The sequence below is a fragment of the Bradyrhizobium sp. CCBAU 45384 genome (assembly GCF_028128665.1).
Lineage (GTDB): Bacteria > Pseudomonadota > Alphaproteobacteria > Rhizobiales > Xanthobacteraceae > Bradyrhizobium > Bradyrhizobium manausense.
Map to the genome: position 1 here is coordinate 221,749 of NZ_LBIZ01000112.1, position 56,872 is coordinate 278,620.

The window sequence follows — 56,872 nt, forward strand, 5'->3', positions numbered from 1 at the left end:
GCGGCTCGGCCATGCGCACCAGCGGCCCGTAAAGCACCGGCTCCATCAGGCCATGGCCCTGCTCCTGCTGGCCCGCGGTCAAGATCATCGGCGTGCCCGTGAACCGGGCGTTGTAGAGCGAGCCCATGGCGTTGCCGAGGCCCGGCGCGACATGGACGTTGCAGGCGACGAGCCTGCCGGAGGCGCGGCTGTAGCCGTCGGCGATCGCCACCACCAGGCTCTCCTGCATCGCCATCACATAGGTCAGGTCGGGATGGTCCTTGAGCGCATGCATGATCGGCAGCTCGGTGGTACCAGGGTTGCCGAACAGATGCGTGATGCCCTCGTCCTTGAGCAGCGCGAGAAAGGCGGAACGGCCGGTGATCTTGTTCTTCATGTTTCCTCCAGAAGCGGACGTTGCCGCAAGGACGGAAGACATGATGGCCGAACTTTCGGGGCGTGCGCAAGGAAGCGCGGTCATGGCTGCGTTGCGCGTGAGCAGCGAACTGCGCTCTAGTGTCCCGGACGCAATGCGGCACTTCGCGCCGCACTGCGTCCGGGGCACGAGAGCGGGGCGTTACATCTCCTCGCGCCCGAGTTCGAATGGATCCTCGCCGCTAGCGCGCTTCTTCTTTTTCGAGCGCTGCCAGACCACGCCCGGAAAGCCCTTCAGCGGCACCAGCGGCTCGCCGGTATAGGCCCATTCCTGCAGCTCCTCGATCGCGATGTGATAGAGCGGCTGGCGCCCGGTGCGCTCTTTGAAGAGGGCGCGGGGAATGTTGACCATGTGCGGGCCGCGCGGGCGCTCATAAGTGATCGGCGTACCGCAATGCGAGCAGAAGCTGCGCGCGGTCTTGGTCGCCTTGTCCTCGTAGCGGGTCAGCGTGGTCTCGCCCGACGTGATGCGAAAACGCTTCTTCCAGCTGCCAACATAGGTCGCGTAAGCAGCGCCATGGGCGCGACGGCTGGCGGCGGAATGATCGTGCCAGGCCCAGCGCGCGGGGACGTCGATCTCGAAGGTGACCTTGCCGCAGAGGCATTGGCCCGTGGCGGTTCCTGCGGCGGCTGCGGCTTTGGCCATGGTAGGTCTCTCCGTCGTCATTGCGAGCGCAGCGAAGCAATCCAGAATCTTTCCGCGGAGGCAGTCTGGATTGCTTCGCTGCGCTCGCAATGACGGAATTTGTGGATGCGGTCGCGCAACAAATCAAGTCTGTCATTCCGGGGCGATGCGAAGCATCGAGCCCGGAATCCATTCCACCTCAAGGTATGCGGCCTGATGGATTCCGGGCTCGCGACTTCGTCGCGCCCCGGAATGACGAGGAGAGTGTCTACGCCGGCGTCAGCTCGTCGTAAGCAGGGTAGTCCGTATATCCCTTCTCCTCGCCGCCATAGAAGGTCGCGCGGTTGTACGGCGTGATCGGGTAGTCGTGCTCGAGACGCCGCGGCAGATCCGGGTTGGAGATGAAGATGCGGCCGAAGGCGATGATGTCGGCGTGGCCTTCGGCGATTGCGGCATTTGCCGTCTCGCCGGTGAAGCCGCCGGCGGTCATCAGCACGCCGCTGTAGTGCGGGCGGAACAGCACCATGGCGGAGGGCACGTTCTCCCAATGAACGTCGGCGCGGCCGGCGCCGCTGGAGCGCGGTTCGATCAGATGCAGATAGGCGAGGCCGAGCTTGTCGAGCGCCTGCACCACATGGGTGTAGAGCGGCATCGGATCCGGCTCGGCGGAATCATTGGCGATGCCATGCGGCGACAGCCGCACGCCGACGCGGCTCGCGCCCCAGACGTCGATCGCGGCCTCGGTGACCTCGAGCAGCAGGCGCGTGCGGTTTTCGACCGACCCGCCATATTGGTCGGTACGCTGATTGCTGCGTGACTGCAGGAACTGCTCGAGCAGATAGCCATTGGCGCCGTGGATCTCGACACCATCGAAGCCGGCAGCGAGCGCGTTCTTCGCGGCCTGCCTGAAGGCCTCGACGATGCCTTTGACCTCGTCTGTTTCCAGCGCGCGCGGCGTCTCGTAATCGGCGATCTTGCCGTCGGCCGTCATCGCCCTCATGCCCTCGGCCCTGATCGGGATCGCCGAGGCCGAGACCGGAAGCTCACCGCCGTGAAAGGAAGAATGCGAGACGCGGCCGACATGCCAGAGCTGGAGGAAAATGATGCCGCCCTTCGCGTGCACGGCATCGACCACTTTGCGCCAGCCGGCTACTTGCGCCTCCGTATAGATGCCCGGCGTTGCCGGATTGCCGCGGCCCTGCGAGAGCACCGGCGAGGCTTCGGCGATGATCAGTCCGCCCTTCGTCGCGCGCTGGCCGTAATATTCGGCATTGAGCGGCCGCGGGACGAAACTGTCGCGCTCGGCACGCATGCGCGTCAGCGGCGCCATCGCGACGCGATGCGCAAGCTTGTACGGACCGACCTGCAACGGTCTAAACAACGCCGGAAACTTCATGGGGACCCCGAATAGCTATGGAAGGATGCAGATCATATAGCGAGGGCCGGCCACCGGAGAAGGCGCCGCCCCTCATAAAAGCAGACATTCCCTCGCGCGGAACGTGAGAGAACACGCTTACGCCGTCTTGATCCAGACGGCCTTCACGTTGAGATATTCCTCGACGTGCTGCTTGCCGGATTCGCGGCCGTAGCCGCTCATCTTGTAGCCGCCGAACGGCACGGCCGGATCCATCGCCTGGTAGCAATTCACCCACACCGAGCCGGCCCGCAGGCGCTTGGCGACCGCATGCGCCTTGGTGACGTCACGCGTCCACAGGCCGGAGCCGAGACCAAAGGTGGTGTTGTTGGCACGCTTGACCAGCTCGTCCATGTCCTTGAATGCGATCGCGGAGATGACCGGGCCAAAAATCTCCTCCTGTGCGATGCGCATGTTGTCCTGGACGCCCGCGAACACCGTCGGCGAAACGAAGAAGCCTTTTGACAACGCGCCTTCGGTGACGCGGCCACCGCCGGCGAGCGCTCGCGCGCCTTCCTTCTGGCCGATGTCGAGATAACCGGTGACGCGCTCGAGCTGCTGCTCGGAGACCAGCGGGCCGATCTGCACGTTGGGATCGAGGCCGTTGCCGACTTGCAGCCTCTTGCCGAACTCGGCGACCCGGCCGACGAACTCTTCGTAGATCGCCTGCTCGACGAACAGACGGGTGCCGGCGCTGCAGATCTGGCCGGAATTGGCGAACACCGCCATTGCCGCTCCCGGTACGGCGGCATCGAGATCGGCATCGGCGAACACGATATCGGGCGACTTGCCGCCGAGCTCGAGCGAGACGCGCTTGAGGTTGCCGGCCGACGCACGAATGATCGACTGTCCCGTGATATGCGAGCCGGTGAAGGCGACCTTGTCGACGTCATGGTGCGAGGCCAGCGCGGCGCCTGCGGTCTCGCCATAGCCGGGCACGACGTTGACGACGCCGGGCGGAATGCCGGCTTCCATCGCGAGCTCGGCGATGCGCAGCGAGGTCAACGGCGCTTCTTCCGCCGGCTTCAGCACCACGGTGCAGCCGGTCGCGATCGCCGGGCCGATCTTCCAGATCGTTGCGGTGAGCGGACCATTCCAGGGAATAATGGCGCCGACGACGCCGACAGGCTCCTTCAGCGTGTAGGAGAAGATCTCGCCGGGCAGCGAGTTCTCGATGGTCTCGCCGTGAATCGCCGTGGTCTGGCCGGCGTAATAGCGCAGCATGCCGACGGCGCGCAGGCGATAGGCGCGGGTGCGGCTGAGCGGTGCGCCCATGTCGAGCGTATCGAGCTGCGACAATTCGTCGAAATTCTTCTCGACGAGGTCGGCGAGCTTCAAGAGCAGGTTCTGGCGTTCGAACGGCTTGACTTTGCTCCAGGGGCCCTCGAAGGCGCGGCGGGCGGCCGCGACCGCACGGTCGATGTCCTCCTTGTCGCCTTCGGCAACGGTTGCGAGCAGTTCGCCGGTGGCGGGGTTATGGGTCTCGAAGCGCTTGCCGGAAGCGGCATCCACCCACTTCCCGTCGATCAGCATTTGCTTGTAGGACCCGTTGGCGAACGGATGGCGCGTGATCGGAATAGCCTGCGACACAGCCATGTCTGCACTCCCTGGGTTTATGATTTTGATGGGCTCGATCTGGCCGGGATCGTTAGGTCAGGCAGAATACAGCGAGGCCTGAAAGGCGTAAAGTCGGCGGGGAGCGAAGCCCTGCCATGCCGACTTGTGCAGGGTCGCGCGATGCCATGCTATAGCTCGATCAAGAGCAGATCCCGGAGAACAGCCATGCCGCATCCTGTCATCGCCAAGGGCAATGTTGCCGTGATCACCGGCGGCGCGTCAGGCATCGGTCTCGCCGCAGCTACGGCGTTCGCACGCGCCGGGATGAAGGTGTGCATCGCCGATGTCGATGAGGCGAGGCTGGCGGAAGCCGCAACAAGACTGTCGTCGATCGCAGGTGCGGCGAACGTGATGACATCAGTGACCGACGCCAGCCGGACCGAGAGCGTGACGGAACTGGAACGCGCCGTGGGCGCGCATTTTGGCGGCACGGACCTCTTGATGAACAATGCCGGCATCCAGCCGGGCAGCACAATGTTCGGCGAGCCGGACCATTGGCAGCACATCATCGGCGTCAACATGTGGGGCATCATCAACGGCGCGCGCATCTTCGCGCCGAACATGATCGCGCGCGGCAAGGCAGGCCTGATCATCAACACCGGCTCCAAGCAGGGCATCACGACCCCGCCCGGCGATCCCGCCTACAACGTCTCCAAGGCCGGCGTGAAGGCGTTTACCGAGGCGCTCCAGCACGAGCTGCGCAACACCAGGGATTGCCACATCACCGCGCATCTCTTGATCCCCGGCTTTGTGTTCACCGCCCTAACCGCCAAGGGCCGCACTGAAAAGCCTGATAGCGCCTGGACGCCGGAGCAGACGGTGGATTTCATGCTGGCACGGCTTGAGGCCGGCGATTTCTACATCCTCTGCCCTGACAACGACGTGCCGCGCGCGCTCGACGAGAAGCGCATGCTGTGGGCCGCCGGCGACATCGTCGAGAACCGCCCGCCGCTGTCGCGCTGGCATCCGGACTACGCCGATGCGTTCGCAAGGTTCGTGAAGGGGGAGTAGGCGAGAAACCTACAGCGTCTCTTGCTTGTGCCCGCAATTCTTGCAGGCGAACTTGACGCGGCTCTGGCCTTTTTCCGCCTGGACCCGGTTTGGCGCGCCGCATTTGCCGCAGACCGCCTCGATGCGGGTGGTGCCCTGCTTCACGACGATGGTCTTCTTTTCCATCGATTCGCGGATCAGGCGCTCGGCCTCTTCACGCAGGGATTGTTTCGACAAAGCTGGTCTCCGCCTCTGGAAGCGCGAGAGCCATATCGTAATTGCGTTGGAATCACAATCGGCAAGCTGAAACATTGCGACCGACGAAGTCATTCCGGGGCGATGCACGGCTAGGGTTCGTAATTGCGCACACGAGATCTCGAGATTCCGGGTTCATTCGCTTCGCGAATGCCCCGGAATGACGGAGGGGGGTCAGACCTCGACAATCACATAGCTATCTTCGACATGGACCGGAAATGTCTCAGCGACATACGGCCCCTTCTGCAATTCGTCGCCGCGTTCCACCGCGACCGGATAGGACCGGATCCTGAAACGCTTCGGGTCGAACCAGGACTGGCCGTTGCGCATGTCGAACTCCCAGCCGTGCCAGGGACAGCGCAGCATCTCGCCAACGCGCGAGCGCTCATAGACGCCGGGCTCGGGCGAGGTCAGCCGCGCCACACAGGCCGCTTTCTCCAGCGGCGCGCCTTCGTGCGGGCAGCGGTTGAGCAGCGCGAAGAACTCCCCGTTGACATGGAACACGACGATATCGCGGCCGGCGACGTCGACGACCTTGTTGCCGCCGGGCGGGATCTCTGAAGTCGACGCGACGATGTGACGGGCCATACCAATCTCAGAACTTGTAGACCGCACGTGCATTGGTGCTGAAGATCTTCTTCCGTTCGGCCTCGGTCAGCGGCGTCTTGAAGGCGAAGCGCGGATCATCGAAGTCCCAGTGCGGATAGTCCGACGAGAACAGCAGCCGGTCGATGCCGACCCATTCGATCAGCGCGCGCAGATGCCGCGCCTCGTCGGGCTCGTCGATCGGCTGGGTCGTGAACCAGAAGTTTTCACGCACATATTCCGACGGCTTGCGCTTGAGATGCGGCACCTCGCTGCGGAACCGCTCGAAATGCTGGTCCATCCGCCAGACCGCCGACGGAATCCAGCCGAAACCGCCCTCGATGAACACGATCTTCAGTTTCGGGAAGCGCTCCGGCACGCCTTCGATGACGAGGCTGGCCAGCTGCGCCGCGATGGTGTGCGCGTTGGACTGGTGTTCCTCGACATAATAAGATGGCCAACCACCGCCGGTCGGCGCGTGGCCGCCATAGCCGCCGACATGGATGCCGAGCGGCAGGTCGAGCGCCTGGGCGCGCTCGTAGATCGGCCAGTAGCGGCGGCGCCCAAGCGGTTCGTTGGCGCGCGGCGAGACGTTGATCTGGATGTATTCGCCCGTTTTGGCGCAGCGCTCGATCTCGGTGATCGCCAGATCCACCCCGTCCTGCCCGACCAGGATCGAGGCCTTCAGGCGCGGATCGCGATGCGACCAGAACGCCAGTTGCCAATCATTGATGGCGCGCTGAATTGCGGCGCCGAATTCGAGATTCTGCTGCGAGAAGATGAAGAGATCGAGCACCTGCAGGATGCCGAACTCGACATCAAGCGGATCGAGATGCTGCTTCTGCATGAAGGCGAGATCGGAGCCGGGCGGCCCGCCGGTCGGCGGCCAGGCATCACGCCGCGCGATCAGCGGCGAGGAGCGCGGATAGGGCGTGGTGAAGAGATAGGGGGTGCGCAGATGGCTGCCATATTCCTTCAGATGCTGCTGCCAGCGCTTTGGCAGGAACTCGTTGAGATCATCGTGCGAATGCAGGCTCGGATGCACGTCGCAATCGACGATGCGCAGCCTCGAAGCAGCGGGCTTCTCGTCGTCGCGCAGCGGGCGGTCGATGACTTCACTCATGCGAACCTCCTGAACTAGTTAACCAGCGACAGCCGCGGAAACGTCTCCAGCGGATTGTCGACGCACATTTTTGCAATGATGCTCTTTGGCAGATGCGGCGGGATCGGATCGTCGCCGTCGAACTGCCAATGCGGATAATCGGACGCGAACAGGAACATTTTTTCCGAGCCGATCTGGTCGATGATCGCCTCGACGCTTCTGGCATCACCCGGTGCATCGAACGGCTGCATGGTGACGCGGAAATTGTCGCGGATGATCGCGGCCGGCTCGCGCTCGACCCAGGGCACCTCGACGCGCACGCCGCGCCAGGTCTTGTTGGCACGCCACATGAAGGCCGGCAACCAGCTCACGCCTGATTCCATCAGCACGACCTTGAGACCAGGGTATTTGCCGAACACGCCCTCATAGATCAGGCTCAAGATTTGCGCCTGAAACGCCTGCGCCTCGACGAAGTAATATTCGTAGCGGTGCGAGGGCCAGCCGGCCGAGCTCGGTGCCTGGCGATATTGCGTGCCGGCGTGAATCGCGAGCGGCAACTTGTACTTCTCGGCGAGCTGGTAGACCGGCCAGAAATGCCGCCGGCCCAGCAAAGTCTCGCCCTGCGCCAGCACCAGGATGGACACGAACCTGTTGTCGCCGGCGCGGCGTTCGATTTCCTCGATCGCGAGATCCGGCGCCTGCATCGGCACCACAATCGACGCGCGCAGGCGCGGGTCGCGCGACAGCCATTCGGCGGCGATCCAATCGTTGATGGCCTTGCAGAAGTCGGCAGCCATATACGCATCGAACACCGCCTGGGCGCCGTAGAGCACGTTGAGGATGGCGTGGCTGGCGCCGAGCTGGTCGAAGGCGCCCTTCTGCACCATGGCGAGGTCGGAACCCGGCCTCATGCCATTGGCCGGCCGCCAGTCGGCACGGCCCGACAGCGGCATGCTGGGCGGATAAGAAGTCAGATCGAGGCCGTCGATGGCGCGGCTGACCACCTGCTCTTTCCAGTGATCGCTGAGATAGGGCAGCAGCGTCGTGCGCGTGCCACCAACCGCCGGATGGATGTCGCAGTCGATCCGCGTCACCGCCATGGATGCTTCCTCGGGCCTTCTTTGTTGGCGGCGTTCTCTGCACCGCCAGCGCAGAGTGCTCCGGCCGATGCCACGGCGCAAGGCCGCAGACCTGTGCGATCCGTCATGGCTCGGTTGCATTTCGCAGGCGCGATATGCGGATCAAACGCGCGGTGGATGCGCCGGCATCCACCGCGTCAGATTGCAAGCCGCTTCCAGGCGTTCGGCTCACGCGGCTTTGGAGACCTCCATCAGCAGCCGCTCGGCCTTGGCGTCCTCGATGCGGTTCACGAGGCGGCTGCTCTCGTGGTTGTCACGCACGGTCTTGGTCAAGGTGACGCAGGTCTGGATCAGCATCACGACGCCCATGGAGAGATAGCCCTTCATCCAGAGATCGATCGGCAGGAAGAAGACGCCGAGGGCGACGAGGAAGGCGGAGGCTGCGAAGGACACGTAAGTGAAGGTCACCCAGGCACCACTGTGGGGTTGGCCGTTCTGGTTCATGGTCGTCTCCTGTTGGTTCCGATGATGAGTGGGCTCGAGATCAGGCAGTCGGTGTGCGCTTGGACTTCAACCGCGCCAGCACGTCGTCCGCGGTTGTCTTGAGCCGGGGGCCAAAGCCCTGCTCGGCGAGTCTCTCGGCGGTGGCGAGCGGGCCGCTGGCCGCATCGAGCTCGACCAGCGCATCGTCGGCGGCCTGAGCCTCGATCTGCCGCTCGCGCAGACGTCGCAAGGTGCTCTCGGCCTCGGGCAGCGTAGACTCGTAAGGGCGCGCTGCCTCGATGCCGCTGCGACGGAGCGAGCGCACCGCCTCCGATGCGCGGGCGACACGGCGGCCGCGCTCGAGCTCGGTGATGCGGGCCTGCGCGCTCGCGACATGGCGCTTCAACCGGGCAATCTCGGTTGCGAACAGCGCCCTCGCCGTCAGCGCCGCGTCACGGTCAGCCTCGAGGCCCGCGATGGCTTCGGCGGCTTCCTTGGCCAGATCCTCGCGGCCACCATCGAGCGCCGCCACAGCGCGGGTCTCGAGGTCGGCGATTCGGGCGACAGTGGCTTCGAGCTTGCGGCCTTCCTGCTGATCCTGTGCGATCGCCAGCGCCAGCGTCCGCTTGCTGCGCTCGACGGCCGCAGCCGCATCGCGCATCTGCTGGTCCAGGATCAGCAGGGCGGTGCGGTCCTCCAGCTCCTCGCCGGCGGCGGCCACGCTGCCGCGGAAAAGTGTGACGACGGTCTTGAACATTGCTTGCTCCCTGTTATGAGCATTGCTCATAGCAGCCTTGTAGCACATCTTGAGCGTCGCTCAAGATAAATTTGAGCGGCGCTCACGGAATTAATGGCGAATGACTAAAGCCTTGGAGCGACGAGAGAAACTTCGAGCCGACCTGATCCTGGCGGCGGAGCGGATGATCGCGACCCGCGGATTGGCGGGCCTCAAAACCCGCGATCTTGCCAGCGAGATCGGCTGCGCCAACGGGGCGGTCTACAATCTCGTCGCCGACGTGGACGAGCTGATCCTGCGGGTCGGCTCGCGCACACTGCATCGACTGGACGACGCGCTCAGCGCCGCGGAAGGTGCCGGCGAGCCCGCGCCGCAGGAGAGGCTGGTCCGCATCGCGATTGCCTATTGCGATTTCGCTGCGGAAAATCTCCAGCTCTGGCGCGCGCTGTTCGAGCATCGCATGGCGGCCGACAAGATCGTCCCGGACTGGTCCGTTGACGACCAGATGCGGCTGTTCAGGCATATCTATGTGCCGCTCGCCGCGCTGTTTCCCCGTCGCAGCCCGGAGGAGCTCGGCATCACCGCGCGCAGCCTGTTCTCGGCGGTCCACGGCATGGTGGCGCTCGGACTGGAGCAGAAGCTGGTCGCCGTGCCGCTACCGGCGCTGCGCAAGGAAATCGACGGCCTCGTGCGCGCGATGATTGACGGATTGATCGCGCGGGCAGCGTAGCGATAGCGAGGCCAAGGGCAGAAATCCAAGGACGGCGGTTGACTAAAATTTCGCCTGTCACATCATGCCCGCTGTGCTTAGTTTTGCCGCGTTTCGTCCTCCCCTCTCCTTTCGGAGTTTCCCATGTCCCTCCTCATCCGCGGCGGCACCGTCGTCAATCATGATCATTCGCGCCGTGCGGACGTGCTGATCGAGGGCGAGAGCATCGTCGCGATCGGCGCATCGATCGCAGCGCCCACGGGCGCGGAGATCCTCGACGCCAGCGGCGCCTATATCATTCCGGGCGGCATCGATCCGCACACCCATTTGGAAATGCCGTTCATGGGCACCGTCACCGCCGACGATTTCGAATCCGGCACGAAAGCGGCGCTGACCGGCGGCACCACCATGGTGGTGGATTTCTGCCTGCCTGATCCCGGCCAGTCGATGCTCGCCGCCTATCAGGAATGGCGTCACAAATCCGAGAAGGCGGCGAGCGATTACGGCTTCCACATGGCGGTGACGTCGTGGTCGAAACAGATCTATGACGAGATGGAAACCGTGGTCAAAACCTACGGCATCAACACTTTCAAGCATTTCATGGCCTACAAAGGCGCGCTGATGGTGAACGACGACGAGCTCTACAACTCGTTCGCGCGCTGCGCCCATCTCGGCGCCATGCCGGTCGTGCACGCCGAAAACGGCGATGTGGTCGCGCTGATGCAGGAAGCCTTGATCGCGCGCGGCGTCACGGGTCCGGAAGGGCACGCCTATTCACGGCCGCCGGAGGTCGAGGGCGAAGCCACCAACCGCGCCATCATGATCGCCGACATGACGGGCACGCCGGTCTATATCGTGCACACCAGCTGTCGCGAGGCCCATGAGGCGATCGCCCGCGCGCGGGCTGCCGGCAAGCGCGTCTATGGCGAGCCGCTGATCCAGCATCTCTTGCTCGATGAGCGTGAATATCAGAACAAAAATTGGGATCATTCCGCGCAGCGCGTGATGTCGCCGCCGTTCCGCGACAAGTCGCACCAGGACAGTCTGTGGGCGGGCTTGCAGTCCGGCTCGCTGCAAGTGGTCGCGACCGACCATTGCGCCTTCACGACGGAGCAGAAGCGGTTCGGCCTCGGTGACTTCAGAAAGATCCCGAACGGCACCGGCGGCCTCGAAGATCGCCTGGCGCTGCTCTGGACCGCCGGCGTGGCCACGGGCCGTCTGACCAAGGAAGAGTTCGCCGCGGTCACCTCGGCGAACATCGCCCGCATCCTCAATATCTATCCGCGCAAGGGCGCGGTCGCCGTCGGCTCGGATGCGGACATCGTGGTGTGGGATCCGAAGGCGACGAAAACCATCAGCGCGAAGCGGCAGATGAGCCGGATCGACTACAACGTGTTCGAAGGCTTTGCCTGCACCGGCGGTGCGGCCGCGACACTTTCGCGCGGTCGCATCGTTTGGAAGGATGGCGATCTGCGTGCCGAGGCCGGCGATGGCCATTATGTCGAACGGCCGGCGTTCTCGCCGGTGCACGTCGCGAACTCGACCTGGAAGGAGCTGACCGCCCCGCGCGGCGTCGAGCGCGGAGCGGTCACGCCGTAGCAGCACCGCTCGCGCAACATGCGACGTCACGAAGCGCATCCGGTGGCATGCGCCTTGCCTCTTTGACGAGCAATCGCTCTGAAGGAGGCATCAATGAGCCCATCGTCTTTCGATCTGACTCGCCGCAACGTCGTGCTTGGTGGCCTCGGCCTCGCAGGACTGACGATCGCCCCGTCGCTCGTCTGGGCGCAGGGGCGCAGCGAGACGCTGCTGGTGGTGCAGGAGCTTGGGCCGAACTCGCTGGACATGCAGGGCGTCGGCTCGAACCAGACGGTGAACGGCCTGTCCTGGAATTGCTATGACCGCCTGCTGACCTATGCGTCGAAGATGCTGCCCGACGGCACATTATCTTACGACCGCGAAAAGCTCGCGCCGGAGCTCGCCGAGAGCTGGGAGGTTGCCGCCGACGGCATGTCCTGCACTTTCAAGCTGCGCAAGGACGCCAAATTCCACGACGGCACGCCGGTCACGGCCAAAGACGTCAAATGGTCATTCGACCGTGCGGTGAAGGTCGGCGGTTTCCCGACCTTCCAGATGTCGGCGGGCTCGCTCGAAAAGCCGGAGCAGTTCGTGGTGGTCGACGATCACACCTTCCGCATCGACTATGTCCGCAAGGACAAGATGCTGCTGTTCAACGTCGCCGTCGTCGTGCCTTTCATCATCAATTCCGAGCTGGCGAAGAAGAACGCGACGGCGGAAGACCCGTGGGCGCTGGCGTGGCTGAAGAACAACGAGGCCGGCGGCGGGGCCTACAAGATCGAGAGCTGGAAGCCGGGCAGCGAGACCGTGCTGGCGCGCTTCGACGACTGGAAGAGCGGGCCGCTGCCGAAGGTCAAGCGCGTCATCGCGCGCGACGTCCCCTCTGCCGGGACCCGCCGCGCCATGCTGGAACGGGGCGATGCCGATATTTCGAGCGGCTTTGCGCCGCGCGATTTCGAGCAGATCATCAGGGAGGGCAAGGTCAAGGTTTCGGGCGTGCCGATCCCGAACGCACTCTGGTACGTCGCACTGAATACGGCCAAGCCGCCGTTCGACAATGCCAAGCTGCGTCAGGCCATCGCTTGGGCGATGCCTTATGAGCAGATCCAGAGCAGTGCCTTCTTCGGCCGCGCCGTTCCCATGTATGGCGGCGCGGCAGACGTCTCAAAGCCGGTCTGGCCGCAACCGTCGCCCTACGTTACCGATCTCGACAAGGCCAAGGCGCTCATGAAGGAGGCCGGTTTCGAGTCCGGCCTGGAGACGTCGCTGTCGTTGGACACGGGCACGGCCACCGTCGGCGAGCCGACCGCGATCCTGATCCAGGAGAGCCTCGCCAAGATCGGCATCAAGACCTCAATCGAAAAGATCCCCGGCGCGAACTGGCGCACGACGCTGAACAAGAAAGAACTGCCGCTCGCGCTCAACCGCTTCAGCGGCTGGCTCGACTATCCCGAATATTACTTCTACTGGAATTTTCACGGCAACAATTCGATCTTCAACATCTCCTCCTACCAGAACAAGGAGATGGACGCGCTGATCGACAAGGCGCGCTTCACCACTGACGCCGCTGAGTACGACAGGTGCGTGAGGGATTTCATAGCGCTCTGCATGCGCGACGTTCCCGTCATTCCGCTTAACCAGCCGATCCACGACGTCGCCATGCAGAAAAACGTCAGCGGCTACGAATTCTGGTTTCACCGCGAGCCGGACTATCGTCAGTTCGCAAAGGGTTAGTTCTTTTCGACAACGCGGACGGCGCCTGAAGCCGCCCGCGCCTGCGCGATCGGAAGCCCCCGTTCCAGCCGCGCCGCGCTTGCGCGCAGCATGGCCGCATCGAGCTTGCCCTGCCGCGATCCGTCGAGCGCACAGCCGAAGATCCGGTAGAATTGCGCGCCGTCATAGGCGACCAGCAGCAGGTCGACGCCGGCGTTGATGGCCTCGACCACGGCTTTGCAGACGTCGTGCTGATAGATCGCACCCATCACGAGGTCATCGGTCATGACCAGGCCCTGGTATTTCCAAGTGCTGCGGATAATGCCGTCGACGACGCGTTTCGAATGCGAGGCGGGGCGATCAGGATCGACAGCAGTCAGTGTGATATGGCCGACCATCAGCGCACTGTGCGACTGCGACAGCACTTCGCGGAACGGCAGCCAGTCGGTCGCTTCCAGCTCCCTGACCGGCGTATCGAGCTTGGCGTTGAAATGGTGTGTGTCGGTGCGCACACGGCCGATGCCGGGGAAATGTTTGAGCGTGGCGCCCACGCCGGACTCTTCGAGCCCGCGAACGTAGGCAGTAGCGATCGTGCTGACGACGGCGGGATCTGTAGCAATCGCCCGCTGGCCAATCAGCGTATGAAAGTCGAGGCGGTTGCGCCGCTGCGGCGGCTTCAGATCCAGTACGGGCGCGAGGTTGAGATTGACGCCAAGGCTGACGAGCTCGCGGCCATGGATGCGGCCGAACTCTTCCGCCCTGGCCTGCTGGTCTTCTGGAGCAAGCCCGGAGAGCGTCGCCAGGGCCGGCACCTTGGTCAGCGGCGGCGCGAGATGGCCGACGATGCCGCCCTCCTGGTCCGTGGCGACGATCAGGGGCGACAGGCCGGCAGCACGCCTGACATCCTGGAGCGCCGCGATCTCGGCACGCAACGCATCGACCGATCGGCCACGGATGTTGTGCCGGGTGACGTAGACGCCGCCGATCAAGCCCTGTTCGGCAAGGCGCAAGACCTCTGGAAAAGAGGAATAGCCGACCATGAAGTGCGGCCCGAGCTGACGTGCCTCGGCCACGTCAGCGCTGAGCACGTCGTGCTTGCGCAGCTCGAAGCTGAAATGCGCCGCCGCCATCAGCATCGGCGGCAGGCACCAGAGCATGACGAGCAACCTGCCGGAGAGGCTGTGCCAGCGCCCGCGGCGAAGGAGCAGGACGGCGATCGCGATACTCGCGATGATGAGCGCGATGTTCCCACCACCACGCAGCGGGATCAGATAGGGATCGTTCTTGTTCGCGGCCGCGACCGCGACGACAGGCGCGGCACACCATAGCAAGATCAGGCCGGTACGACGGAGGAATTGCATGATGCGTTACGTCCGAGGAATGGCGGATGATCCGCACCTATCAAAGCGATTTGCGCTGCGCGAGAGGCAAAAGCGCGCCTGCACGAAATCTGCAAAAGACTCCTGAAACGGTGCAGACGTTGATCCCGCCTTCTGCACATCTGCCGTGCAGATTCGTGATGCCACCCATCACGAAAGGTGTTCTGGACATGACGAGCCTGGCTTCGACGATCGCGGCGGACATCCAGCCGATCAGGCAATCCGCAATTCCAGCCGAGCTTGGCTGCGCGCTGGCGCTGGCTGCTCTCGCCGACTGGCTGTTCTATGGCCATCGGATCGGGCTGTCGCTGACGCTGTTTGCGGTCGCGACGGTCTGCATGTCGATGCTGTTCAATTATGCCACGCTTGATCGGCGTCGCGCCATGGTCGGGGCCGTCATTCTCGTTGCGGGCCTGATACCGGCGATCGAGGAGCTCAACGCGCTGTCCTTCCTGATTCTCGTGGCGGCGCTCGCCATTGCCCTGCTGTTTGCGACCAGCCCGGAAACGAGCGGGCTCGCCGATCGTGCGCGTGCATTGCGCAACTTCTTTCTGTTCGGCCCCTTCAGGGTCTTCCTCGAAGCACTTCAGGTCTTCAACATGTCCGCATTCACCCGTGGCATCGCACTCTGGCTGCTGCCGGCGACGCTCGGCACCGTCTTTGTCGCCCTGTTCGCGGCGGCCAATCCGGTGATCGAGCAATGGCTGTCCCTGCTCAACCCGAAAATCATCCTCGATCATGTCAGCCCCCCACGCGTGCTGTTCTGGACCATGATGCTGGCGCTGGTCTGGCCGTTCATCCATGTGCGCTGGCGGCGCAGGAAGCTTGTCGTCACAGACGTCGCCGAGGCTCCCGTGCCACCGCCACTGCCGCCCGTCGTCTCGATCGAATTCCTCGGCCCCTCCACCATCCTGCGCTCGCTGATCCTGTTCAATCTGCTGTTCGCGGCGCAGTCCGTTCTCGATGGCCTCTATCTCTGGGGGCATGTGGCGTTGCCCGCCAACATGACTTATGCGGCCTACGCCCATCGCGGCGCCTATCCGCTGATCGCAACCGCGCTGCTCGCCGCCGCCTTCGTGCTGGTCGCAATGCGTCCGGGCGGGCCGGCAGAGAAATCCACCGTGATCCGCCCGCTGGTCTATCTCTGGGTGGCGCAGAACGTGCTGCTGGTCGCCTCGTCCATCCTCCGCCTCGATCTCTACGTGGACATCTACATGCTGACCTATTGGCGCATCGCGGCCTTCATCTGGATGGGACTGGTGGCGCTGGGGCTCATCCTGATCGTCGCACGCATCGCGCTCGACAGGTCGAACCGCTGGCTTGTCGGCGCCAACCTGATCGCGTTAACGATGGTGCTGTATAGTGCTTCTCTGGTGAACTTCGATGCATTCATTGCCGACTACAATCTGAAACACAGCAGTGAAATGGGAGGGAACGGCGTGAAGATCGATGCCAACTACCTCCTCACATTGGGCCCGCAGGCGCTGCCTGCAATCGACAAGGTCATCGCGCTGCGCGGCGGCGATTACTGTCTTGCGGGACGTCGGGATCGACTTGTAGAAGGTCAACGGCAGGACCTGACCTGGCGGGCCTGGGGCTTTCGGAGCTGGCGGCTGCAACGCAGGCTCGATGCGCAAGCCAAGAGCCCGCCGAGCAATCAGCCGGCAGGGTGAGCGGAGAGAGACTTGGCGCATCGCATTCTCATCGTCGACGACGAGGGCCACATCCGCGAGGTCATCCGCGTTGCGCTGAAGAAAGCCGGCATGGACGTGGTCGAGGCCCGCGACGGCAAGGAGGCGCTTCTCCGCTATGCCGCCGACAAGCCCGATCTGATCGTGCTCGACATCGGCATGCCCGAGTTCGACGGGCTCGACGTCTGCCGCGAGATCCGCAAAGTCTCCGACGTGCCCATCCTGTTCCTGTCGGCGCGCGACGAGGAGATCGACCGCATCCTCGGCCTCGAGATCGGCGGCGACGACTACGTCACAAAGCCCTTCAGCCCGCGCGAGCTGGTAGCGCGGGTCAATGTCATCCTGCGCCGGCTCGGCCCGCGCAATGGCGAGCCCAAGGCTGGTCCCGCCGCGCTGTCGCAGGGCGGCTTGCTGATCGATCCCGAGCAGCATGTGGCGACCTTCGCTGGTACGCCGCTGAAGCTGACTGCAATCGAGTTCGGCATCTTGCGAGCATTCCTGACCCGGCCGACGTCGGTGTTCAACCGCGAGCAGCTGATGCGGGCGGCCTACCAGCTCAACATCCAGGTCTCCGACCGCACCATCGACAGTCACATCCGCAACATCCGCGCCAAACTCGCGGCGCTGGCTTGCGACAACGTGATCGAGACCATTCACGGCGTCGGCTTCAAGCTCGGCCGCTGCGAGAAAGAGGCATGAGCGCTCCGCCTGACAAATGGCGGCCATCGCTCGGACTCGTGATCTTCGCGGTGCTCGCGACCGTCGCCGTGCTGCCGCTGGTCGGCCTGTTCTTCTTCCGCCTCTACGACAACCAGCTGATCCGCCAGACCCAGGCCGAGCTGATCGCGCAGAGCCGCGTGCTGGCGACGATCTATGCGCAGGAGGTCACGGCACGGCTCGACAGCGGATTGATGCTCGGCGCCGAGGTGGCGCCGAACGTGCTGCCCGATCCCGGCGATCAGTTCACGCCGATCCGGCCCGCGCTCGATCTCACCGCCAATGATCTGCTGCGACGGCGGCCGGACGCGATGCCCGCATCCCGGCCGGCGCAGCAGGCTTACGTCGAGATCGGCGCCAAGCTGACGCCGATCATCCGCGAGACCCAGAAGGTGACGCTGGCGGGGTTTCGCATCCTGGATCCGCAAGGCGTGGTGATCGCGGGGCGGCAGGAGGTCGGACAGTCGCTTGCGCATATCGAGGAGGTCGCGGACGCGCTGCACGGGCAGTACCGCGCGACGTTGCGCAACCGCGTGCCCGACAAGCCGCCGCCACCGATCTATTCCTTCAGCCGCGGGCTTGGCGTGCACGTATTCTCGGCCATGCCCGTCATCGTCAACAACCGCGTGGCCGGGGTGATCTACACCACGCGGACGCCGAGCAATATCTTCGACCATCTCTACCAGGAGCGCGCAAAGTTCGTGCTGGCGGGGCTGGCCGTGATCCTCGGCACGATCGCGATCGGCCTGGTATTCTCGCGCACCATCACGCTGCCGATGCGCGAGTTGATCGACCGCGCCGCCAGAATCGGCCGCGGCGACCGCGAGGCGTTCCAGCCGCTCCGGCACTACGGCACGCGCGAGTTCGCGCAGCTCTCGCACAGCTTTCTCGGCATGGCCGAGCAGCTCGCAAGGCGCTCCGACTATATCGCGACATTCTCGGCCCATCTCACCCATGAGCTGAAATCGCCGCTGACCTCGATCAAGGGCGCGGCCGAGCTGTTGCAGGATTCGTTTCAGGGCAAGCCCGATGGCCTGACGCCGTCAGAGCAGCGGACCTTCGTCGCCAACATCCTCTCCGACACAAAGCGGCTGGAGGCGATGGCGCAGCGGCTACGGGAGCTGGCGCGTGCCGAGAGCCTGCCGCAGAACGAGCGCACCGAGCTTGCGCCCGTCATCGCCGACCTCAGGAGCCGGTTTCCGGAAAGCGTCATCAAGGCCAGCGGCAGCCTCGACCGGACGATCGGCATGTCCGGCGAGAAGGCGCTGATCGTGCTGTCGCACCTCGCCGACAACGCGGTGCGGCACAAGGCAGGGACGATCAGGCTGGAGGCTGTGGACGAGCGGACGACGCTCAAGCTGACAGTCAGCAATGACGGTGAGCCGATCTCGGCGCCAAACCGCGACAGGATCTTTGACGCGTTCTTCACGACCCGCCGCGATCAGGGCGGGACCGGCATGGGCCTTGCGATTGCGCGCGCGGTGATGGCGAGCCATGGCGGCTCGATCAGGCTCAAGCCCGCCGACGACGGCGTCGCCTTCGAGCTTCAATTCCCTGCTGCCTAGATCGCAAACACCCAGGCGGCGACGATGGTGCCGATGGTGACGAGACCTGCGATGGTCCAGCCAGCGGCGTATTCCAGCTCAGGATGACCAGTCGCCCGCATGATCTCTGCCGGATCGGCGGTATGCTTATCTGCCATGACTGCCTCGCACGTGTTTTCCCGTGTCATGGATAAGTCGCACCAGCCGCGATTAGGTTCCATCACGGACGCGCGAATGGCAAAAAAGTCGAAAACAACCCCATGCACAGTAGAACGAACTCGCGCGCTCCATCCGCCGGCGTGCATCCCGCGCCCGCGCACGCGCGACGATTGCGATGAGCAACTACGTCAGATCGATTGGCTCATTGCCGAGGCGTGCCTTCCGACAGGCTGACGCGATTGTGAGACGCGCACGGCACGATCGGCTTTGCCGCATCAGCATCCCGCTGCTAGGATGCAATGCGTCGTTTTACTATTTTAGGTTTGATCCGTTTCCGTGCCGGCTTTTCCGGCCTGATCACCGCGATCCATTTTCGAACACCTGAACACTTTCGAACCGACAGGACCCGCGTCCGCAATCCCAGTTTTCCAGCGCGCCACCCCCGTACAAGGAGGAAATACTATGTCCCCTAGTGCAACAGCCCACATGGTCCAGCTTCCCAATTCCGTCCATCAACTGCCGACGGGCTCGAAAGCGATGCGCCGAACCAACGGCCAGCGCTGGATCGAGCTGACGGTCGGCGTCAAGCGATCCGTCGATCTGCCTGATCTGTCCGATCTCGACAAGAAGCTCCCCAAGGATCGCAAGTACATGACGCGCGACCAGCTTGCGAGCAGTTACGGCTCCGATCCCAAGGCCATCAAGACGATCGAGGATTTCGCCAGGGCGCACAAGCTGGTCGTCACCCGCAACGAACCCGCCGCCGCGCGGCTCGGCATCGCCGGGACGGTCGACGACGTCAGCAGCGCCTTCGGCGTCACGCTGTTCGACTATTCCCATCCGCATCTCGGCGACTTCCACGCCCGCACCGGTCCGGTGCACGTCCCGGCCGAGGTCGGCGATGCCATCACCGGCGTGTTCGGCCTGAACAACCACCGTGTGCTCCGCCGTTCGCGCCATTCGGCGACCAGCGCCAGGCCGGATTTCGCAAGCTCGGTGCGGCACTGGTTCATTCCGACCGAGCTCGCGGGCATCTACAATTTCCCCAACATCGATGCGAGCAGGCAATGCATCGGCCTGCTCGAGTTCGGCGGCGGCGTGGAGAGGCCTGACGTCGCGGCTTATTTCAGCAAGATCGGCGTTCCCGCGCCGGAGGTTGCCGTCATCGCGGTCGACGGCGTCTCGACCGATCCTTCCGGCGATCCGGACTCGACCGGTGAGGTGATGCTGGACGTCGACGTCGCCGGCGCGCTCGGCGGCGGCGCCAAGATCGCCACCTATTTCTCGACTTTCGACGAGAAGGGACTGGTCGATTGTCTCGCCAAGGTCGTCAGCGATTCCGACAACGATCCTTCAGTCGTCTCGATCAGCTGGGGCTGGGACGAGAACCAGGCCTTCAACAATGCCGGCGTGATCTGGTCACCGGCTGCGATCGACCATTGCAACCACAGCTTCCTCGCCGCGGCCCATCTCGGCATCACGTTCTGCGTCTCCACCGGCGACGACGGCTCGGAAGCGCAGATGCAGGACGGCCGGGCCCATGTGAACTTCCCCGCGAGCAGTCCTTATGTGCTGGCCGTGGGCGGCACGACCTTGCACGCGCGCAAGAACGCGAAGAAGCAGGTGCAGGTCGCCGAGACCGTCTGGAACGACGGCCCCCGCAGCGGCACCGGCGGCGGTGTCAGCGACATCACGCCGGTTCCGAGCTGGCAGCAGGGCATCGTGCCGAAGTCGATCAATCCCGGGCACTTTGCCGGACGCGCGATTCCCGATATCGCGGCCAATGCCGATCCGGCCACCGGTTATCTGACGATGTCGGGCGGCAAGCTCGGCGTTGTCGGCGGCACCAGTGCCTCCGCGCCGCTCTGGGCCGGCCTGATCGCCCGGATCAACGCCGCGCTCGGCGCGCGGTCCGGCAATTTCAATGCCCTGCTCTATTCCAAGTTCGGCCCCGCTGGCGTGCTGCGCGACATCACCGTCGGCAACAACGACACCGACGGCCTGCTCGGCGGCCAATATCAGGCGGGCCCGGGATGGGACGCCTGCACCGGCTGGGGCGTGCCCGATGGCAACAAGCTGCTCAATGCCCTGCAGGGCGGCCCGAGCAGCTAGACGAGCGGAATCTGGCGCAGGCGGGCGAGCTGCCTGCCTGCGCGAGAAACATGGCCGCGTCCGCCCGGCGCGGCCGGTTTCGTGTGTCGTGTCCGCTTGCCCCCTGAACAGCGGCACAACAGCCGACACGCGGGGAAGTCCGTTGCGGGCCAATTGCGGACCTCGTCAGACCGCCCGGGCAGATCCGCTAGGTGCCACAGGCGGGAGTCGAACTACGCAGATCACCCTAGGTTAGGGCCGTTAGAATCGCCTTCATCAGTCCGTTTTCATCATAAGGCTTCTGAAGTACTTGCGCTTCTCGAAACTGCTCTAAAGTCTCGCGATCTCCATAACCGGTGACGAGGATCACGGGCAAGTTGGGAGCGGTCGCGCAGATCGCTTTCGCGAGCTCGGCTCCCGTCATTTCCGGCATGGCGAAATCCGCAAGAACAAGCTCCATCTTCAGACCGTTCGCAATCAGCTCAAGGGCTTCTTGTCCACTCGCAGCGGGCACCGCCGCGTATCCGAGGGCCTCAAGTACTCTAACGGTTGACCTGAGAACTGCCCGATCATCATCAACGACTAGAATACAGGGCTTTAGCTCCACTGTTGATATTTGCTCGGCACCAGATTCTCTTTCGCGCACTCGTGGGACCACTTCGGCACAAGGTAAGAACACCGTCACTGAGGTGCCTTCGCCGACGTGCGTCTTAAGCGCGATGCCTCCACCGGACTGCTTGGCGAAACCAAAAACTTGCGCGAGTCCGAGACCCGATCCTTTTCCTGGTCCTTTCGTAGTGAAGAAAGGCTCGAAGACGCGGGGGAGCACATCGTCGGGGATGCCCATACCTGTATCTCGGATGGTCAGTCCCACATACCTCCCCGGAGCCGGCGCTGCCGGGCCGGAGAGCTCTTTATCGGTGATGGCATTGAAAGTCTCCAGGGTCAGAGTCCCCCCTGACCGCATGGCGTCTCTCGCGTTGATAACCAGATTGAGGATCACCGACTGAACTTGAGTTAGATCTACCAAGGCTGGGCAAAGGTCCGCGGCGAGGTTCGTGCGGAGTTGGATCGCTCCACGAAGCGAGGCATTGAGCAGGCCACCCATGTTCACGATGGTGCTGTTGAGATCGACCACTTGAGGCTCAAGCCGCTGTTGGCGCGAGAACGCGAGCAGTTGCGAGGTGAGATTCGCACCCCGTTCCGCCGCCCCGAGAATCAGCTCGATACCTTCCTGATCACCGGGATCATCCCGCAGATTGCGCGACAACATGCGCGCGTTAGTGAGCACGACGCTCAAAACATTGTTGAAGTCGTGCGCGACGCCTGACGTAATCTGTCCTATCGCGTCGAGGCGTTGCAGTTGCTGGGACTCGGCCTCGGCGATTTCCCGTTGCTCCATTTGAACATGTAGCTGCTGGTTGCTCTCCTGCAGTTCGCGCGTCCGCTCTTCAACGCGGCGCTCGAGCCTTCTTTCAATACGTTTGCGATCCGTGATCTCCAGGGCGACTCCGAAAAACGAAGCCGGCACGTCATTCTCGAAGTTGGTCTGACCGCGGGTCGCGATCCAGCGTTCCACGCCGTCCGTTTTTCCGATGACCCGGTACTCGATATTGTAGACTCCATCGCTCCGCGGATCGGTGCTCCGCTGGATAGCGGCCTCGGCACGCGCAAGATCGTCTGGATGAACGCAGGACCGCCACACTTCGTAATCGACGACTGCGCCCGCCGGCAGACCCCACATGGCCCTGACTGTATCATCCCATTGCAACTTGTTGGATTGTGAATTCCAGGCATAGCAGCCGAGCCTCACGAGCTCGACGGCCGCCTGCAGCCTCGACTGGCTTTCGCGCAGTGCCCGTTCTGCATTAATTCGCCCGGTGATGTTTTGCGCGATTTTTGACGCGCCGATGACCCTGCCCTCCGTATCCTCCAAGGGCGACACTGTGAGTGAAATATCTACTGGACTTCCGTCTTTGCGGCGGCGAACGGTTTCGTAAGGACCAATACTTTCGCCTCTGCGGAGGCGATCAAGAATTGCGGTTTCTTCGTTGTGGCGATCCGGGGGAATCAAAATCGTAATCGGCTTGCCGACGACTTCCTCGGCTAGATAGCCAAACATGCGCTGCGCGCCGCCGTTCCAACTCCTTATCGTGCCATCGAGATCCTTGCTGACGATTGCGTCGTGACTGGACTCGACGATGGAAGCGACTCGCTGCACCGCCTTCAGGTTGAGCCAGGTCTGATAGGCGGTTGCTGCGAAGACGCCCAAGCTGGTCATCACGCGCAAGTCTTCCGCATCGAAGCGGCGACTGACGTCATGCGCGACGACCCAGATTGTGCCGACTGCTTCAGCCTTGATGTAAAAGGGAATCAGGAGCGCTTCCTCAAGAACAGGCTTAACGGGCTCCCAATAGGGGAAATCGACTTCGGGATGTGAGCATATCATGGCGACGCCTTGGTCAAGGACCGTGCCGCATGGACCAAAGTTGCGCGGTGTTCCACCATTTAAGTGAGGAGCCCACTGCCCGGCGATTGCGCGCCAATGAAAATTACTCTTCCCGTCCCCTTCCTCCAGGAGGCTGAGCCCGGCGGAGTGCGCGCGACATAGACCTAACGCGGTATCGGCGAGCTTCTGCAAGATGCCTTCGGGCGAGCTCGCTAATTCCTGCACCAAAGCGATCAGAGCTTGGTTCTCTGCCGCGTAATCGGCCGGGCGCGACGGACGCCGTCGCAACTCCTCCGTCGAGAGCATGGAACGCATGGCACGGACGTTAGGTTTGAGCTTGCAGCCAGTAGCCGTGGTGTGCTGCTTCACCGAAGGCTTCGCTTGCTCGGCTTACACTTCAACAACCTAACTTGCGCGGGGGCACGAGCAGTAAGGTATATCGCGGGCGGTGCGTCTATCTTAACTTAAGATGATACATCTGTCATTTGCTATTGCGTCGAATGCGATTCGAGTGCGGAACAAGTCGATCGGAGCCTGCATCGGGATGCACACCAGATCCCTGCGGAAGCACCCGCCCACTGCACGTCTGCTGTGGGTCAAACGGCGAAGAACCCAGGTTGAACAAATTTAGTCCGCTTTGTCCCAGTGAGCGGACGTCGCGCACTCTCCCCGGACTGTAACCATAGCCCTCCCCCGGATGGGAAATCTGTCATAGTCTCCTTCCGTCCGGCAGCAAAGCCGCGACGGAAGAGGAGGTCGCCAATGAAGATTGCGATGCCGGTCTATGCCGTCCTTGTCCTTGGCGCCGCCCAAATCGCCGTCGCCAACGCCGCCGTCGCCAAGGACGCCGGCGCTTCGCCCGCCAAGATCTCCGGCTCCACGGCGCTGGCCCTCGCCGGCGTGATCGCGCCGCTGTCGCCGACGCTGTCAGGCGCCGAGAAGAAGGCAGTGGCGATGCTGTTCGCCGCCAATGCCGACATTCCCTACAAGAAGCCCGTTGTCGTGACCGCGGACAAGATCGTCTGCCGCACCGGCAATGTCGACATCACGTTGCGCAATTGCGAGGTGACCTTCGGCAAGAAGGTCAGGACCGTGAACGGTCCCACCGCCAACGAGATCTTCGCGACCGAGGCGCTGGCCGGCATTCCGCCTGATGGCGCGGCGGGATCGAATTTCGAGAGCCTGAGCAAGCTGAGCTGCACCATCGATCCCAACGCCATCAGGCAGAAGGACGGTAGCGGGGCGGATTGCACGTTCCAGCCGGGGAATTGAACCGGGGGCGATGGTGCCGTGAAATCGCCGCAAGAAAGACCAACAAGATAAGGCGAATTGAAAAGACAGGCTAAAGCGACCCCCCAATATGGGGCGTGGAAGGCCGGCCCCCTGATGATGAAGAATTGTCTCGCATTTTTGCTCCTCCTGACCATGACCGCGGCCTCCGCACATGGTCCGCTCCCGGCGCGACCGGCCGCACCATCCGATCTGGTTCGGACCGGGCTCACCGATAGCGACACCACCGCCGGCGGCCTCGCGCGGCTGTGCGAGCAGGTCACCTTCTCGCGCGGCCTGCGCTATGGCGGCAGCGAGGCCAACGTGCTCGACGTCGCGACCAGCGACACCACCAAGGCGGAGACGCCGCGCCCCGTGCTGCTGATCGTCGCCGGTGACACCTTCACCGGCGACCGCGGCGCGCCGGAGCCGTCCCGCGACATGCAGGACGCCGCGATGTGCTTTGCGGCGCGCAACGGCATGATCGGGGTGCGCGTCAACTACCGCCTCGCGCCCGCCGCCACCTGGCCGATGGGCGCGACCGACGTGGCGGCGGCGCTGTCCTGGGTCCACGGCAATATCGACCTGTTCAACGGCGATGCCCGCGAGATCGTCGCGGTCGGCTACGGCGCCGGCGCCTTCCATGTCGCGAGCCTGCTCGCGCATCCCGAGCTCCAGGCCGACCGCGCCGATGTCGCCGCCGTGGTGCTGGTCTCAGGCATCTATCGCGCCGGCAAGGACGCCAGTGACAGCGAGAAGGCCTATTTCGGCAATGACGCCGCTCAATATGACAAGCGCTCGGTCTATCCCGGCGTCCTCAATGTCGACGAGCCGATCCTGCTGGCCTGGGCCGCCAACGATCCCGCCGATATCGTGGCGCAGGGCGAGACCCTGAAGAAGACGCTCTGCGGCGCCGGCCATTGCCCGCGCGCGACCCTGCTGCGCGGCCACGATGGCATCGCGGCGGCGTTCGGGCTGGATGGTTCCGGCGACAGTCTCGCCGAGCCGACCCTGCTGCTGGTGCATCAGCTCGAGGCGCGCGGGCTGCCGTAGGGTTTGCGGGCTGCCCAGCGTCTTGGTCGGGCTCTACGAACCCGGCCGCGACGGTCAGGCTCTCACCGTCACCCTGAGGTGGCCGCTTCCTCAGCGGCCCTCGAAGGGCGACGGCCCGGCTCTCTCCGCTCGGCAGCAGCGGGGCCGTTCATCCTTCGAGGCTCCGCCCGCGATGCGCTGCATCGCGGGCTTCGCACCTCAGGACGACGGTTCGCGAACAGCCCGTCAGCACGCCTGCCGCTTTCATCGTGCTCCCCAGCCACACGATTGCCAAACGCTTGAGATAGATCAACGCACCCGGATGCAGGGTGAGCCGAGTTCGTTGGGGGCCAACGACAAGGTGTCGAGCATGCGCGTCACCGGCAGACTGCTGTTCGTTTTGATCGCGGCGCTCGCCTCGCTCGGGGCCATGTCGCAACAGCGTTCGGATCAACCCAATTCCGACCCCGGCTCGGACAAGGAAATCCGCATCGGCAACATCGTGCCCTATTCGGGGCCGCTCTCGGAATTCGGCGCGATCGGCAAGGCGGAAGCGGCCTATTTCGACATGATCAACGATCGCGGCGGCATCAACGGCCGCAAGATCCGCTTCATCAGCCGCGACGACAATTCCGATCCCGCCACCGCGCTGCAGCTGACGCGCGATCTCGTCGAGAAAGACGACGTGCATCTGATGTTCGGCTCGTTCGGCACGCCGGGCAATGTCGCCACGCGCTGGTACCTGAACGAGAAGAAGATCCCGCAACTGTTCGTCGCCTCCGGCGACGAGGAGCTGAGCCAGGCCAGGGCGTTTCCCTGGACCATGGGCTGGCAGCCGCCGTTCCGCTCGGAGGGGCGCATCTACGCCAACTACATCCAGGCCTATTATCCCCGCAAGAAGATCGTCGTTCTCTGGCAGAACGACCAGTTCGGCCGCATGCTCTACAAGGGCATCCAGGAAGGTCTCGGCGATCTGAACCGACACGTCCTGGTCGACGTCGCCTTCGACATCAATGACGAGCATCTCGAAGGCCACGTCGCGATCCTCAAGCGCGCGGACGCCGACATCTTCGTGTTTCTCGGCGTGCCGTCGACGGCGGCCAAGGTGATCGGGCTCGCGGCGTCGCTGAAATGGCACCCTGTCTTCATCGTCAACGATGCCTCCGCCTCGATCGCCAACGCGATGGCGCCGGCGGGGCTGGAGAATTCGGCCGGCGTGATCTCGGCGGCGTTCCTGAAGGATCCCAGCGATCCCGCCTGGAAGGACGATCCGGCCATGAAGGACTGGTTCGCCTTCATGGACAGGTACCACAAGGACGAAAGCACCAATAACAGCGCCGCGCTCTATGGCTACGCGGCGGCGGAGGCGCTGACCAAGGTGCTGAAGCAATGCGGCGACGACCTCTCGCGCGACAACATCATGCGCCAGGCGGCGTCGCTGCGGGACTACCATCCCTCCGTCGCGCTGCCCAATATCAGGATGAACACGTCGCCGGAGAACTATCTGCCGATCCGGCAGATGCGCCTGGTGCAGTTCGACGGGCGGTCGTGGCAGCCGTTCGGGGCGGTGATCGAGACGGCGTTTACCGAAGGCGCGGCGCGGTGAGGTGAGTCGTGCGCAAACTTGGACCATCGCATCCGGATTAACAGGTGGTCGTCATGCCCGGGCTTGTCCCGGGCATCCACGTTCTTCGATCTGCAAGAGAAGGTCGTGGATGGCCGGGACAAGTCCGGCCATGACGCCGCGGAAGCTTTTGAGCCCTCACGCCGGCTTCAGCGACGCCAGCGCGCTTTCCAGCAGCGAGCGCACGCGTGCGGCATCGCCTGATTTCACCACGGCCGGATCGAGATACAGCTCCAGCCCCGGCGCGCGTTCGGTGATGACGCCGCTCTTCTCGGCTGCCGCATCGCTCAGCGCATCGACCGCATAGGGAATGACCTCGCGGCTGATGCCCTTCATCGTGATCGCGGGCAGCGCATGGGCACGAACGATGTCGCTGACCAGCGCGAAGGTCTCGTAGCTCAGCACGATGCCGCCGGGCTCGGCAATTGACTGCAGGCGGGCGGCGAGGTTCGCCTCGGCACCGATGATGGTGTAGTCCATACGATCGCTGCTGCCGAAATTGCCGACATTGCAATAGCCGGAATTGATGCCCATGCGCGAGCGGAACGGCTGCTCGATGCCGGCGGCGCGCCATTTCGCATTGAGCTCGGTGAGGCGCTGCTGCATGCGCCAGGCCATCTGCAGGCAGGCCTGCGCGTCAGCGCGGTCGCCCTTGGTCTCGGGATCGCCGAAGAAGATCAGCATGGCGTCGCCGATGAACTTGTCCACGGTGCCGCCATGCTCATGCGCGATCGCCGACATCTCGGTGAAATATTCGTTGAGCAGCTGGGTCAGCAATTCCGGCTGCAGCCGCTCGGTGGTCGCGGTGAAATTCTGGATGTCAGAGAAGAAGATCGTGAGCTTCTTGCGCTCGGTGTGGATGGTGACGTCCTTCTGGCCGGAGAAGATGCTCTTGTAGACCTGCGGCGGGATGTAACGCGAGATCTTCATCGACAGCGAGGCGAGGAAGTCGTTGGCGGATTCCAGCTCCCGGTTCATGCCCTTGATGCGGCTGGCCTGTCGGCGCTGGAGCGAGAGAAAGGAAAGCCCGCAGCCGGCCGCGATCAGGAAATAGGCCAGCAGGAACTTGAACGAGAAGATGTTGGCGGCGATCGGCTGGGCGATGATCACCTCCTGGATGCCTCTGACATCGCCGACCTTCCAGTCTTTCTTCGGACTCTCGGGGTGGCTGTTGTGGCAGCTTACGCAGGCCGGGCCCATGGTGACAGGCGCAATCAAGCGGACCTTGTCGAAGAACAGCGAGGTGTCGGTGTCGAGGATCTTCTGCTCGGGATCGGCGCGCAGCGCGGCGAGCGCATCCTTCTCGAACTTGTCGAGCTGATGCGGGGCGCGGTTCTGGAACGGGAAGTCGGAGACGAACCGGTAAGTGATGTTCTCCTGTTGCGCGCCGATGACGCGGCCAAGCTCCAGCGACAGCGTCGCCGGGATCGGGATCGCGCCGGGGACGGATTCGTAGTTGTGAACGACCTTGGTCGTGCCGTTGGGATTGGCCAGGATGCGCCCGACCACATTGGACGCATAATAGCTGCGCACGCTCGTGATGACTGAATTGAGATCGGCGGTCTGCCGGCGGAGCGCGGTCTTGTTCAGTTCGGTCAGGTCCAGCCAGACCGCCAGCGGCAGGGCCAGCAGGAGAAAGGCAATCACGGCCCCGATCAGGATGCCGCTCTTGTGCTGCTCTTCGGCGATCGCTTGTTTCACTCTGTGGCTCCGTGATGTGCGTTTTTGCCGCAAGAACGGGATTTGCGGCACAACATGCCGGCTTGCACAGAGCCAACAAACGCAGCGCGGCGCAACCCCATTTTATGGTGGGTCGCAGCAGGCGCCTTTTCGTTTCATGACGAATGTTTAAGATCAGGATCAACCTGCATTGATCAATCCGGAACCACCGCCCATGACCGAGACAATCCGCATCATCAGCTTCAATGCGCGCCCCGTGATCGTGCCAATGAACTTGCCGCTGCAGACCTCGACCGGCGCGGTTGCCAGGGCGCCGCTGGTGCTGATCGACTGCGAGACCGACCAGGGCGTAACAGGGCATGCCTATCTGTTTGCGATCACGCCGTCGGCCCTCAAGCCGCTGACCGCGATGGTCGCGGAGATGTCGGAGCTGCTCAAAGGCGACGAGCTGCTGCCGTTCGAGATCGAGCGCAAGCTGACCCAGCGTTTCACGCTGCTCGGCCTCGCCGGCCTGCAACGGCTGGCGCAATCCGGCATCGACATGGCGGCATGGGATGCGCTGGCGCGCGTCCGCGGCCTGCCGCTGGCCCGCCTGCTCGGCGGCGCGCCGAAGCCGGTGAAGGCCTATAATTCGAAGGGCCTCGGCATCATGCCTGCGGGCGCCGCAGTGGAGGAAGCCCACAAGCTGCTGGCCGAGGGCTTTCGCGCCGCAAAAATCCGCGTCGGGCGGCCGGAGGCGCGGGACGATCTCGCCGTGGTGCGCGCGGTGCGCAAGGCGGTCGGCGACGAGGTGACGCTGATGTGCGACTACAATCAGGCGCTGACGGTCACCGAGGCGATCCGCCGTGGCGAGATGCTCGACGACGAAGGCTTGAGCTGGATCGAGGAGCCGATCCGCCACGACGACTATGCGGGCTGCGCCCGCATCGCCGACGCGCTGCGCACGCCGGTGCAGATCGGCGAGAATTTCGACAGCGCGTTTGCGATGCAGGCGGCGCTAGCGGCGGAGGCCTGCGACTACGTGATGCCCGACGTGCAGCGCATCGGCGGCGTCACCGGCTGGCTCCGCGCCGCGTCACTGGCGCACGCTGCCGGCATCGAGATGTCGACGCATCTGTTCTCGGAGGTCAGCGCGCATCTGCTCTGCGTCACGCCGACGGCGCACTGGCTGGAATATGTCGACTGGGCCGACGCCGTGCTGGCGAACCGGCTGAGGATCAAGGACGGCTTTGCGCTGCCGGGCGAGGAGCCGGGGAACGGGATTGATTGGGACGAGGCGGCGGTGAGGAAATATCTGGTGGAGTGAGCAGGAGGGACTGACAGTCGCCGCTACCACGTCTCCGCGCCGGGGACTTTCTTGCGCACCGCCATGCGCTGAATCCAGATGCAGCGACGGACGGATCGATTGGAGCGGCCGACGGCAGAAATGCCCTCGCCGGCCTGAAGCAGCGGCGCCACGCTCGCGCGCAGCTCGCGGCAGCGCTGGAGCTCGGCCTGCCAGTCGATGATTGCGGCATTCGCGCTCGATGCCGTCAGCGCCGTCACCGCGACGGCAAGCCAAGTCGTCCGCATCATTCACCAGCCCTTCCCTTTGATACGTCCGCAATGCGCCGGTAGCGGAAGTCGCAATGATCGGCGCCCTGCATGATGGTCTGTGTGCGCGTCAGCTTGATGTCCGGACCGAAGCCGTCCGCGGTCGCAAAGTCGGCGGTGCAGACCATGAGGAAGCCGAGCTCCGGCTCACCCAGCGCCTTGTAGAACTCGGCATAGGCGCATCGCTTCACGTCGAAGGCGAACGCATCCCGCGTCTGTTCGATCACGTCGTAGCTGAGAGCATCGTCGCGCGCGTAAGTCGCGAAGGCGGAGCCGACGGCCTTGCCGAGATCGCTCTCGTTCCTGGCTTTCCAAAACGCCTCGCCGAAGCCGCGATAGAGTTCGCCAAGCGCCTTGCGTACGATGGCGTTGGCACGCGCCTCGCCGAGCTCGGCCTGGAGCGCCTTGACCAGCGGCACCAGCACCTGTGCCTGGATTTTGGCCTGTTCGATGACGGAAACGCTCATGGGCATGCTCGCGTCGCGGAGGGAAGGCGCGGCTCGAATGAAGCCAGCGCGAATTCAAACCAGCAGCCGCGAGACTATATCCCCGTATTGCGCTTCAAGGCAGGGCATGGCGCGAGCCGTCCTCGAGCCCGACGATGTGACTTTCCGAATAGGGGCGAATCTTCATCCGACGCGCCCCTGACACCCCGGCCGGCGGCCGCTACTTCTGGCCCGACGGCGCTTGGGCATTCGAATCGTTCGGGTTCTTTTGCTTGTTGGCCTCATGATGCCCGATCACGCATCCTGCGGCCGCGCCGAGCTTGCCGTGTCCTGCCATATGGCCGGCGACACCGCCGACGATGGCGCCCTTGATGCACCCCTTGGCCTCTGCCGGCGAAATCGATGCCAGGGTCAGCAGACACGCGGCGGCAAGGATCGGTTTCATGATCGTCTCCTCTCAGGTTGACCTCTGGGCCATCAATTCCCCCAGACGAGACACGTTCCGGAGAGCCGCAACGCCGGCGACCCATCCCGTCACGCAGCGTCGCGACCACGACCGCCGGGATACGGCCCCGCAGCATGACGCAGGCGACCGACTTCCTCGCTGCCACAGCGCGCGCAGCGGAAGGAAACCTCAGGCTGCGCAACCATGCTTCTCCGAGCGCTCACGGCCATCGGCCAGGCACCGCACCGGGGACACTTCACCAGCAGATCGTTCGTTTCCAGCATCGCGACGACTCCTCGACCCTGCCCATGATCCGACAACGGCGCGAAAATGGCGGCGTTCCGTATCTTCGCGCAGGCCTGCCTTAGGTGTCCGGAATAGTCTCCGACCAGACGAGGCGAGCTTTCACCAAAACCGTTCCGCGCTGGGTCGCCGGGCGGCCTTTTCATTTTCAGCATCGCGCGCCAGCATTCCGTCACCACCATCCGCCGGCAAATGGGCCGGGCCGCTCGAAGGCGAGACGTCGGTCGGGTGTCCTTTTCTGTAGTTTTGCCCAGCGCTTCGGATGCGGACGGGGGCCTGAGGAGACGCGGGCGGGCGCCTCTTTCTTGACCTCGACGGCAGGCGCTGCAGGCATTGCGGCCAGGGCTTCCCGCACTTGCTGCTTGGGCTCTTCGGAGAGCGGATCGGCCTGCGCCATTGTCGGCAAATCGGCGCGCGGACGCGTGTCGAACACGATCTTCTCCGGGAGGCTCCTCGCCGAGGCGATCCGGATGATGCTCCTGTCCGGATCGGATGGGCCCGCGCGCTCGGCGGGGGCCGGCAGGTACCATTCAGCAGCGAAGAGCAGCGCCAGCAGCAGCCCGCCGACGAAAACGAAATAACGAATGATCGGCATGAACGGCCGCTCGCAAATGGGACATCAGGTATCGGCAGGGGCCGGATTGGAGTGGCGGGTCGCCTGGTTGGGCGACCCCGCCACTGGTGGGATTAGTCGATCTCCTGGACGACCGTGCGGGTCGACGGATCGACCAGCATCACGCGCTCGCCCGAATAGACATAGCGGTACTTGGTGAGCGAGGGACCCCAGTCGGCGGGCACCGCCTCGAGCTCGACTTCGCGCGGCACTGGCTGGCCGACGACGATCTTCTCGCGGGTCTCCACTGGACGAACCTTGTGCTCGGTGACGTAGGTGCGGATCTTCGTGCGATATTCGGGCTCGATCTGTACGGCGGCGGCATGTCCCGCGCCGGTGGTGGTGACGACGGTGGACTGCGCCATCGCGCCCGTCGAGATCATCGCCGCCATCGCAGCGCTCAGCAGAAGCTTGTTCATCTTTCTCTCCTCGCCGCCATATGCGGCATGCGAGAACCCACGAATGATGCCAAGGTTCCCGCTCGTCCGCAGAGGTCCTTCGCATACGATGGAACATTCAGGTCGGGCGACGGTTCGCTCCAAGCTCCCAGGCGCTTGCTTACGGAGAGCCCGCTGATGCCGCCGTCCGATGCAGTCAGGAGAGCCCCCGATCGACGCCAGCGAAGGCTCCTGATCCTGTTGGCGTTGGGATTCGTCGTCTTCGGCACCGCTGCCGCGGCGCTCTTCTACGTCCTGCAGCCCGAGACTCTTCGGATCGCCGTCGGCCCCTCGGGCAGCGAAGACCACCAGGTGGTCCAAGCAATGGCGGAGGCCTTCGAAGAGGAAAGCAGGACGGTCAGACTGTTCCCTATCGCCACCGCCGGAGCGGCCGAATCCCTTGCCCTCCTGGGTGCCGGCAAAACCGACCTGGCAATCGGTCGCGGCGACCTCGCCATGCCGGCTGATGCCCAGACACTGGCCGTCCTGCGCAAGAACTATGTCGTCATATGGTCGCAGTCTGGACGCGCTGGCAAGGGCTCCAAGAAGAAGGCCGCCGCGAAGATCGGAGAGATCGCCGATCTTGCGGGGCATAAGGTCGGCATCATCGGAAAGACCGACGCCAACGTCGCGGTCCTGCGGACAATTCTAGAGGGCTCAGGCGTGCAGCCCGACAAGGTTGCCACGGCTCAATTCGGGACCGACGAAATCGAAAAGCTCGCGCAGGACGCCACTCTCGACGCCTATCTTGCGGTCGGTCCGCTCGACAGCAAGATCACCGCCGCCGCGATCGCCGCGACTTCGCGGTCGCGCGGAGCTCCGAAGTTTCTTGCCGTCGAAGCGTCCGAGGCGATTGCCCTGCGGCATCCCCGCTACGAAGCCGAGGAGATCCCCGGCAGCGTCTTCAACGCGAACCCTGCCTGGCCCGAGGACAAGATCGACACCATCAGCGTCAACCATCTCATCCTGGCCCGAAAAGAACTGTCGGAAGCCAAGGCGGCGGCCTTCTACCGGCAGCTTTTCGCGGTGCGCGACACGATCACGCAACGTGTCGCCGGCGCGACGCACATCACGAAACCGGATACGGAGAAGGAAACGGAGCCCTCCGTGCACAGGGGCGCCGCGGCGGTCATCAACGGGACCGAGCGGACCTTTCTGGACAAGTACAGCGACTACTTCTGGTTCGCCCTGCTGCTCCTGTCCGGGATCGGTTCGGCCGCCGCATGGCTGCGTCGCTATCTGAACCGGGACGAGCGGGACGACAACACCGGCTATCGCAACCGTATTCTTGCCGTGGTGTCGGAGGTTCGCGGTGCCGAGTCCGAACAGGACCTGCTGGCATCGCAACGGGAGGTCGATGCGATCATCGGCGAGACCCTCAAGTGCTACGACGAGGGAGCCATCGAGCAGGAGGACATGGCCGCATTCGGCCTCGTCCTCGAGCTGTTCAATCATGCAGTCGCAGAAAGGCGGGCGGCGCTGCAGGGCGGCGCGATCGAGGCAAAGGCTCCCGGTCCAAGCCTTGCCTCTCGCCGATAGGCGCGCCGGCAGACCAGACCTTCATCGCTTCACGACTAAAGCTTTTCAATTTCGCTGGCGCGGATAAGGATCTCGTCCTGATCGAGCATCTCTTCGAGCTGTTTGCGGCGGTCCGCCCACCATGCACGATCGAGCTCTTCGGTCATAACCTCAAGGATGATGATCTCATCCCGGACGACCTGTGACCCTTCTTTGTTCTCGCCCGAGGCCGGCGCGCGTTTGAAAGCCGTGACCCCGCCAAAGCGTTCGGTCAGTTCGTGTTCCAGGGAGTGATAGAGCTTCGAATCAAACCGCTTGCCGTGGTTGTTGCTGAGAGGCAGGAAGATTTCGATCAAATGCATGAGGATCACGCCGCGAGCTTGGCGCCCTCCCCCGCCTTGCGCGTCGCCTTCAGCCGCTTATTCAGGAACGCCAGGACCATCACTTCGTCCGCGCTCAATTTGCTATACTGACGCTTGAACCTCTCCGCGATCTTGTCCTCGATCATTTTTGCCAGGTCGCCAGACATATAGGCGCCCAGAATTTCCGGATGCACGTAGCATTTGCGGCAAATGGCTGGCGTGTTGCCAAGTTGTCTGGCGACTTTATCGATGGCGGCCACGACGTTCCGTTTTGCTTCAGCCTGAGAGTCATACTCCTTGAACTCGGCCAATGCGAGCGCAGCCAGCACGGTACCGGCCCAGGTTCGGAAATCCTTGGCCGTAAAATCCTGCCGGGTGATTTCCTTGATGTAGGCATTCACGTCGCCGGAATCGATCGTACGTGTTTCGCCGTTGTCGTCGAGATATTTGAAGAGCTCATGCCCCGGCAAGTCGGCGCAGTGCTTGACGATCGCCGCAATGCGCCTGTCCTCCACCGAAAGCTTCCATTGCTTGCCGGACTTCCCGGTAAACTCAAATTTCAAGGTCGAACCTTTGATCGCCACATGCCTGCGGCGCATGGTCGTTAGTCCGTAGGAGTTGTTCGTATTGGCATATTCGGCATTGCCGACACGAATGAGGGTCTTCTCGAGAAGGCTGACGACGGTCGCGAGAATCTTTTCCCGGGGCAAGCCTTCGCGCTTCATGTCGGCGGCGACACGGAACCGCAGTGCTGGAAGCGCAGCGGCGAACTGCATGATGTGCTCGTATTTGTTCTGATCACGCAATTCACGCCATTTGGCGTGATAGCGATATTGCTTGCGCCCGCGTGCATCATAGCCCGTGGCCTGGATATGGCCGTTGGCAGCGGGACAGATCCAGACCCGCTCATAGGCCGGCGGAATGCCGATCGACTTGATACGGCGGACGATGTCCTTGTTCGTGATGCGGGCGCCGCTCTGGTCGTAGTAGGAGAAGGTGGTGCCGGTGCGCTTGCGGGTGTAGCCCGGCTTTGCGTCACTGACGTATCGCAAGCCTTCTTCCGCGATGATCGCCGCCACTTCAGCGGTCCTCTCGGGAATTCTCTCATCGACCTTCGTTTCGCGGAACATGGCAGCGTCATTTTTTGACAGCGCTTGTGAACGCACTTCGCTGCTGTCCCGATACGTCAAGAAGATCTACAGGATATTGTTCCTCTCCAACGTCAACCGGGCAGTCGCTGGGGGATCAGGCCGATCCCAGCGACTCGCGGTTACCATCGCGGGTACGTCGCCGCTCGCTGGAGCGGCATGTGGAAATACAAGCCTGGCGTGACGACCAGAGGATCAGTCGTGCGCAGGAACTATCATTGCCTGGCCCTCGTTCTGAAGAGTGCGCGAAGATCGCGCAGAGCGATGACGCGTGATCCCTCGGCGCCTACGGCGCGCGAAGATTGATACTGTAGGTGCAGCACAGGGTGCGTGAGATGAGCAACCTCCTCAAACTGCCGACATGGGCCGACGACGGACAAGTTTTCGCGGTTGTCGAGACGCCGCGCGGGAGCTCCTGCAAACTGGATTTCGATCCCGAGCTCGGAGTCTTTACGCTGGCAAAGCCACTGATGGCAGGGCTGAGCTATCCCTATGACTGGGGCTTCATTCCTTCCACCAAGGCTCCTGATGGCGATCCCCTCGACGTGCTGATCATCCATAATGCGAAGACATATCCCGGCGTCGTGCTCAAATGCAGGCCGGTCGGCGTTCTCGAAGTCGAGCAGAAGAGCGGGAGCAAGAGAGAGCGGAACGATCGCGTGTTCGCGGTGCCGGACCGATCGCCCCTCGAGACTGATCTCAAGGATATACGGCACCTCCCCTCGCGCGCGTGCGACGAGCTGGAGGAGTTCTTCCGCGCGACCAACGCGCTTGAGAACAAGGAGCTCAAATTTCTGGGATGGCGCGGGCCCAACCACGCGGCCAAGACCATCAAGCGGCTCTCCAAGTAGGATATGCCGACATCGCGGCCGGGTTGATCGGCTGGAATACGCCGTCAAGAGATGCCCGAGTGACCGTCATTCCGGGGCGCGCGCAGCGCGAGCCCGGAATCTATCGTGCTCAGATGACGTCGTGGCTGAGGGGATTCCGGGTTCTCGCTGCGCGCGCCCCGGAATGACAAGACGGGCGCGATGCAAAAGTTCATTGCGGTAAAAGGCGCCGCGGAGCTTGCGTTAGGAACTAACGTCGGTGCCCGCCGGTTCGTGGAGCGTCTCTCTCACGTCAAGGGCAATCCATGTACCACCACGTCAAGAAACTGATGTTCACCGTCCGCGTCGACGAGCCTGATCCCAGGTTCGGCAATATGCTTCTCGAGCAGTTCGGCGGCGCCAACGGCGAGCTTGCCGCCGCCATGCAATATTCGATACAGGGGCTCAACTGCGAAGATCCGGATCGCAAGGATCTTCTCATGGATATCGGCACCGAGGAACTCAGCCATCTCGAGGTGGTCGGCACTCTCGCCCGCATGCATCTGAAGCCGTCGAAATTCGATCGCCAAGCCGCCGAGGCGGACCCCCTGATTGCGATTGCAGGCGGCGGCGGCGTGAACCTGTTCAACTCCCAAGGCAACGCCTGGACCGCGGATTACCTCAAGATCACCGGCGAGCTCGACGTCGACCTGCGCAGCAACATCGCCGCCGAGGCGAGAGCCAAGATCGTCTACGAGCGGCTGATCAATTTCTCTGACGACGCGGGCACAAAAGACGCGCTTCAATTCCTGATGACCCGCGAGATCACGCATATGAAGGCGTTCGCGCTGGCTCTCGAAAGCATGGCCAAGCCGGCCTTCAGCATCGGCCGGATTGCCCCCACGCCCGGTCTCGTCGACCAGTTCTTCAACGATTCGACCGGAACCGGCGACCACGGCGAGATCGACACCCGCGGCCCCTGGAACGAGGGCGGCGAGTGGGTCTTTACGGAGTCCCCGGCTATCCAGGCCGGCGACCCTGGTCCGGCGACGGCGCTTGTCACCGAGAGTTCTCCGCCGGTCGACGAGGCCGGTCTCGGCGATCTCCTGATCAACGAGCTTCGCGACATCCTGCATGCCGAAAAGCAGCTGACAAAGGCCCTGCCGAAGATGGCGCAGGCGGCGCGTTTCGATCAGCTGCGCGAGCTGTTCGAGCAGCACCTGAACGAAACCGAGGCCCAGATCGAGCGCATCAATGAGTGCTTCGAGATGCTCGGCAAGACCGCGCGGGCCAAGGCCTGCAAGGGAATGATGGGTCTGATCGAGGAGGGGCAGGAAATCATCGCCGAAGGCGAAGAGAAGGAGGATGCCGCAGCCGATCTGGCGCTGATCGGAGCAGCCCAGCGGGTCGAGCATTACGAGATCGCCGGATACACCACCGCACGCAATCTCGCCCAGCAACTGCGCCATAGCGCCGTCGTCAGTCTGCTCTCGAAATCCCTTGCCGAAGAAGAGAATGCCGATCAGCTTCTCAACCAGGTAGCCCGCTCGCTGATGTCGGTGGCAAAGATGCCTGCAGCGGTCGAACAGACCGAATGAACCGGCCGTCCTCATTTGCGTGGCTGAAGGGTTTGTCAAGGACAAACCCTTCAGCTGGCCTTTGCTAGATCATCTGCTGGTCACTCGCTATTCCGCGCGCGGCGCAGCGCCGCCGTCAGCTTGGCCTTTTGCCCGGTCCACCGCTCATCCTCCGCAGCCGCCCGCGCGTTCACTGCGGCCCGCTCGGCTTCAATGGCTCCAAGCCTGGCTCCATGCTCCTGCTCGGCTTCTTCCAGCGCGGCCTGCGCTTTTGCGATAGCCCGCTCCTGGCGCTCCCTGACCTTCGCTCGGGCGGCTTCTTCGCGCCGGCTTTGCGCCTCGCGCCGCCGCTGCTCTTTCTCGTAGTTTGCAGCCGCTTGTCGCGCGGCCTTGCTGCTGACTTGGGACGGTTGCCGCCTGTGCGGCTTCGATTGCCGCGTCTCCGGCTGCCTGTGCGCACGATCCGCGGCCGCTTGCGAAGGTATGTCTGATTGTTCGGAAAATCGTCCGCTCGAGCCGGCCGCCCGTCTGAGGACGACTCCGGGCTTCGCCATGGTGGCGGCGACGACCTCGGGATCATCGGTTTCCTTGGCTAACCCCTGGTGAAAGAGGTTGCTTCCGGCGCCCCACGCCTCGAGCGCGGCCTTCATCGACGGCGCTGCGATCGCGAGATCGTGGAAGCCAAGGGACGTCTGATATGTCTTGAGCTTGCGCGCCATCCCCTCTGGATAGCGCCGATCTTCGCCGTCGGCTATCCCGTCTAGCGTCGCCGCCCGGTCAGCACGTCGATGACGAGCGCTGCCGCGAGTGACCGGAGGGGGGGCAGCCATGGTGATCTTCCGTAGCTGATCGGCAAGGTGCGCCGCCGACGCCTGCGAGGACGACCGAAATCGCGATGATTGCGCATTGCTGGTTCCCGATTCGGCTGCGGACATTGCCTTTGCTGTCTATGTCATCATGCTCTGAGGGGCTGCGTGGGGCGGCCGGGTCCGGCCATTGCGCGGCCGCATGCAGCCGGAACATTGCAGCGAGATCGGACGTTCTGGCGAGATGCCACGCTACTATTTCAACATTCACAACGGTCATCCCTTCGAGGATCTGGTCGGCGAGGATTTGCCCGACGAGGCCGCGGCATGGAAAAACGCGCTCCTGCTCAGCCGCGACATCGAAGATGTGCTCGCGCCCGGCGGTGTCTGGAAGCTGGAGGTTCTGAAGCCAGATAGAAGCCCGTTGTTTCGCATCGAGGTCAAGACGGAACGTCTCAAGGCAATGCCATCAACGTCTGGTCGGCAGGACGGCAGCGAACTCGGCTGATGTCATGACACCCGGTCTGCATCATGCATTCCGGCAGGCTGGGCGGGCGCAAGCCGTGAGCGTAGAGGCTAATGGACCGGTTTCAAATGAAGGGCTTTCCGCCGGTGACGGCCAGTGTCGCTCCCGAGGTGTAGCTCGACAGCGGATCGGCAAGCATGACGTAGGCTGTCGCGAGTTCGGCCGGCTGCCCTGCGCGCTGCATCGGCACTTGCTTGCCAAAATTCTTGACCGTTTCCTCCGGCATGGTCGATGGGATAAGCGGCGTCCAGATCGGGCCAGGCGCAACCGCATTGACCCGAATGCCCTTCGAGGCCAACATCTGGGCGAGCCCGCCGGTAAAATTCTGAATGGCGCCCTTGGTCGTTGCGTAGGCGAGCAGGCTCGGATTCGGCATGTCGGAGTTGACCGAGGCCGTATTCACGATCGCAGCACCGGGCCGCATATGGGGCACGGCCGCCTTGGTCAAATAGAACATCGCATGGATGTTCACCTCGAACGTGCGCTGCCACTCGTCATCGCTGATATCGCCGATGTCCTTGAACGTGGCCTGATGGGCGGCGTTGTTGACCAGGATGTCCAGTCCGCCGAGCTCCTCGACGGCGCGCCGCACGATCGCGCGGCAATGGCCGGGGTCGCGGATGTCTCCTGCAATCAGGATGGCCTTCCGTCCCTCCCGCTCCACCAGCGCTTTGACTTCCGCGGCATCCTCATCCTCATTCAAATAGGCGATAGCGAGGTCTGCGCCTTCGCGGGCATATGCAATCGCGACCGCACGGCCGATGCCGCTGTCTCCGCCGGTAATGATGGCCTTTTTGCCGGCCAGGCGACCGGCGCCCTTATAACTCTCTTCGCCGTGGTCGGGCCGCGGGTTCATCGCGCGGGTCGCGCCAGGCATGGACTGATGCTGGGGGGGATATGGCGGCTTCGGATATTCGGTCATGGAGCGCCTCCAAGATTCGCTGCGCTAACACAACCCGAGCGAAAGTGTTCCTAGCTTCCCATCAGGCGGCCGACCTATCGAGAACATTCATCAAGGGTGCGTACGTTCACCCGAACTTCGCCATGCTCGTCGATGTCGATCGTTGCCAGCGTGATCGGCAGCTTGAATCGCCGCGGCCCGGCGCTTCCCGGGTTCAGATAGGTGATACCATCCGTGGTCCTGAGGCTTGCCCGATGCGAATGGCCAGAGATCACGGCGTCGACATCCGCGGGGGCGGGCCTGCTCTTCAGGTCGTTGATATCATGCAAGACATAGAAGGCTCGCCCGGCGAGATGAACGGTCGTCGTCTCGGGATAGAAGCGGGCCCAATCGCCGACATCGACATTGCCCCGGATCGCAGTGACAGGGGCAATCCGGCGTAGCCCTTCCATGACATGCTCGGCACCGATATCGCCGGCGTGAATGATGTGCGCGGTCCCGCGGAAGCATTGTTCCACTTCCGGCCGCAGCAGACCGTGGGTGTCCGAGATGATGCCGATCCTGAACATTGCCTCGCATCTCCCCATAACAGCTGCCTTGACCCGCGTTTAGGAACGACAATGCCGCGCTCGAATTGCCCGCCTATCTAACGGGAGCACAGACATGGGCAACACCGGCGTAGGAATGCTTCTTGGAGACCTCTCTGTCAAAACGGTTTGGTTGCTGTGTCTTGGCGTTTTGGTCCTTGGCGGAGCGATCTGGTACGGCGTCCGGCGGTCGGGGCATCTGCGCCGCAGCGAGCGCGCCCAGCTCGATCGGAACACGGAAGCAGCGCAACGCCGGGACGATCCGCAAAAGCCTGTCACACGATAGCTCACGCAATCGATTGATGGATCCGTCATATGCTCGAGGATTTGCGCGCAATTTTGGGACTAAGTTGGTGACGCCCAATCACTGACTCGCCGCCTCGTTCCAATGCGCGAATTTCCGGAAAAACGACAACTTACGACAGCATTAGCAACCTTCGTTCCCGCCACGACTTAGATGCCAAGCAGGTCAGCCAGAAAACGAACATCGGCACGATTCCAGAGCCGAGGATGTGGAAGCCTTGAAAGCAGAACGAGACGATGACTGCTCGGCGCGTGACGGAAGCCCATGGTGGCAATCCGCGGTCATCTACGAAATTGCCCTGATCTCGTTCCAGGACTCCGATGCCGACGGCAAGGGCGATTTGACCGGCCTGATGTCCCGGATCGACTATCTGAAATGGCTGGGCGTCGATGCAATCTGGTTGACGCCGATCTACAAGAGTCCGTTCCGCGATCTCGGCTACGACATCTCCGACTACCGCGCGATCGACCCGGCCTTCGGCAGCCTTGATGAGTTCGACAAGCTTCTCGCCGCCCTGCATCAGGCCGGAATACGCCTTATCCTGGATCTCGTGCCCAATCACACGGCGGATGATCACGAATGGTTCGTGGAGAGCCGTAGTTCACCCAGCAGCGCGAAAGCAGATTGGTACATCTGGGCGGACGCCGCGGAGAACGGTGGTCCGCCCAACAACTGGCTCAGCCGTTTCGGCGGCAGCGCATGGGAGTGGTGTGAAGCGCGGCGGCAATACTATTATCATTCCTTTCTGGTTGAGCAGCCCGACCTCAACTGGCGCAACCCGCAGGTACGCTCCGCCATCGCCGATGTGATGCGCTTCTGGCTTGACCGAGGCGTCGACGGTTTCCGCGTCGACGCCAGTGCGGTTCTGATCAAGGACGCGCATCTGCGCGACAACCCAGCGAATCCCGATGCCCAAGGCAAGCCGCCACCGCAGCGACAAACACCTGTCTTCACGGACGACCGACCGGAGACGATGCAATGTATCGAATTCATCCGTAGCGTGATTGACGAATATCCCGAGCGGCTGTTGTGCGGCGAAGTTCAAGGCAAAACCGATCGCATCGGCCACTTCTACGGCACGGAGCGCCCGCGGCTGCATTTGCCGCTCAACTTCGCGCTGCTTGACGCGCCTTGGAATGCATTATCGTTGCAAGCCGCGATCGATGCCTATTTCAATGCCCTGCCCGACGGTGCCTGGCCAGTGTGGGTGATCGGCGGCCATGACAAGCCGCGGATCGCGAGCAAGATCGGCGAGGCGCAACTACGTGTCCTGGCAATGCTCCTGATGACCCTGAGAGGAACTCCCTTTATCTACATGGGTGACGAGATCGGTCGTAAGCGCGTCCCTATTCCGCCCGATCAGGTTCAGGACCCATTCGAAAGGCTCGTCCCCGGCTACGGCCTTTGCCGCGATCCCGAACGCGCTCCGATGCGATGGGACGATACAGCAAATGGTGGGTTCTCGGACGGACGCCCATGGCTGCCGCTCGATCCGGCGGGATCGACCAATGTGACAGCTCAGCAGAACGACGACAGTTCGATCCTGATGCTGTTTCGCGCGCTGCTGAGGTTGCGGCGCGAGCATGCATGTCTTCGTGAAGGCGACTACCACCCGCTGCGCTCGCAGAACGACATTCTTGCGTTCGAACGGGTCTATGAAGGACACCACATGCTGATAGTACTCAACATCGCAGACGAACCACGGAAGTGGCCCAGCCAGGTTTCCGGCCGTGTCCTGCTATCAACCCATCTGGACCGGGCATCCGGGGCTTTAGCGGCGGCCTCAGTCCTGCTTCGAGGCAACGAGGGCGTGATTCTTTCCCGCAGCATCCCTGGGTCGTTCGTATGAGGATGCGATGTCCCTCGATTGCGTGATCGTCGGCGGCGGGCCCGCGGGACTGATGACTGCCATCTACCTGGCCCGCTTTCGCCGCAGCATTTGCGTGATTGATGCCGGGGCAAGTCGGGCCGCCCTCATCCCCCGCAGCCACAATCTACCGGGTTTTGCCGGCGGGTTACCCGGAACGGAGCTTCTGGCGCGCATGACCACGCAACTGGCGGAGCTAAAGGTGCCGCTGGTCCGTGCCGAGGTCACGTCGCTCGAAAAGGCACAGGATGGATTTCAGGTAGCCTGGACCGGTGGAGCCGCCGATGCCGCGACCGTCGTGCTCGCTTGCGGGATAGTCGACATCCATCCGACATGTGAACAATGGCGCCTTGCGGTCGCTGAGGGACTGTTGCGGTATTGCCCCGTATGTGATGCCTATGAAGCGACGGGCCGTCGTGTCGCGGTGGTGGGGCCGCTGGACCAAGCGACGCCCAAGGCACTATTTCTGCGCGGCTTCTCTACGGATGTGACCGTGCTCGCGACCCGCATGAATGGGGACGATTTGGCATCCGTGCTTGCCGAAACCGATATTTCCCTCATCCATGCGCCAGACGTGAGCTTAAGACGCTCCGGTGACAAGCTAGAGGCCGCGCTTGCCGACGCGGCAGTCGAGTTCGATGTCATATACCCGGCCATGGGCGCCGAGGTTCGCTCGCAACTCGCACTATCGCTTGGCGCAGCGCATACCGATGGAGGCTATCTCACGGTCGACGATCACCAGCGGACCTCGATCGCCGGTCTCTACGGTGTTGGAGATCTTGTCGTCGATCTGCACCAAATCTCTGTCGCCTTTGGTCACGCCGCAGTAGCGGCCTGCACCATTCACAACAGTCTACCTCGACGACTTGCCTAGCCGGCAAATCAAGCGCGTCCGAGAACTTGTGTTTAGGAACTGATCTCCCGAGCGGGCATTCATTCTGCGGGCGGACCACGCATCTCCTCATGGCGGGGGAAGCCCGCTTCGCCTCCGTCGCGGGGTTTTCTCCGAGGAATTGGAACATGAGGGATGACCGCACAGGCAACGAGCCGTCGCCCATCGTTCTGTTCGGCGTGGCACTTATCCCGATATTTGCTGTGCTGGCATGGTTCGCGTTCGGATGAGTCTCGCCGGACGAGTGATTGATCACCGGCCCCACGGTCGGCCGATTCTCGGCTGGAGTCCGGACAGAGCCATTAAGGGTCTTCAGACCTCTCCCGCGCGAAAATGGGCCTTCGTGGAAATTTCGCGGAAACCACCCCTTCAGGCCTCGGGCGCCTAAGTCATTGAAGAGGATGGTGGGCACGACAGGGATCGAACCTGTGACCCCTACCATGTCAAGGTAGTGCTCTCCCGCTGAGCTACGTGCCCTAATAGTCCGGATAGGTCGGGTGGGGGTCCCTATAACGGCTCAGGGGAGCCGGCGCAAGGACGGAACGCGGCCGATTTAGGCCGCCAGCATCTTGTTCACTTCGCTCACCAATTCTCTGAGGTGAACGGGCTTCGACAGCACCTTGGCGTTCTTGGGGGCGTCCGAATCCGAGTTCAGGGCGACTGCGGCAAAGCCGGTGATGAACATGATCTTGATGTCGGGGTCGAGTTCCGAGGCCCGGCGGGCGAGCTCGATGCCGTCCATCTCCGGCATCACGATGTCGGTCAGCAGCATCTCGAACGGCTCTTCCCGCAAGCGCTGATAGGCGGCCATGCCGTTGTCATGGGACGAGACCTGAAAACCGGCGTTTTCCAGCGCCTTGACCAGGAAACGGCGCATGTCGTTGTCGTCTTCGGCGAGCAGGATTTTTGGCATGGGCGGAACGTCGATCCCCAGAGGATATGCAGAGGTTACTAAGCCCGACAGAGGGTAAATTTGGGGTGAAAATCTTAACCCTCTGGGCTCGCACTGCGAGGGGTGTTGTGAACCGGAACGGGCGACGAATCAATTCCGGTGCGCCCACGCATCCATGCCTGCCCGCCCACACGGTTAAGACATGTTCCAGCGCGGATCACGCTTTTTCGCTTGGCAGAATGGTTGCGATTCCGGACAATGGCGACACATAAGAGCCGCTCGATCGGCCGAATCACCCGATCTGGACCCATGCTGGATCGTGCGGCGTGAAGGGACGAAGCCTGAGAAGATGACCCGGTTTGACGGCGCGGAGTCGCCAGCCTTCGAGATCGTGGAGCCCGCCGAGTGGCGCGCGCCTGTTATCTTCAACTCGCCCCATTCCGGCTCGACCTACCCGGACGAATTCCTGAACGCATCCCGGATCGACCTGCCGACGCTGCGGCGCTCGGAAGACTCCTTCATGGACGAGCTGATCGGCCATTTGAGCGCACGCGGCTTTCCGACCGTGCGGGTCAACTTTCCCCGCTCCTATGTCGACGTCAACAGAGAGCCCTATGAGCTCGATCCCCGCATGTTCACCGGCCGCCTGCCGAGCTTCGCCAACACCCGCTCGATGCGGGTCGCCGGCGGATTAGGCACGATTCCGCGCGTGGTCGGCGACGGCCAGGAGATCTATCGCGACCGCATCGCGGTCGACGACGCGCTGGCGCGGATCGAGACGCTGTACAAGCCCTACCACCGCGCGCTGCGCCGGCTGATCAACAAGGTGCACCAGATGTTCGGCACCGTGGTGCTGGTCGACTGCCACTCGATGCCCTCGGTCGGCGTCAGCAGGGACGAGCCGCGCCGACCCGACGTCGTGATCGGCGACCGCTACGGCACGAGCTGCACGCCGCTGCTGCCCGACCGCGTCGAGGAGACCATGACGGGGCTCGGCTATTCGATCGGCCGTAACAAGCCCTATGCCGGCGGGTTCATCACCGAGCACTACGGCAACCCTGCAAGCGGCCTGCATGCCGTGCAGCTCGAGTTCAACCGCGCGATCTACATGGATGAGCGCCGCCGCGAGCGCAGCACGCGCTTTGCGCAAGTGGCGCGCGATTTCGGCGTTCTCGCCGAGGTGCTGGCGACCACGATCCCGTTCGGCGATCTCGGCCCGTTCCAGGCCGCGGCGGAATAGACGCGCCGGCTCGAACGATCACCTTGCCTGCGATTGACGCGAAGGCGTTTGCGTTTGGCTCGGGATCGCGCGCCAAACTGAAAACAGACAGACAAGAAAAAAGGGCCGCTCGCGAATGACGCAAGCGGCCCAAGTCTAGGGAGGAAACGCCCAAGGAGGGCAGCGGTAACGCGAGAAGCGCTACCGCACCGCAACAATATGCGGCCGCGCCGCACAAAGTGCAAGGGCTTTTGAGCCGTTTCCCATGCAAAAACACATGGCTCAGTTGCTCCCAGAGAAACCCAGATTCAGTTTCTTTGATAAGGAAATTCAATGGGTTGATAGTCATTTGCATACGAACAAGGCATGTTCGGAACTAAGTTTTCAACTCAATGATCGATATTTGGCCAGCAGATGGCTCGCCAATCGTCTGACTATTTAGCTTGCTGGGCCAACCAGTCGCCGGACCCAAAATACCAGGGTGCAAATCAAGACAGCGCTGCACGCAAGCGGCGAATTGAGCTAGGCAGATGCGAGCTTCAGCCAACTTTCGTTTTGAGGATGCGCCGTGACGGTGATCGATTTCTCAGCCTTCATCGGACGGCTCGCCACTGCATCCGGCGAGACCATCCTGCCGTTCTTCCGCACCTCGCTGTCGATCGACGACAAGAGCAAGACCAAGGATTTCGATCCGGTGACCGAGGCCGATCGCGCCGCCGAGGCGGTGATGCGACGGCTGATCAAGGCGAGCTTCCCCCAGCACGGCATCGTCGGCGAGGAATTCGGCAATGAGCGCGAGGACGCCGACTATGTCTGGGTGCTCGACCCTATCGACGGCACCAAGTCCTTCATCGGCGGCTTTCCGATCTGGGGCACGCTGATCGCGCTTCTGCACAAGGGCACGCCGGTTTACGGCATGATGCACCAGCCCTTCATCGGCGAGCGCTTTTCCGGCGACAACGGCTCGGCCAATTACAAAGGCCCCACCAGTGAACGCCGGCTGCAGGTCCGCCGCTGCGCCTCGCTGTCGGAGGCGACGACCTACACCACCTCTCCCTTGCTGATGAACGAGCGCGACCGCGCCATTTTCGGCCGCATCGAGCAGGGTGCGCGGCTGTCGCGTTATGGCGGCGATTGCTATTCCTATTGCATGCTGGCCGCCGGCCATGTCGATCTCGTGGTCGAGACCGAGCTGAAGCCTTATGACATCGCTGCGCTGATCCCGATCGTGACCGGCGCCGGCGGCGTCGTCACCACCTGGGAAGGCAAGCCGGCCCAAGGCGGCGGCCGCATCGTCGCGGCGGGCGATGCAAGAGTTCACGAAGAAGCACTGAAGTTGCTCAATGCGTAGGCGAGCGAGGGGCTTGCATGACAAATTGGCGTAAGCTCCTCCTCTCGATCCTGCTTCTGTTTCCGACCCTCGCCTCCGCCCAGAATTTTCCGGCGAAACCGATCAAGCTGATCGTGCCGTTCCCGGCCGGCGGCCCCAACGACATCATCGCCCGCGTGATCGGCCAGCGCATGTCGGAACTCTCAGGCCAGCCGGTGCTGATCGACAATCGCGGCGGCCAGGGCGGCGTGCTCGGGACCGATGCGGTGGCCAAGGCCGCGCCCGACGGCTACACCATCGCGATCACCAGCGCCGGCGCGCTCGCGATCAGCCCGAGCATGGAGAAGGTCGCCTACGACACGCTCACCGATCTTACGCCGATAACCCTGGTTGCGACCGTGCCGGAAATGCTCGTCGTCGCCAGCAACGTGCCGGCAAAGGACCTCGGCGAATTGATTGCGCTCGCGAAAGCGCAGCCCGGAAAACTCAACTTCGCCTCGACCGGACCCGGCAGCCTGCCACACCTCGCCGGCGAATTGTTCAAGCTGACGGCCAGGATCGACATCGTGCACGTGCCCTATCGCGGCGCCGCGCCGGCGGTGAACGATCTCTTGGGCCAGCAGGTGCAGATGACATTCCTCGATCTCCCGGCGCTGCTGCCGCAGGTCAAGGCCGGCGCGCTGCGGCCGATGGCGGTCGGCTCCGCCGAGCGCACACCCACGGCGCCGGAGGTGCCGACCACGAAGGAAGCCGGCTTTCCCGATCTGCGCATCGAGAACTGGTACGGCATGGTCGCGCCCAAGGGCACGCCGAAAGAGATCGTCGCCGCGCTGCATGACCTCGCGACCAAGGCGATGGCGGATCCCGCAGTGAAGGAGAAGCTCGCCCAGCAGGGCGCAACGCTTGTTGGCGACGAGCCGGAGCATTTTCGCGCCTTCATCGCGGATGAGACCAAGAAGTGGGCGAAGGTGATCAAGGACGCAGGCGTGGAGACGGCGAAGTAGGCCGCGCCGTTGCTACACCGTCATGGCCGGGCTTGTCCCGGCCATCCATGTCTTTCCAAGCCGCACTAAAAAACGTGGATGCCCGGGACAAGCCCGGGCATGACGATCTCTCGAGCCACCTCACACCGCCTCGCCCCTTAAATGCTCCACCAGCATCTTGGCCGGGCGCGGCAGCGCCTTGAAGCTGCGCGCGCAGATCACGAGCTTGCGGTTGGCGAAGGCGTCGCGCAGGCGGACTATGGCGAGCGGCATCAGCTTGGCACAGCGGCGGGCGGCGGCTTCGGGCACCACGGCGACGCCGACATCGGCCGAGACCAGCCGGCAGATCGCGTCGAAGTCACGCAGGCGCGCGCGGAAATGCGGGCGCATACCGAGCCGCGCGGCGTGCTTTGAAATGTGCATCTGCAGCGCGGTGGCACTGGTAAGGCCGACGAACTCGCAAGAGCCCGCCTCCTGGAAATCGATCTGGCGGCGGCCGGCGAACGGGCCGCGTTTCGACGTCACCAGCGTCAGGCGGTCCTCGCTGAACACGAAGCGCTCGATATGATCGGGCAGCGCGTGCTCCGCGGCAAAGCCGAGATCGGCAGCGCCGGCGGTGATCGCGGCCGCGATGTCGGTGCTCTCGCGCTCCTCGATGTCGATCGCGACATCACGATGCTCGCGCAGGAAGCCGGCGAGCGCCTTCGGCAGATGCTCCGAGAGACCTGAGGTGTTGGCGAGGAAGTGCACGCTGGCGCGCACGCCGCTGGCAAAGCCGGCGAGATCGCCGCGCATGGCGTCGACCTGGTGGATCACGAGCCTGGCATGATCGAGCAGGCTTTCGCCCGCCGCGGTCAGCTCCACGCCGCGCCGTCCGCGCTTGAGCAGCGCGACGCCGAGCGCGTCCTCGAGCCCTTTTATGCGCGCGCTGCCGGATGCTAGCGCCAGATGCGACCGTTCGGCGCCGCGAGTGATGCTGCGCTGGTCGGCGACCGCGATGAAGAGCTGGAGGTCGACGAGGTCGAAACGCACGGGTCCTTTCCTCCAAAATCAGCCTTCGCTCCTAGCGAAGGCTATCTCCATAACCTCCAGATTGTGCCCGCGCGCCGCTTCGGTCAATGTGACCCCATGATTGACCCACTCCTCATTCTCATCGCCGCCGTCTTCCTGGTTGCCGGATTCGTCAAGGGCGTCGTCGGGCTCGGCCTGCCGACGGTGTCGATGGGCCTGCTTGCGGTGAACATGGCGCCGAGTCGCGCGATCGCAATCGTGATCGTGCCCGCCATCGTCACCAACATCTGGCAGACCTTTGTCGGCCCGTATTTGCGCGACATCCTCAGGCGCCTGTGGCCGCTGATGATCGGCACCGTGATCGGATGCTGGCTCAACGCCGGCGCGCTGACCGGCCCCCATGCGCGCTACGGCACCGTGGTGCTCGGCGTCCTGCTGGTGATCTATGCCCTTATTGACCTCAGCAAATTCAAGTTCCACATCGCCCCGCGGAACGAGAAATGGGTCGGCGGCGTGGTCGGCGTCGTCACCGGCGTGATCTCGGCCTCGACGGGTGTGCAGGTGATCCCCTCGATGCCGTTCATGCAGGCGATCGGGATGGAGAAGGACGAGCTGGTGCAGGCCCTCGGCGTGTTCTTCACCACCGCGACGCTGGCGCTCGCCTTCAACCTCACCGCGGGCGGATTGCTGACGCCAGCCAATGCCGTGCCGGGCACTGTGGCCATGACGATGGCCTTTGCCGGCATGTATGTCGGCCAGTCAGTGCGGCAGCGGATGCCGGCGGAGGCATTTCGCCGCTGGTTTTTGGTCGCGATGATCCTGCTCGGCGTTTACCTCGCCGGCAGCGCGCTGCTGAAGGAATTGGCGTAAGGCACAAATCCGTAGGGTGGGCAAAGCTTTCGCCGCAGCTCGAAGAGCGAAGGCGGAAGCGTGCCCACGCATTTTTCGCGATCGAGGGCGATGGTGGGCACGGCGCTGGCACGCCTTTGCCCACCCTACAGGGTCCGTGCTGGTCGTTGGCAGCGAAAGCTACCGCGTCTCCAGCATGGCGACGCGGATGCCGAGATAGATGAAGAGGCCGCCGAGTGCACGGTTGACCCAGGCGATCACACCCTCGGACCGCCGCAGCCGGTGAGCGGCCTTCGCCGCGAACGCCGCCAGCACCAGGCACCATAGCGTGCCCGTGAAGATGAAGATCAGGCCGAGCGTCAGGAAAGCGAGCGGCTTGTGCGGCGCGTCGGCTGCGACGAATTGAGGCAGGAAGGCCAGGAAGAACAGCGCGACCTTGGGATTGAGCGCGTTGGTGAAGACGCCCTGGAGGAAGACCCGCCGCAGCGAGCTGCGCTCCGCCTCGTCCTTGACCGCCAAAAGCCGCGGCCGCGACCACAGCATCTGAAGACCAGTCAGAACCAGATAGGCCGCGCCGACCAGCTTCAGCACCCCGAACGCGGTCGATGAGGCCATCAAAAGCGCGGAAAGGCCGATCGCCGCGCCCACGACATGGAAAAAGCAGCCGCAACTGATGCCGAAGGCGGCGGCCGCGCCGCCGCGCCAGCCCATCTGCATGCTGCGGCCGATCACATAGACCGTATCGGGCCCCGGCGTGATGTTGAGCAGCACGCCCGACAGGACAAAGAGCCAGATTTCGTGAATGCCCAGCATCAAAAGGTCCTCGCCGCCCGGCAGGTCCGTCCCAAGGGACTGGCCTTAGTCCGTTCGCACCCCGCCGTCCAGCATCGGAAATGGTCAGGATTTGCATCAATTTGCAATGCGGATCATACTTTCGCTGGGCATCATCTGCTTTATCTGGGCATCATCTGCTCTATAAAGGCCCAGTTCTTGAAATGCGGGATTCGCGGGCTGCCGCCGCGCAAGTGGCTGGGCCCTTTCCCTTGGAGCTCCGAGGATATGGAAAGACGTCTGGCCGCCATCGTCTGCGCCGATGTCGCCGGCTATTCCCGGATGATGGGCAGTGACGAGGCCGGTACCCATGCCGCCTTCAAGGCCCATCGCAACGCGATCCATCCCATCATTCTCAACCACGGCGGCCGTGTCGTGAAAAACACCGGCGACGGCTTCCTGCTGGAATTCCCCTCCATCGTCGGCGCCACCGAGGCTGCGATCGCGATGCAGCTGCTGATGGTGGAGCGCAACCGTCATCTGCCTGCCGACCGCGCCATGCAGTTCCGGCTCGGCATCCACATGGGTGACGTCATCGCCGACGAGGACGAGGTGTTCGGCGACGACGTCAACATCGCCGTCCGCCTCGAATCGGTGGCGAGCCCCGGCGGGTTCGCGATCTCGGCCAAGGCCTACAGCGAGGCCAGCAAGCATCTCACCGTGCCGCTGGTCGATGGCGGCAACCACCGCTTCAAGAACATCAAGGATCCGGTCGGGGTCTGGACCTGGACGCCTGACGGCGCCGCCGCGCTCGCGCCGGAGCTGAAGGAAGGCTCGACGCTGTCGCAAGCCTACCGCACCGCCATCGTCGGCGTGCTGCCGTTTGCCAATCTCAGCGACTCCCAGGACGAATATTTCTCCGACGGCCTGACCGAGGACCTGATCCACGCGCTGTCGCTGCAGTCCTTCTACCGCGTGCTGAGCCGCAACTCGACGTTCGCCTTCAAAGGCAAGAACGCGAGCACCCGCGTGATCGCGCGCGAGATCGATGCCACCTATCTGATCCAGGGCTCGGTGCGGCGCGCCGGCGCCAAGATCCGCGTCACCGCCGAGCTGATCGCGCCGGAGACCGGCGAGCAGCTCTGGACCGGCCGCTACGACCGCGACATCGGCGACCTCTTCGCCATGCAGGACGAGATCACGACCAATCTGTCCGCAGCCATCGCCACCGAGATCGTCCGCGCCGAGGCCTCCGCGCCGGCGCGCCCGACCAACGACGTCACGGCCTGGGATCGCTTCCTGAAAGGGCTGTCGCATTACTACCGGCAGACCAAGGAAGACCTGGCCACCGCGGTCGCGCTATTCAGGGAAGCGATCGCGCTCGATCCCAAGCTGTCGATCGCGCATGCCTATCTCGCCACGATCCAGATCCAGAGCATCCAGTTCGGCTGGGTCAAGGGCACGCGCGAGATGTGGGCCGAGGCGATGAACCTCGCCGAAACCAGCGTGCGGCTCGACCCGCGCTCCTCGTTCGCGTTCTCGATCCTGTCCTGGGCGCATGCGATGGAGGGGCATCACGAGGCAGCGATGGACGCCGCCAAGCGCGCGGTCGCGCTCAACCCCTACGACATGGGCGCGCGCGGCGTGCTCGGCATCTGCCATTTCATGGTCGGCGAGCACCGCCAGGCGATCGAGCTGTTCTCGATGGCCGCCCAGCGCGACAACAGCGACCCGCGCTATCAATGGGCGGCGCTGAACGCCTTCAGCCATTATCTCCTCCGCCAGTATGACGCGACCCTGTCCTGGGCCCGCGAGCAGCTCTACATCAACCCGAACCATATGCAGGCTCTGGCGATCAGCGCCGCGGCGCTGGCGCAGATGGGCCGGACCGCTGATGCGAGCGAGGCGACAGGCGTATTGATGCGCAATTACCCGACGCTGAATGTCGACCGCCATTTGCGGAATTTTCACTGGAAGCGGCCCGAGGACGTCGCGCACTACCGCGACGGGCTCTTGAAGGCGGGCGTACCGGCCAGCAAGCTGACGCTGGTCCAGAGCGACGTCAGACGCGCCGCCGAATCCTGAGGCCGAGCTGCGATCGCGCCTCCGGCTTTTTTGACATGACAGTGAATTCGGCCACACTTCCCCACACGTTGAAGTAGTATAGGTTGCTGTCGGTTTGTTAGGACTTTTCCGCGCTGTATCGGCGCGTCCCTATTTCGCGATTCGCTGTTTTCAGGATCTTGGGCCATGAACGACCCCGTCTCGAAGCCCCCCTTCGACCCCTCGATTCAGGTCTCGCCGAACAATCCCTGCCCTTTCCTGCGTGGCCTCGTCGGCGAAGGCTTTGTCGACGGCGGCACCGTGCGGCTGCGGACGCTGTCGCAGACCATCGCAAATGCAAGCGGCGAGACCGGGCTGAAGAAGACCTCGGCCCGCATCCAGGTCCGCGGCGTCGCGCTGATCGCCAACGGCGCCTGTCACATCCTGCAAAGCCTCTTCTGGGGCGCGCAACTCAACCGCTTGCGCGGCGGCCCGCTCGACAAGCTCGGTGCCGGCTCGCGCATCCTCGGCGTCGACGGGACGGTCAACGAGGACCAGATCGCGCGGCTCGCCGGGTTCGGCAGCACCTATGCCGATCCCGCTGGCGGCAGCGAGACCGGCCTCAACGCCTCGCAGATCCGGACCTTCATGAACGACAATCTCAAGCGCGCCGGCAATCAGGCACGCTGGTACTACCCGCTCCTGATGAAGTTCGAATGGCCGATCCTGCTCAGGATCATGGGCAAGGGTCAGGGTGACGACCGCTATCTCAGCGTGGCCGAGGTAAGGACATTGTTCAACGAGCGCAAATTCCCTGAGAGGGTCACCCAGCGCATGGTCAGCCAGCCGGTCCGCCCGCCTTCACTGATCTTGCGTGCCGTCGGCGGCCTCGTTGCCGCTCTCCTCGTCTTTGGCATCGTGGCGCTGCGCTTTCCCGATCAATTCCAGCCGATGCTGCCCGGCATCCTCGGCAATCTGGTGGCGCCGCCATTACCCCGGCACGTCGAACCCCGCGCCGCGTACTGGCTCGAGCAAAACTGGGCGCTGGAGGACCGGCACTGGTTTCATCACGCCAGCCAGGGCACCGCGACCTTCCCGGTGCCCTATAGCTGGTTCATGGCGCTGGAGCAGCCGCGGCTGCATTTCTTCGCAAAGCCCGGCATGCTGCACGACAGCGGCCATCTGCAGCGCTTCGGCTTCATCCCGAGCCCGCAGACGCTCAACACCGATGAGGCGACGCTGCGCCGCTTCGGCTATGCCAATGTCTATGACAAGACCAAGCCGGTGCCGGCGCGGCTGTGGGATCCGCCGGTCAATTGGGGCAAGCAGGTTGAAAACGTCGACGGCCTGCCCGTCGGCTTTGCGCGCATGACCGGCGTGCCTGATCCTGCGACCGGCAAGATCGGCGAGGACCGGATCGGCCTCACCTGCGCCGCCTGCCACACCGGACAGATCCACTACAAGGGCATCGACATCCGCTTCGACGGCGGCCCGGCGATGACCGACCTCAGGAAGCTCGAGGTCACGACCGGCCTGTCGATCGCCTACACGCTCTATGTGCCGGGTCGCTTCAGGCGCTTTGCCGATCGCGTGCTCGGCCCCTCCGCCAGCGATGCGGACCGCGATGCGCTGAAGCAGAAGCTGAGCGCGATCGGCACCTTCCTGGTCGACTGGGAGAAGACCTACGCCAAAACCATCGAAGGCAAGACGAGGTTCAACGAGAAGACGAGGCGAGACGAGCCACAGCAGGACACCGAGGAAGGATATGGCCGCCTCGATGCGCTCAATCGCATCGGCAATCAGGTCTTCTCCCAGGACATGACGCTCAGCGGCCTCAGCGGCTTCGAGAAGAATCTGCACGCCAGGGACGCACCGGTGAGCTTCCCGCCGATCTGGACCGTGCCCTGGCTCAAATATGCCCAGTATGACGCCTCCATCGAGCAGCCGCTGATCCGCAACGCCGGCGAAGCACTGGGCGTGACCGCGCTGTTGAATCTCTCCGACGCCACGCCCAAGGACGCGCTGTTCCGCTCGTCGATCGACATCAAGAATCTGAACTGGATCGAGGATCTGCTGAAAGGATCGGCGCCCTATCCGAAGAAGCAGCTCTCCGGACTGACATCGCCGAAATGGCCCTCGGACATCTTCGGCGACGATGCCTGGAAGATCGATGGCGACCGAGTCAAACGCGGCCGCAAGCTCTATGCGGACATCTGCGTCGAATGCCATCTCGGTCCGGTCAACGATCCCGTGTTCGACACCGAATTTCCGCAACAGAGCATCTGGTCCTCGGACCGCTGGCAGAGCATCGGCGACGACAAATTCCTGAACGAGGTGCAGAAGAGCGCCAAAGGCATGGGGACCGATCCGTCTCAGGCCAGCGTGTTGGCAACCCGCACGGTTCAGGTGCCGGGCTTTCTCAAGCTCGATCCCACGCAGAATCTCAATGGCTGGTGGAACTGCAACCTGCCGGATGTCTCCTCGACCGACATGCCGTACGCGCTTGGCCTGATGGTGCTCGTCGACATCGTCAGCCGCAAGGCAATGGACGACGCCAAGATCGCCCCGAAGGTCCAGAATATCTGGTGGGGTGCGCGAAAGAATTGCCCCAATCCCGGTCCGCAGCCTGCCGAGAAGAACGAGCCGGGGCCGTGGTATCGCGCGCGACCGCTCAACGGCGTGTGGGCCACCGCGCCTTACCTGCACAACGGATCGGTGCCGTCGCTCTACTGGATGCTGAGCCCCGCAGCCGAACGTCCCAAGTCGTTCTGCATGGGCGGTGGCCGCGACTACGATCCGAAGCAGGTCGGGTTCGCCGTCACCGACGGCGAGAGCTGCAAGACCGGGCAGTCGCGCTTCTCGACGCGAGCTGCCGACGGCACCGACCTGGTCGGCAACAGCAATGCCGGCCACTCGTTCGATGGCACGCCGGGTCCCGGCAAGGACGGCACCATCGGCCGCGTGCTGAGGGAGCAAGAGCGCTACGATCTGATCGAGTATCTGAAGACGCTGTGAGCAGAAACAACGCCGTCATGGCCGGGCTTGTCCCGGCAATCCACGTCCTTTGCTGAGGCACGAAGAACGTGGATGCCCGGGACAAGCCCGGGCATGACAGAGTTTGTGGAACGATCAGTGGCGCAAGATGCGTCCGAGTCTCCTCACTTGAACAGCGGCGTGCCCGGCACGAAGGCGTCGAACGCGGCCCAGAACTGGGAGCGGTAGCGGTCCTGCTCCTGGAGGATCTCGTGCTTGGAACCCGCGATCACCAGATGCGAGCCGGCGCGCAAATGGTAGGCGAACTCCTCGATCGCGGCGGTCGAGACCACGGCGTCGTTGGAGGCCGCCAGCATCAGGATCGGCTGGCGGATCTCGGAGGGGTAGTTGATGCCCTTGAAGGTGTGCATGGCGCGAAAGGCGGTATCGGCCCAGGCGACCGTCGGTGACGCCAGGCCCAGCGTCGGGTCCTCCTCGAGGATCGCGGCATTGCGCGCATAGCGCACGGGATCGCTGGTCAGCGGATTGTTGATGAAAGGTGACAGCCCGGTGAGGTGATCGCTGCCGCCGGGAACGTAGGCGCCGCCCCGTCCCAGCATGCGCATCGTCTTCAACAGCGCCCGCACCGGAAACGAGGTGGCTCGCCCCGGCAGGTCGATCATCGGCGCGGTCAGCACCATACGATCGAACCAGCGCTTGCCCGCATGCGCC

The 56,872-nt window shown here is 63.5% G+C and carries 52 protein-coding genes and 1 tRNA gene (2 of these 53 running past the window's edge); 24 read left to right on the forward strand and 29 right to left on the reverse strand.

Going from position 1 to position 56,872, the window contains the following annotated elements; translation table 11 throughout:
* From XH80_RS24510 to XH80_RS24525, 4 genes are all read right to left on the reverse strand, one after another.
* Positions 1-376 carry the beginning of a thiamine pyrophosphate-binding protein gene (locus tag XH80_RS24510; protein ID WP_271600760.1) on the reverse strand. Its footprint begins 1,286 nt before the window's first position, so 376 of the gene's 1,662 nt are visible here — the first part of the coding sequence; the start codon lies at positions 374-376; the stop codon falls past the left edge of the window.
* Positions 377-556: 180 nt separating this feature from the next.
* Positions 557-1,060 carry a GFA family protein gene (locus tag XH80_RS24515; RefSeq protein ID WP_271600761.1) on the reverse strand — a complete coding sequence of 168 codons (504 nt, stop codon included), beginning with the start codon at positions 1,058-1,060 and terminating at the stop codon, positions 557-559.
* 247 nt (positions 1,061-1,307) lie between these two features.
* Positions 1,308-2,435 (reverse strand): alkene reductase, encoded by a 1,128-nt coding sequence (locus tag XH80_RS24520; protein ID WP_271600762.1) that lies wholly within the window; start codon positions 2,433-2,435, stop codon positions 1,308-1,310.
* A gap of 117 nt (positions 2,436-2,552) precedes the next feature.
* The gene (locus tag XH80_RS24525) at positions 2,553-4,049 is read right to left on the reverse strand and encodes an aldehyde dehydrogenase family protein (protein WP_057752604.1); all 1,497 of its coding nucleotides are present in this window, start codon (positions 4,047-4,049) and stop codon (positions 2,553-2,555) included.
* 186 nt (positions 4,050-4,235) lie between these two features.
* On the opposite strand from XH80_RS24525, the gene XH80_RS24530 reads away from it, so the two are divergent.
* Entirely contained in the window at positions 4,236-5,081 is an 846-nt protein-coding gene (locus tag XH80_RS24530) for an SDR family NAD(P)-dependent oxidoreductase (protein WP_271600763.1), read from the forward strand.
* A 9-nt stretch (positions 5,082-5,090) separates the two neighbouring features.
* Here the strand turns inward: XH80_RS24530 and XH80_RS24535 are convergent, their stop codons facing one another.
* From XH80_RS24535 to XH80_RS24560, 6 genes are all read right to left on the reverse strand, one after another.
* Positions 5,091-5,297, reverse strand: coding sequence for a hypothetical protein (locus XH80_RS24535; RefSeq protein WP_027562959.1), 207 nt, complete (start codon positions 5,295-5,297; stop codon positions 5,091-5,093).
* A 192-nt stretch (positions 5,298-5,489) separates the two neighbouring features.
* Positions 5,490-5,903 (reverse strand): Rieske (2Fe-2S) protein, encoded by a 414-nt coding sequence (locus XH80_RS24540; protein ID WP_271600764.1) that lies wholly within the window; start codon positions 5,901-5,903, stop codon positions 5,490-5,492.
* Positions 5,904-5,910: 7 nt separating this feature from the next.
* Positions 5,911-7,023, reverse strand: a complete 1,113-nt coding sequence (locus XH80_RS24545; protein WP_271600765.1) for an amidohydrolase family protein — start codon at positions 7,021-7,023, stop codon at positions 5,911-5,913.
* 14 nt (positions 7,024-7,037) lie between these two features.
* Positions 7,038-8,102: an amidohydrolase family protein gene (locus XH80_RS24550; RefSeq protein WP_271600766.1), complete on the reverse strand. Its 1,065-nt coding sequence runs from the start codon at positions 8,100-8,102 to the stop codon at positions 7,038-7,040.
* Positions 8,103-8,309: 207 nt separating this feature from the next.
* The gene (locus XH80_RS24555; protein ID WP_271600767.1) at positions 8,310-8,585 is read right to left on the reverse strand and encodes a YiaA/YiaB family inner membrane protein; all 276 of its coding nucleotides are present in this window, start codon (positions 8,583-8,585) and stop codon (positions 8,310-8,312) included.
* Between the two features lie 40 nt (positions 8,586-8,625).
* A complete protein-coding gene (locus XH80_RS24560; protein ID WP_271600768.1) occupies positions 8,626-9,321 on the reverse strand; it encodes a PspA/IM30 family protein in 696 nt (231 codons plus the stop codon).
* Positions 9,322-9,421: 100 nt separating this feature from the next.
* On the opposite strand from XH80_RS24560, the gene XH80_RS24565 reads away from it, so the two are divergent.
* The 3 genes from XH80_RS24565 (at position 9,422) to XH80_RS24575 (ending at position 13,321) form a co-directional block, all read left to right on the forward strand.
* A complete protein-coding gene (locus XH80_RS24565; RefSeq protein ID WP_271600769.1) occupies positions 9,422-10,030 on the forward strand; it encodes a TetR/AcrR family transcriptional regulator in 609 nt (202 codons plus the stop codon).
* Positions 10,031-10,153: 123 nt separating this feature from the next.
* Positions 10,154-11,608 (forward strand): dihydropyrimidinase, encoded by a 1,455-nt coding sequence (gene hydA / locus XH80_RS24570; RefSeq protein ID WP_271600770.1) that lies wholly within the window; start codon positions 10,154-10,156, stop codon positions 11,606-11,608.
* 93 nt (positions 11,609-11,701) lie between these two features.
* The gene (locus tag XH80_RS24575; RefSeq protein WP_271600771.1) at positions 11,702-13,321 is read left to right on the forward strand and encodes an ABC transporter substrate-binding protein; all 1,620 of its coding nucleotides are present in this window, start codon (positions 11,702-11,704) and stop codon (positions 13,319-13,321) included.
* On the opposite strand, the gene XH80_RS24580 is transcribed toward XH80_RS24575, so the two are convergent.
* A complete protein-coding gene (locus tag XH80_RS24580) occupies positions 13,318-14,661 on the reverse strand; it encodes a glycoside hydrolase family 3 N-terminal domain-containing protein (RefSeq protein WP_271600772.1) in 1,344 nt (447 codons plus the stop codon). The two genes, XH80_RS24575 and XH80_RS24580, sit on opposite strands and share 4 nt — an antisense overlap.
* A 188-nt stretch (positions 14,662-14,849) precedes the next feature.
* Between XH80_RS24580 and XH80_RS24585 the strand changes: the two genes are divergently transcribed.
* From XH80_RS24585 to XH80_RS24595, 3 genes are read left to right on the forward strand one after another with little or no spacing between them, the layout of a single operon-like run.
* On the forward strand, positions 14,850-16,352 hold the full coding sequence (locus XH80_RS24585) for a DUF4153 domain-containing protein (RefSeq protein ID WP_271600773.1): 1,503 nt from the start codon (positions 14,850-14,852) through the stop codon (positions 16,350-16,352).
* A 12-nt stretch (positions 16,353-16,364) separates the two neighbouring features.
* The gene (locus XH80_RS24590) at positions 16,365-17,069 is read left to right on the forward strand and encodes a response regulator (RefSeq protein ID WP_271600774.1); all 705 of its coding nucleotides are present in this window, start codon (positions 16,365-16,367) and stop codon (positions 17,067-17,069) included.
* Positions 17,066-18,652 (forward strand): ATP-binding protein, encoded by a 1,587-nt coding sequence (locus tag XH80_RS24595; RefSeq protein ID WP_271600775.1) that lies wholly within the window; start codon positions 17,066-17,068, stop codon positions 18,650-18,652. The genes XH80_RS24590 and XH80_RS24595 overlap by 4 nt, the downstream gene beginning before the upstream one ends.
* On the opposite strand, the gene XH80_RS24600 is transcribed toward XH80_RS24595, so the two are convergent.
* Positions 18,649-18,789 carry a hypothetical protein gene (locus XH80_RS24600; RefSeq protein WP_167353997.1) on the reverse strand — a complete coding sequence of 47 codons (141 nt, stop codon included), beginning with the start codon at positions 18,787-18,789 and terminating at the stop codon, positions 18,649-18,651. The two genes, XH80_RS24595 and XH80_RS24600, sit on opposite strands and share 4 nt — an antisense overlap.
* Positions 18,790-19,252: 463 nt before the next feature.
* On the opposite strand from XH80_RS24600, the gene XH80_RS24605 reads away from it, so the two are divergent.
* Positions 19,253-20,902: a S53 family peptidase gene (locus tag XH80_RS24605; RefSeq protein WP_271600776.1), complete on the forward strand. Its 1,650-nt coding sequence runs from the start codon at positions 19,253-19,255 to the stop codon at positions 20,900-20,902.
* A gap of 226 nt (positions 20,903-21,128) precedes the next feature.
* Here the strand turns inward: XH80_RS24605 and XH80_RS24610 are convergent, their stop codons facing one another.
* The gene (locus tag XH80_RS24610) at positions 21,129-23,699 is read right to left on the reverse strand and encodes a PAS domain S-box protein (RefSeq protein WP_271600777.1); all 2,571 of its coding nucleotides are present in this window, start codon (positions 23,697-23,699) and stop codon (positions 21,129-21,131) included.
* 393 nt (positions 23,700-24,092) lie between these two features.
* Here XH80_RS24610 and XH80_RS24615 point away from each other — a divergent pair, with 393 nt between their 5' ends.
* The 3 genes from XH80_RS24615 to XH80_RS24625 all read left to right on the forward strand — a co-directional run bounded on the left by XH80_RS24615 (position 24,093) and on the right by XH80_RS24625 (position 27,237).
* Entirely contained in the window at positions 24,093-24,602 is a 510-nt protein-coding gene (locus XH80_RS24615) for a hypothetical protein (protein ID WP_271600778.1), read from the forward strand.
* A gap of 117 nt (positions 24,603-24,719) precedes the next feature.
* Positions 24,720-25,652 carry an alpha/beta hydrolase gene (locus tag XH80_RS24620; RefSeq protein WP_333931758.1) on the forward strand — a complete coding sequence of 311 codons (933 nt, stop codon included), beginning with the start codon at positions 24,720-24,722 and terminating at the stop codon, positions 25,650-25,652.
* 349 nt (positions 25,653-26,001) lie between these two features.
* The gene (locus tag XH80_RS24625; RefSeq protein WP_271600780.1) at positions 26,002-27,237 is read left to right on the forward strand and encodes an ABC transporter substrate-binding protein; all 1,236 of its coding nucleotides are present in this window, start codon (positions 26,002-26,004) and stop codon (positions 27,235-27,237) included.
* A 156-nt stretch (positions 27,238-27,393) separates the two neighbouring features.
* On the opposite strand, the gene XH80_RS24630 is transcribed toward XH80_RS24625, so the two are convergent.
* Positions 27,394-28,956 carry an adenylate/guanylate cyclase domain-containing protein gene (locus tag XH80_RS24630; protein WP_271600781.1) on the reverse strand — a complete coding sequence of 521 codons (1,563 nt, stop codon included), beginning with the start codon at positions 28,954-28,956 and terminating at the stop codon, positions 27,394-27,396.
* Between the two features lie 193 nt (positions 28,957-29,149).
* Between XH80_RS24630 and XH80_RS24635 the strand changes: the two genes are divergently transcribed.
* The gene (locus XH80_RS24635) at positions 29,150-30,241 is read left to right on the forward strand and encodes an enolase C-terminal domain-like protein (RefSeq protein WP_271600782.1); all 1,092 of its coding nucleotides are present in this window, start codon (positions 29,150-29,152) and stop codon (positions 30,239-30,241) included.
* Between the two features lie 23 nt (positions 30,242-30,264).
* Here the strand turns inward: XH80_RS24635 and XH80_RS24640 are convergent, their stop codons facing one another.
* The 5 genes from XH80_RS24640 to XH80_RS24660 all read right to left on the reverse strand — a co-directional run bounded on the left by XH80_RS24640 (position 30,265) and on the right by XH80_RS24660 (position 32,754).
* Entirely contained in the window at positions 30,265-30,510 is a 246-nt protein-coding gene (locus XH80_RS24640; RefSeq protein WP_057752669.1) for a hypothetical protein, read from the reverse strand.
* Positions 30,507-30,995 (reverse strand): L-2-amino-thiazoline-4-carboxylic acid hydrolase, encoded by a 489-nt coding sequence (locus XH80_RS24645; RefSeq protein ID WP_271600783.1) that lies wholly within the window; start codon positions 30,993-30,995, stop codon positions 30,507-30,509. Before XH80_RS24645 ends, XH80_RS24640 begins: the two co-directional genes overlap by 4 nt.
* A gap of 199 nt (positions 30,996-31,194) precedes the next feature.
* Positions 31,195-31,419, reverse strand: a complete 225-nt coding sequence (locus tag XH80_RS24650) for a hypothetical protein (RefSeq protein ID WP_220002385.1) — start codon at positions 31,417-31,419, stop codon at positions 31,195-31,197.
* A 475-nt stretch (positions 31,420-31,894) separates the two neighbouring features.
* The gene (locus tag XH80_RS24655) at positions 31,895-32,317 is read right to left on the reverse strand and encodes a hypothetical protein (RefSeq protein WP_271600784.1); all 423 of its coding nucleotides are present in this window, start codon (positions 32,315-32,317) and stop codon (positions 31,895-31,897) included.
* A 92-nt stretch (positions 32,318-32,409) separates the two neighbouring features.
* Positions 32,410-32,754 carry a DUF1236 domain-containing protein gene (locus tag XH80_RS24660; RefSeq protein ID WP_057752918.1) on the reverse strand — a complete coding sequence of 115 codons (345 nt, stop codon included), beginning with the start codon at positions 32,752-32,754 and terminating at the stop codon, positions 32,410-32,412.
* 156 nt (positions 32,755-32,910) lie between these two features.
* On the opposite strand from XH80_RS24660, the gene XH80_RS24665 reads away from it, so the two are divergent.
* Positions 32,911-34,311 carry a TAXI family TRAP transporter solute-binding subunit gene (locus XH80_RS24665; RefSeq protein WP_271600785.1) on the forward strand — a complete coding sequence of 467 codons (1,401 nt, stop codon included), beginning with the start codon at positions 32,911-32,913 and terminating at the stop codon, positions 34,309-34,311.
* Between the two features lie 35 nt (positions 34,312-34,346).
* On the opposite strand, the gene XH80_RS24670 is transcribed toward XH80_RS24665, so the two are convergent.
* Positions 34,347-34,652 carry a hypothetical protein gene (locus XH80_RS24670; RefSeq protein WP_271600786.1) on the reverse strand — a complete coding sequence of 102 codons (306 nt, stop codon included), beginning with the start codon at positions 34,650-34,652 and terminating at the stop codon, positions 34,347-34,349.
* Positions 34,653-34,657: 5 nt separating this feature from the next.
* Positions 34,658-35,842: a DNA topoisomerase IB gene (locus tag XH80_RS24675; protein WP_442869170.1), complete on the reverse strand. Its 1,185-nt coding sequence runs from the start codon at positions 35,840-35,842 to the stop codon at positions 34,658-34,660.
* Between the two features lie 293 nt (positions 35,843-36,135).
* Here XH80_RS24675 and XH80_RS24680 point away from each other — a divergent pair, with 293 nt between their 5' ends.
* Both XH80_RS24680 and XH80_RS24685 read left to right on the forward strand, forming a co-directional pair.
* Positions 36,136-36,651 carry an inorganic diphosphatase gene (locus tag XH80_RS24680; RefSeq protein WP_271600787.1) on the forward strand — a complete coding sequence of 172 codons (516 nt, stop codon included), beginning with the start codon at positions 36,136-36,138 and terminating at the stop codon, positions 36,649-36,651.
* Between the two features lie 284 nt (positions 36,652-36,935).
* Positions 36,936-38,207 (forward strand): DUF892 family protein, encoded by a 1,272-nt coding sequence (locus XH80_RS24685; RefSeq protein WP_271600788.1) that lies wholly within the window; start codon positions 36,936-36,938, stop codon positions 38,205-38,207.
* A gap of 80 nt (positions 38,208-38,287) precedes the next feature.
* Here XH80_RS24685 and XH80_RS24690 read toward each other — a convergent pair whose 3' ends face one another.
* Positions 38,288-38,905: a cell envelope biogenesis protein TolA gene (locus tag XH80_RS24690; RefSeq protein ID WP_271600804.1), complete on the reverse strand. Its 618-nt coding sequence runs from the start codon at positions 38,903-38,905 to the stop codon at positions 38,288-38,290.
* Between the two features lie 277 nt (positions 38,906-39,182).
* Here XH80_RS24690 and XH80_RS24695 point away from each other — a divergent pair, with 277 nt between their 5' ends.
* Positions 39,183-39,500 (forward strand): DUF6894 family protein, encoded by a 318-nt coding sequence (locus XH80_RS24695; protein ID WP_271600789.1) that lies wholly within the window; start codon positions 39,183-39,185, stop codon positions 39,498-39,500.
* A gap of 82 nt (positions 39,501-39,582) precedes the next feature.
* Here the strand turns inward: XH80_RS24695 and XH80_RS24700 are convergent, their stop codons facing one another.
* Together XH80_RS24700 and XH80_RS24705 are read right to left on the reverse strand one after the other, a co-directional pair.
* Positions 39,583-40,440: an SDR family oxidoreductase gene (locus XH80_RS24700; RefSeq protein ID WP_057752700.1), complete on the reverse strand. Its 858-nt coding sequence runs from the start codon at positions 40,438-40,440 to the stop codon at positions 39,583-39,585.
* Positions 40,441-40,514: 74 nt separating this feature from the next.
* Positions 40,515-40,988, reverse strand: a complete 474-nt coding sequence (locus XH80_RS24705; RefSeq protein WP_271600790.1) for a metallophosphoesterase family protein — start codon at positions 40,986-40,988, stop codon at positions 40,515-40,517.
* Positions 40,989-41,527: 539 nt separating this feature from the next.
* Here XH80_RS24705 and XH80_RS24710 point away from each other — a divergent pair.
* Together XH80_RS24710 and XH80_RS24715 are read left to right on the forward strand one after the other, a co-directional pair.
* On the forward strand, positions 41,528-43,159 hold the full coding sequence (locus XH80_RS24710; protein ID WP_271600791.1) for an alpha-amylase family glycosyl hydrolase: 1,632 nt from the start codon (positions 41,528-41,530) through the stop codon (positions 43,157-43,159).
* Between the two features lie 7 nt (positions 43,160-43,166).
* Entirely contained in the window at positions 43,167-44,051 is an 885-nt protein-coding gene (locus XH80_RS24715) for an NAD(P)/FAD-dependent oxidoreductase (protein WP_271600792.1), read from the forward strand.
* A 420-nt stretch (positions 44,052-44,471) separates the two neighbouring features.
* Here the strand turns inward: XH80_RS24715 and XH80_RS24720 are convergent.
* Positions 44,472-44,546 (reverse strand) — tRNA-Val (locus XH80_RS24720).
* A 76-nt stretch (positions 44,547-44,622) separates the two neighbouring features.
* Positions 44,623-44,982 (reverse strand): cell cycle two-component system response regulator CpdR, encoded by a 360-nt coding sequence (gene cpdR, locus XH80_RS24725; RefSeq protein WP_007597092.1) that lies wholly within the window; start codon positions 44,980-44,982, stop codon positions 44,623-44,625.
* A gap of 328 nt (positions 44,983-45,310) precedes the next feature.
* Here cpdR and XH80_RS24730 point away from each other — a divergent pair, with 328 nt between their 5' ends.
* From XH80_RS24730 to XH80_RS24740, 3 genes are all read left to right on the forward strand, one after another.
* Positions 45,311-46,201 carry an N-formylglutamate amidohydrolase gene (locus XH80_RS24730; protein WP_271600793.1) on the forward strand — a complete coding sequence of 297 codons (891 nt, stop codon included), beginning with the start codon at positions 45,311-45,313 and terminating at the stop codon, positions 46,199-46,201.
* A gap of 547 nt (positions 46,202-46,748) precedes the next feature.
* Positions 46,749-47,531, forward strand: coding sequence for a histidinol-phosphatase (gene hisN / locus XH80_RS24735; protein WP_057752773.1), 783 nt, complete (start codon positions 46,749-46,751; stop codon positions 47,529-47,531).
* 17 nt (positions 47,532-47,548) lie between these two features.
* The gene (locus XH80_RS24740; RefSeq protein ID WP_271600794.1) at positions 47,549-48,514 is read left to right on the forward strand and encodes a Bug family tripartite tricarboxylate transporter substrate binding protein; all 966 of its coding nucleotides are present in this window, start codon (positions 47,549-47,551) and stop codon (positions 48,512-48,514) included.
* A gap of 120 nt (positions 48,515-48,634) precedes the next feature.
* On the opposite strand, the gene XH80_RS24745 is transcribed toward XH80_RS24740, so the two are convergent.
* Complete coding sequence (locus XH80_RS24745; protein ID WP_271600795.1) at positions 48,635-49,525, reverse strand: LysR substrate-binding domain-containing protein; 891 nt, start codon at positions 49,523-49,525, stop codon at positions 48,635-48,637.
* A gap of 96 nt (positions 49,526-49,621) precedes the next feature.
* On the opposite strand from XH80_RS24745, the gene XH80_RS24750 reads away from it, so the two are divergent.
* A complete protein-coding gene (locus XH80_RS24750; protein ID WP_271600796.1) occupies positions 49,622-50,374 on the forward strand; it encodes a sulfite exporter TauE/SafE family protein in 753 nt (250 codons plus the stop codon).
* 159 nt (positions 50,375-50,533) lie between these two features.
* On the opposite strand, the gene XH80_RS24755 is transcribed toward XH80_RS24750, so the two are convergent.
* Positions 50,534-51,166: a LysE family translocator gene (locus tag XH80_RS24755; RefSeq protein ID WP_271600797.1), complete on the reverse strand. Its 633-nt coding sequence runs from the start codon at positions 51,164-51,166 to the stop codon at positions 50,534-50,536.
* A gap of 246 nt (positions 51,167-51,412) precedes the next feature.
* Here XH80_RS24755 and XH80_RS24760 point away from each other — a divergent pair, with 246 nt between their 5' ends.
* On the forward strand, positions 51,413-53,209 hold the full coding sequence (locus XH80_RS24760; RefSeq protein ID WP_271600798.1) for an adenylate/guanylate cyclase domain-containing protein: 1,797 nt from the start codon (positions 51,413-51,415) through the stop codon (positions 53,207-53,209).
* A gap of 165 nt (positions 53,210-53,374) precedes the next feature.
* Complete coding sequence (locus tag XH80_RS24765) at positions 53,375-56,182, forward strand: di-heme-cytochrome C peroxidase (RefSeq protein WP_271600799.1); 2,808 nt, start codon at positions 53,375-53,377, stop codon at positions 56,180-56,182.
* 143 nt (positions 56,183-56,325) lie between these two features.
* Here XH80_RS24765 and XH80_RS24770 read toward each other — a convergent pair whose 3' ends face one another.
* Positions 56,326-56,872, reverse strand: partial view of an alpha/beta fold hydrolase gene (locus XH80_RS24770; protein WP_057752790.1) — the 3' portion only. The gene runs 401 nt beyond the window's last position; only the last 547 of its 948 coding nucleotides appear in the window; its start codon lies beyond the right edge, outside the window; the stop codon is at positions 56,326-56,328.

Bases quoted from the DNA above. Each gene is read 5' to 3' on its own strand.
- XH80_RS24515 (WP_271600761.1), bottom strand. From the start codon at position 1,060: ATGGCCAAAGCCGCAGCCGCCGCAGGAACCGCCACGGGCCAATGCCTC.
- XH80_RS24520 (WP_271600762.1), bottom strand. From the start codon at position 2,435: ATGAAGTTTCCGGCGTTGTTTAGACCGTTGCAGGTCGGTCCGTACAAG.
- XH80_RS24525 (WP_057752604.1), bottom strand. From the start codon at position 4,049: ATGGCTGTGTCGCAGGCTATTCCGATCACGCGCCATCCGTTCGCCAAC.
- XH80_RS24530 (WP_271600763.1), top strand. From the start codon at position 4,236: ATGCCGCATCCTGTCATCGCCAAGGGCAATGTTGCCGTGATCACCGGC.
- XH80_RS24540 (WP_271600764.1), bottom strand. From the start codon at position 5,903: ATGGCCCGTCACATCGTCGCGTCGACTTCAGAGATCCCGCCCGGCGGC.
- XH80_RS24545 (WP_271600765.1), bottom strand. From the start codon at position 7,023: ATGAGTGAAGTCATCGACCGCCCGCTGCGCGACGACGAGAAGCCCGCT.
- XH80_RS24550 (WP_271600766.1), bottom strand. From the start codon at position 8,102: ATGGCGGTGACGCGGATCGACTGCGACATCCATCCGGCGGTTGGTGGC.
- XH80_RS24555 (WP_271600767.1), bottom strand. From the start codon at position 8,585: ATGAACCAGAACGGCCAACCCCACAGTGGTGCCTGGGTGACCTTCACT.
- XH80_RS24560 (WP_271600768.1), bottom strand. From the start codon at position 9,321: ATGTTCAAGACCGTCGTCACACTTTTCCGCGGCAGCGTGGCCGCCGCC.
- XH80_RS24565 (WP_271600769.1), top strand. From the start codon at position 9,422: ATGACTAAAGCCTTGGAGCGACGAGAGAAACTTCGAGCCGACCTGATC.
- hydA (WP_271600770.1), top strand. From the start codon at position 10,154: ATGTCCCTCCTCATCCGCGGCGGCACCGTCGTCAATCATGATCATTCG.
- XH80_RS24575 (WP_271600771.1), top strand. From the start codon at position 11,702: ATGAGCCCATCGTCTTTCGATCTGACTCGCCGCAACGTCGTGCTTGGT.
- XH80_RS24580 (WP_271600772.1), bottom strand. From the start codon at position 14,661: ATGCAATTCCTCCGTCGTACCGGCCTGATCTTGCTATGGTGTGCCGCG.
- XH80_RS24585 (WP_271600773.1), top strand. From the start codon at position 14,850: ATGACGAGCCTGGCTTCGACGATCGCGGCGGACATCCAGCCGATCAGG.
- XH80_RS24595 (WP_271600775.1), top strand. From the start codon at position 17,066: ATGAGCGCTCCGCCTGACAAATGGCGGCCATCGCTCGGACTCGTGATC.
- XH80_RS24600 (WP_167353997.1), bottom strand. From the start codon at position 18,789: ATGGCAGATAAGCATACCGCCGATCCGGCAGAGATCATGCGGGCGACT.
- XH80_RS24605 (WP_271600776.1), top strand. From the start codon at position 19,253: ATGTCCCCTAGTGCAACAGCCCACATGGTCCAGCTTCCCAATTCCGTC.
- XH80_RS24615 (WP_271600778.1), top strand. From the start codon at position 24,093: ATGAAGATTGCGATGCCGGTCTATGCCGTCCTTGTCCTTGGCGCCGCC.
- XH80_RS24620 (WP_333931758.1), top strand. From the start codon at position 24,720: ATGAAGAATTGTCTCGCATTTTTGCTCCTCCTGACCATGACCGCGGCC.
- XH80_RS24625 (WP_271600780.1), top strand. From the start codon at position 26,002: ATGCGCGTCACCGGCAGACTGCTGTTCGTTTTGATCGCGGCGCTCGCC.
- XH80_RS24635 (WP_271600782.1), top strand. From the start codon at position 29,150: ATGACCGAGACAATCCGCATCATCAGCTTCAATGCGCGCCCCGTGATC.
- XH80_RS24640 (WP_057752669.1), bottom strand. From the start codon at position 30,510: ATGATGCGGACGACTTGGCTTGCCGTCGCGGTGACGGCGCTGACGGCA.
- XH80_RS24645 (WP_271600783.1), bottom strand. From the start codon at position 30,995: ATGAGCGTTTCCGTCATCGAACAGGCCAAAATCCAGGCACAGGTGCTG.
- XH80_RS24650 (WP_220002385.1), bottom strand. From the start codon at position 31,419: ATGAAACCGATCCTTGCCGCCGCGTGTCTGCTGACCCTGGCATCGATT.
- XH80_RS24655 (WP_271600784.1), bottom strand. From the start codon at position 32,317: ATGCCGATCATTCGTTATTTCGTTTTCGTCGGCGGGCTGCTGCTGGCG.
- XH80_RS24660 (WP_057752918.1), bottom strand. From the start codon at position 32,754: ATGAACAAGCTTCTGCTGAGCGCTGCGATGGCGGCGATGATCTCGACG.
- XH80_RS24665 (WP_271600785.1), top strand. From the start codon at position 32,911: ATGCCGCCGTCCGATGCAGTCAGGAGAGCCCCCGATCGACGCCAGCGA.
- XH80_RS24670 (WP_271600786.1), bottom strand. From the start codon at position 34,652: ATGCATTTGATCGAAATCTTCCTGCCTCTCAGCAACAACCACGGCAAG.
- XH80_RS24680 (WP_271600787.1), top strand. From the start codon at position 36,136: ATGAGCAACCTCCTCAAACTGCCGACATGGGCCGACGACGGACAAGTT.
- XH80_RS24685 (WP_271600788.1), top strand. From the start codon at position 36,936: ATGTACCACCACGTCAAGAAACTGATGTTCACCGTCCGCGTCGACGAG.
- XH80_RS24690 (WP_271600804.1), bottom strand. From the start codon at position 38,905: ATGGCGCGCAAGCTCAAGACATATCAGACGTCCCTTGGCTTCCACGAT.
- XH80_RS24700 (WP_057752700.1), bottom strand. From the start codon at position 40,440: ATGACCGAATATCCGAAGCCGCCATATCCCCCCCAGCATCAGTCCATG.
- XH80_RS24705 (WP_271600790.1), bottom strand. From the start codon at position 40,988: ATGTTCAGGATCGGCATCATCTCGGACACCCACGGTCTGCTGCGGCCG.
- XH80_RS24715 (WP_271600792.1), top strand. From the start codon at position 43,167: ATGTCCCTCGATTGCGTGATCGTCGGCGGCGGGCCCGCGGGACTGATG.
- cpdR (WP_007597092.1), bottom strand. From the start codon at position 44,982: ATGCCAAAAATCCTGCTCGCCGAAGACGACAACGACATGCGCCGTTTC.
- XH80_RS24730 (WP_271600793.1), top strand. From the start codon at position 45,311: ATGACCCGGTTTGACGGCGCGGAGTCGCCAGCCTTCGAGATCGTGGAG.
- XH80_RS24740 (WP_271600794.1), top strand. From the start codon at position 47,549: ATGACAAATTGGCGTAAGCTCCTCCTCTCGATCCTGCTTCTGTTTCCG.
- XH80_RS24750 (WP_271600796.1), top strand. From the start codon at position 49,622: ATGATTGACCCACTCCTCATTCTCATCGCCGCCGTCTTCCTGGTTGCC.
- XH80_RS24755 (WP_271600797.1), bottom strand. From the start codon at position 51,166: ATGCTGGGCATTCACGAAATCTGGCTCTTTGTCCTGTCGGGCGTGCTG.
- XH80_RS24760 (WP_271600798.1), top strand. From the start codon at position 51,413: ATGGAAAGACGTCTGGCCGCCATCGTCTGCGCCGATGTCGCCGGCTAT.
- XH80_RS24765 (WP_271600799.1), top strand. From the start codon at position 53,375: ATGAACGACCCCGTCTCGAAGCCCCCCTTCGACCCCTCGATTCAGGTC.